Source organism: Paenibacillus sp. FSL E2-8871 (assembly GCF_038000345.1).
GTDB lineage: Bacteria > Bacillota > Bacilli > Paenibacillales > Paenibacillaceae > Paenibacillus_AQ.
In genome coordinates this window covers 519,042-576,712 of sequence record NZ_JBBOBV010000001.1, presented here as the reverse complement: position 1 = coordinate 576,712, position 57,671 = coordinate 519,042, and the positions used below count along the sequence as shown (strand labels likewise).

At 43.1% G+C, this 57,671-nt stretch carries 55 protein-coding genes and 1 riboswitch (2 of these 56 cut by a window edge); of the genes, 14 read left to right on the top strand and 41 right to left on the bottom strand.

From position 1 onward, the window contains the following. Nucleotides 1-147 carry the beginning of a hypothetical protein gene (locus tag NYE25_RS02655; RefSeq protein ID WP_341054245.1) on the bottom strand. It extends 270 nt beyond the left edge of the window, so the window shows 147 of its 417 coding nt (coding positions 1-147); the start codon lies at nt 145-147; the stop codon falls past the left edge of the window. 186 nt (nt 148-333) lie between these two features. Here NYE25_RS02655 and NYE25_RS02650 point away from each other — a divergent pair, with 186 nt between their 5' ends. Then, nucleotides 334-1,503, top strand: a complete 1,170-nt coding sequence (locus tag NYE25_RS02650; protein ID WP_341145029.1) for an MFS transporter — start codon at nt 334-336, stop codon at nt 1,501-1,503. 116 nt (nt 1,504-1,619) lie between these two features. On the opposite strand, the gene NYE25_RS02645 is transcribed toward NYE25_RS02650, so the two are convergent. Continuing rightward, complete coding sequence (locus NYE25_RS02645; RefSeq protein ID WP_341145028.1) at nt 1,620-2,468, bottom strand: helix-turn-helix transcriptional regulator; 849 nt, start codon at nt 2,466-2,468, stop codon at nt 1,620-1,622. 124 nt (nt 2,469-2,592) lie between these two features. On the opposite strand from NYE25_RS02645, the gene fabF reads away from it, so the two are divergent. After that, nucleotides 2,593-3,831: a beta-ketoacyl-ACP synthase II gene (gene fabF / locus NYE25_RS02640; protein WP_341145027.1), complete on the top strand. Its 1,239-nt coding sequence runs from the start codon at nt 2,593-2,595 to the stop codon at nt 3,829-3,831. Between the two features lie 88 nt (nt 3,832-3,919). On the opposite strand, the gene NYE25_RS02635 is transcribed toward fabF, so the two are convergent. The 3 genes from NYE25_RS02635 to NYE25_RS02625 form a co-directional block, all read right to left on the bottom strand. Continuing rightward, nucleotides 3,920-5,386, bottom strand: coding sequence for a glycoside hydrolase family 43 protein (locus tag NYE25_RS02635; RefSeq protein ID WP_341145026.1), 1,467 nt, complete (start codon nt 5,384-5,386; stop codon nt 3,920-3,922). 189 nt (nt 5,387-5,575) lie between these two features. Continuing rightward, nucleotides 5,576-6,643, bottom strand: a complete 1,068-nt coding sequence (locus NYE25_RS02630; RefSeq protein ID WP_076282847.1) for an ABC transporter ATP-binding protein — start codon at nt 6,641-6,643, stop codon at nt 5,576-5,578. A 507-nt stretch (nt 6,644-7,150) separates the two neighbouring features. After that, nucleotides 7,151-8,113 carry a phosphotransferase family protein gene (locus NYE25_RS02625; RefSeq protein ID WP_341145025.1) on the bottom strand — a complete coding sequence of 321 codons (963 nt, stop codon included), beginning with the start codon at nt 8,111-8,113 and terminating at the stop codon, nt 7,151-7,153. 129 nt (nt 8,114-8,242) lie between these two features. Here NYE25_RS02625 and fabV point away from each other — a divergent pair, with 129 nt between their 5' ends. Further along, the gene (fabV, locus tag NYE25_RS02620; RefSeq protein ID WP_341145024.1) at nt 8,243-9,433 is read left to right on the top strand and encodes an enoyl-ACP reductase FabV; all 1,191 of its coding nucleotides are present in this window, start codon (nt 8,243-8,245) and stop codon (nt 9,431-9,433) included. Between the two features lie 20 nt (nt 9,434-9,453). Here fabV and NYE25_RS02615 read toward each other — a convergent pair whose 3' ends face one another. The 5 genes from NYE25_RS02615 to NYE25_RS02595 all read right to left on the bottom strand — a co-directional run bounded on the left by NYE25_RS02615 (nt 9,454) and on the right by NYE25_RS02595 (nt 13,766). Beyond that, nucleotides 9,454-9,711 carry a DUF2164 domain-containing protein gene (locus NYE25_RS02615; RefSeq protein ID WP_341145023.1) on the bottom strand — a complete coding sequence of 86 codons (258 nt, stop codon included), beginning with the start codon at nt 9,709-9,711 and terminating at the stop codon, nt 9,454-9,456. Between the two features lie 97 nt (nt 9,712-9,808). Next, the gene (locus tag NYE25_RS02610) at nt 9,809-10,777 is read right to left on the bottom strand and encodes a sugar phosphate isomerase/epimerase family protein (RefSeq protein ID WP_042187542.1); all 969 of its coding nucleotides are present in this window, start codon (nt 10,775-10,777) and stop codon (nt 9,809-9,811) included. A gap of 26 nt (nt 10,778-10,803) precedes the next feature. After that, nucleotides 10,804-11,880: a Gfo/Idh/MocA family protein gene (locus NYE25_RS02605; protein ID WP_341145022.1), complete on the bottom strand. Its 1,077-nt coding sequence runs from the start codon at nt 11,878-11,880 to the stop codon at nt 10,804-10,806. Nucleotides 11,881-11,902: 22 nt separating this feature from the next. Continuing rightward, entirely contained in the window at nt 11,903-13,000 is a 1,098-nt protein-coding gene (locus NYE25_RS02600) for a Gfo/Idh/MocA family protein (protein WP_341145021.1), read from the bottom strand. Beyond that, nucleotides 12,993-13,766 (bottom strand): sugar phosphate isomerase/epimerase family protein, encoded by a 774-nt coding sequence (locus NYE25_RS02595; protein WP_076282852.1) that lies wholly within the window; start codon nt 13,764-13,766, stop codon nt 12,993-12,995. Before NYE25_RS02595 ends, NYE25_RS02600 begins: the two co-directional genes overlap by 8 nt. Before the next feature lie 320 nt (nt 13,767-14,086). On the opposite strand from NYE25_RS02595, the gene NYE25_RS02590 reads away from it, so the two are divergent. Further along, on the top strand, nt 14,087-14,905 hold the full coding sequence (locus tag NYE25_RS02590; protein ID WP_042187534.1) for an AraC family transcriptional regulator: 819 nt from the start codon (nt 14,087-14,089) through the stop codon (nt 14,903-14,905). Nucleotides 14,906-15,113: 208 nt separating this feature from the next. Here the strand turns inward: NYE25_RS02590 and NYE25_RS02585 are convergent, their stop codons facing one another. The 8 genes from NYE25_RS02585 to NYE25_RS02550 all read right to left on the bottom strand — a co-directional run bounded on the left by NYE25_RS02585 (nt 15,114) and on the right by NYE25_RS02550 (nt 26,074). Then, the gene (locus NYE25_RS02585; RefSeq protein WP_076282853.1) at nt 15,114-15,845 is read right to left on the bottom strand and encodes a class I SAM-dependent methyltransferase; all 732 of its coding nucleotides are present in this window, start codon (nt 15,843-15,845) and stop codon (nt 15,114-15,116) included. Between the two features lie 232 nt (nt 15,846-16,077). Further along, nucleotides 16,078-16,380 (bottom strand): hypothetical protein, encoded by a 303-nt coding sequence (locus NYE25_RS02580; protein WP_341145020.1) that lies wholly within the window; start codon nt 16,378-16,380, stop codon nt 16,078-16,080. Between the two features lie 103 nt (nt 16,381-16,483). Continuing rightward, nucleotides 16,484-16,837, bottom strand: coding sequence for a hypothetical protein (locus tag NYE25_RS02575; protein ID WP_341145019.1), 354 nt, complete (start codon nt 16,835-16,837; stop codon nt 16,484-16,486). A gap of 53 nt (nt 16,838-16,890) precedes the next feature. Beyond that, complete coding sequence (locus NYE25_RS02570; protein WP_341145018.1) at nt 16,891-18,099, bottom strand: hypothetical protein; 1,209 nt, start codon at nt 18,097-18,099, stop codon at nt 16,891-16,893. A gap of 57 nt (nt 18,100-18,156) precedes the next feature. Further along, nucleotides 18,157-20,589, bottom strand: a complete 2,433-nt coding sequence (locus NYE25_RS02565) for a collagen-like protein (RefSeq protein ID WP_341145017.1) — start codon at nt 20,587-20,589, stop codon at nt 18,157-18,159. A gap of 261 nt (nt 20,590-20,850) precedes the next feature. Beyond that, entirely contained in the window at nt 20,851-23,748 is a 2,898-nt protein-coding gene (locus NYE25_RS02560) for a beta strand repeat-containing protein (protein WP_341145016.1), read from the bottom strand. Nucleotides 23,749-24,916: 1,168 nt separating this feature from the next. Beyond that, complete coding sequence (locus tag NYE25_RS02555) at nt 24,917-25,066, bottom strand: hypothetical protein (protein ID WP_341127944.1); 150 nt, start codon at nt 25,064-25,066, stop codon at nt 24,917-24,919. 801 nt (nt 25,067-25,867) lie between these two features. Further along, a complete protein-coding gene (locus NYE25_RS02550) occupies nt 25,868-26,074 on the bottom strand; it encodes a hypothetical protein (RefSeq protein WP_042127025.1) in 207 nt (68 codons plus the stop codon). A 145-nt stretch (nt 26,075-26,219) separates the two neighbouring features. Between NYE25_RS02550 and NYE25_RS02545 the strand changes: the two genes are divergently transcribed. Beyond that, the gene (locus tag NYE25_RS02545) at nt 26,220-26,900 is read left to right on the top strand and encodes a TIGR00266 family protein (protein WP_042187527.1); all 681 of its coding nucleotides are present in this window, start codon (nt 26,220-26,222) and stop codon (nt 26,898-26,900) included. Between the two features lie 365 nt (nt 26,901-27,265). Here NYE25_RS02545 and NYE25_RS02540 read toward each other — a convergent pair whose 3' ends face one another. Beyond that, the gene (locus tag NYE25_RS02540) at nt 27,266-27,739 is read right to left on the bottom strand and encodes a Fur family transcriptional regulator (protein ID WP_042187525.1); all 474 of its coding nucleotides are present in this window, start codon (nt 27,737-27,739) and stop codon (nt 27,266-27,268) included. A gap of 321 nt (nt 27,740-28,060) precedes the next feature. Between NYE25_RS02540 and NYE25_RS02535 the strand changes: the two genes are divergently transcribed. Continuing rightward, complete coding sequence (locus NYE25_RS02535; protein ID WP_042187523.1) at nt 28,061-28,723, top strand: S-layer homology domain-containing protein; 663 nt, start codon at nt 28,061-28,063, stop codon at nt 28,721-28,723. Between the two features lie 93 nt (nt 28,724-28,816). Here the strand turns inward: NYE25_RS02535 and NYE25_RS02530 are convergent, their stop codons facing one another. From NYE25_RS02530 to NYE25_RS02520, 3 genes are read right to left on the bottom strand one after another with little or no spacing between them, the layout of a single operon-like run. Further along, on the bottom strand, nt 28,817-29,569 hold the full coding sequence (locus NYE25_RS02530) for an amino acid ABC transporter ATP-binding protein (protein WP_042187521.1): 753 nt from the start codon (nt 29,567-29,569) through the stop codon (nt 28,817-28,819). A gap of 14 nt (nt 29,570-29,583) precedes the next feature. Further along, on the bottom strand, nt 29,584-30,252 hold the full coding sequence (locus NYE25_RS02525; RefSeq protein ID WP_076299420.1) for an amino acid ABC transporter permease: 669 nt from the start codon (nt 30,250-30,252) through the stop codon (nt 29,584-29,586). Nucleotides 30,253-30,303: 51 nt separating this feature from the next. Beyond that, nucleotides 30,304-31,140, bottom strand: coding sequence for an amino acid ABC transporter substrate-binding protein (locus NYE25_RS02520; protein WP_076282859.1), 837 nt, complete (start codon nt 31,138-31,140; stop codon nt 30,304-30,306). A 223-nt stretch (nt 31,141-31,363) separates the two neighbouring features. Then, nucleotides 31,364-31,467, top strand: a riboswitch (TPP riboswitch). Nucleotides 31,468-31,734: 267 nt separating this feature from the next. Between NYE25_RS02520 and NYE25_RS02515 the strand changes: the two genes are divergently transcribed. Genes NYE25_RS02515 through thiE form a run of 6 tightly spaced genes read left to right on the top strand, consistent with a single transcriptional unit; the run spans nt 31,735 to nt 36,546 of the window. Next, a complete protein-coding gene (locus NYE25_RS02515; RefSeq protein ID WP_341145015.1) occupies nt 31,735-32,430 on the top strand; it encodes an ABC transporter ATP-binding protein in 696 nt (231 codons plus the stop codon). Continuing rightward, nucleotides 32,411-33,184 (top strand): ABC transporter permease, encoded by a 774-nt coding sequence (locus NYE25_RS02510; protein WP_341145014.1) that lies wholly within the window; start codon nt 32,411-32,413, stop codon nt 33,182-33,184. The genes NYE25_RS02515 and NYE25_RS02510 overlap by 20 nt, the downstream gene beginning before the upstream one ends. Beyond that, nucleotides 33,181-34,215 carry an ABC transporter substrate-binding protein gene (locus NYE25_RS02505; protein WP_341145013.1) on the top strand — a complete coding sequence of 345 codons (1,035 nt, stop codon included), beginning with the start codon at nt 33,181-33,183 and terminating at the stop codon, nt 34,213-34,215. The genes NYE25_RS02510 and NYE25_RS02505 overlap by 4 nt, the downstream gene beginning before the upstream one ends. Before the next feature lie 40 nt (nt 34,216-34,255). Then, nucleotides 34,256-35,050 carry a hydroxyethylthiazole kinase gene (gene thiM / locus NYE25_RS02500; protein WP_341145012.1) on the top strand — a complete coding sequence of 265 codons (795 nt, stop codon included), beginning with the start codon at nt 34,256-34,258 and terminating at the stop codon, nt 35,048-35,050. Between the two features lie 22 nt (nt 35,051-35,072). Continuing rightward, nucleotides 35,073-35,900 carry a bifunctional hydroxymethylpyrimidine kinase/phosphomethylpyrimidine kinase gene (gene thiD, locus NYE25_RS02495; RefSeq protein ID WP_341147668.1) on the top strand — a complete coding sequence of 276 codons (828 nt, stop codon included), beginning with the start codon at nt 35,073-35,075 and terminating at the stop codon, nt 35,898-35,900. Next, nucleotides 35,890-36,546 carry a thiamine phosphate synthase gene (gene thiE, locus NYE25_RS02490; RefSeq protein ID WP_156113226.1) on the top strand — a complete coding sequence of 219 codons (657 nt, stop codon included), beginning with the start codon at nt 35,890-35,892 and terminating at the stop codon, nt 36,544-36,546. The genes thiD and thiE overlap by 11 nt, the downstream gene beginning before the upstream one ends. On the opposite strand, the gene NYE25_RS02485 is transcribed toward thiE, so the two are convergent. The 14 genes from NYE25_RS02485 to NYE25_RS02420 all read right to left on the bottom strand — a co-directional run bounded on the left by NYE25_RS02485 (nt 36,527) and on the right by NYE25_RS02420 (nt 51,199). Further along, entirely contained in the window at nt 36,527-37,219 is a 693-nt protein-coding gene (locus NYE25_RS02485; protein ID WP_341145011.1) for a pseudouridine synthase, read from the bottom strand. The two genes, thiE and NYE25_RS02485, sit on opposite strands and share 20 nt — an antisense overlap. A 108-nt stretch (nt 37,220-37,327) precedes the next feature. After that, nucleotides 37,328-37,510: a DUF3934 family protein gene (locus NYE25_RS02480; RefSeq protein WP_042187505.1), complete on the bottom strand. Its 183-nt coding sequence runs from the start codon at nt 37,508-37,510 to the stop codon at nt 37,328-37,330. 115 nt (nt 37,511-37,625) lie between these two features. Continuing rightward, nucleotides 37,626-37,877 carry a hypothetical protein gene (locus NYE25_RS02475; RefSeq protein WP_076282866.1) on the bottom strand — a complete coding sequence of 84 codons (252 nt, stop codon included), beginning with the start codon at nt 37,875-37,877 and terminating at the stop codon, nt 37,626-37,628. A 263-nt stretch (nt 37,878-38,140) separates the two neighbouring features. Continuing rightward, nucleotides 38,141-39,226, bottom strand: a complete 1,086-nt coding sequence (asd, locus tag NYE25_RS02470; protein ID WP_076282867.1) for an aspartate-semialdehyde dehydrogenase — start codon at nt 39,224-39,226, stop codon at nt 38,141-38,143. 125 nt (nt 39,227-39,351) lie between these two features. Beyond that, on the bottom strand, nt 39,352-39,954 hold the full coding sequence (locus tag NYE25_RS02465) for a response regulator transcription factor (RefSeq protein WP_042187498.1): 603 nt from the start codon (nt 39,952-39,954) through the stop codon (nt 39,352-39,354). Continuing rightward, nucleotides 39,954-41,090 carry a sensor histidine kinase gene (locus tag NYE25_RS02460; protein WP_341061130.1) on the bottom strand — a complete coding sequence of 379 codons (1,137 nt, stop codon included), beginning with the start codon at nt 41,088-41,090 and terminating at the stop codon, nt 39,954-39,956. Before NYE25_RS02460 ends, NYE25_RS02465 begins: the two co-directional genes overlap by 1 nt. Before the next feature lie 161 nt (nt 41,091-41,251). Continuing rightward, nucleotides 41,252-42,316 carry a fatty acid desaturase gene (locus NYE25_RS02455; protein ID WP_283911607.1) on the bottom strand — a complete coding sequence of 355 codons (1,065 nt, stop codon included), beginning with the start codon at nt 42,314-42,316 and terminating at the stop codon, nt 41,252-41,254. Nucleotides 42,317-42,486: 170 nt separating this feature from the next. Beyond that, entirely contained in the window at nt 42,487-44,085 is a 1,599-nt protein-coding gene (locus NYE25_RS02450) for a response regulator (protein WP_341145010.1), read from the bottom strand. A 16-nt stretch (nt 44,086-44,101) separates the two neighbouring features. Further along, nucleotides 44,102-45,448 carry an ABC transporter substrate-binding protein gene (locus NYE25_RS02445; protein ID WP_341145009.1) on the bottom strand — a complete coding sequence of 449 codons (1,347 nt, stop codon included), beginning with the start codon at nt 45,446-45,448 and terminating at the stop codon, nt 44,102-44,104. Between the two features lie 33 nt (nt 45,449-45,481). Further along, on the bottom strand, nt 45,482-47,206 hold the full coding sequence (locus NYE25_RS02440) for a cache domain-containing sensor histidine kinase (protein ID WP_341145008.1): 1,725 nt from the start codon (nt 47,204-47,206) through the stop codon (nt 45,482-45,484). 83 nt (nt 47,207-47,289) lie between these two features. After that, nucleotides 47,290-48,153, bottom strand: coding sequence for a carbohydrate ABC transporter permease (locus NYE25_RS02435; RefSeq protein ID WP_341145007.1), 864 nt, complete (start codon nt 48,151-48,153; stop codon nt 47,290-47,292). Continuing rightward, nucleotides 48,150-49,103 (bottom strand): carbohydrate ABC transporter permease, encoded by a 954-nt coding sequence (locus NYE25_RS02430; RefSeq protein ID WP_042187483.1) that lies wholly within the window; start codon nt 49,101-49,103, stop codon nt 48,150-48,152. Before NYE25_RS02430 ends, NYE25_RS02435 begins: the two co-directional genes overlap by 4 nt. A 156-nt stretch (nt 49,104-49,259) precedes the next feature. Beyond that, nucleotides 49,260-50,615: an ABC transporter substrate-binding protein gene (locus NYE25_RS02425; RefSeq protein ID WP_341054210.1), complete on the bottom strand. Its 1,356-nt coding sequence runs from the start codon at nt 50,613-50,615 to the stop codon at nt 49,260-49,262. 119 nt (nt 50,616-50,734) lie between these two features. Beyond that, nucleotides 50,735-51,199: a manganese efflux pump MntP gene (locus NYE25_RS02420; protein ID WP_341145006.1), complete on the bottom strand. Its 465-nt coding sequence runs from the start codon at nt 51,197-51,199 to the stop codon at nt 50,735-50,737. Between the two features lie 312 nt (nt 51,200-51,511). Here NYE25_RS02420 and NYE25_RS02415 point away from each other — a divergent pair, with 312 nt between their 5' ends. Then, nucleotides 51,512-51,724 (top strand): hypothetical protein, encoded by a 213-nt coding sequence (locus NYE25_RS02415; protein ID WP_042187476.1) that lies wholly within the window; start codon nt 51,512-51,514, stop codon nt 51,722-51,724. Between the two features lie 72 nt (nt 51,725-51,796). On the opposite strand, the gene NYE25_RS02410 is transcribed toward NYE25_RS02415, so the two are convergent. The 4 genes from NYE25_RS02410 to NYE25_RS02395 form a co-directional block, all read right to left on the bottom strand. Further along, the gene (locus tag NYE25_RS02410) at nt 51,797-51,961 is read right to left on the bottom strand and encodes a hypothetical protein (protein WP_179085705.1); all 165 of its coding nucleotides are present in this window, start codon (nt 51,959-51,961) and stop codon (nt 51,797-51,799) included. Nucleotides 51,962-52,106: 145 nt separating this feature from the next. Continuing rightward, a complete protein-coding gene (locus NYE25_RS02405; protein WP_341145005.1) occupies nt 52,107-53,000 on the bottom strand; it encodes a polysaccharide deacetylase family protein in 894 nt (297 codons plus the stop codon). Between the two features lie 127 nt (nt 53,001-53,127). Next, on the bottom strand, nt 53,128-53,721 hold the full coding sequence (locus NYE25_RS02400; protein WP_076282875.1) for an LOG family protein: 594 nt from the start codon (nt 53,719-53,721) through the stop codon (nt 53,128-53,130). A gap of 88 nt (nt 53,722-53,809) precedes the next feature. Next, entirely contained in the window at nt 53,810-55,366 is a 1,557-nt protein-coding gene (locus NYE25_RS02395; RefSeq protein ID WP_341145004.1) for a stalk domain-containing protein, read from the bottom strand. A gap of 192 nt (nt 55,367-55,558) precedes the next feature. On the opposite strand from NYE25_RS02395, the gene NYE25_RS02390 reads away from it, so the two are divergent. Beyond that, entirely contained in the window at nt 55,559-56,230 is a 672-nt protein-coding gene (locus NYE25_RS02390; protein WP_042187471.1) for a tetratricopeptide repeat protein, read from the top strand. Nucleotides 56,231-56,324: 94 nt separating this feature from the next. Here the strand turns inward: NYE25_RS02390 and NYE25_RS02385 are convergent, their stop codons facing one another. Further along, nucleotides 56,325-57,671, bottom strand: the 3' portion of a protein-coding gene (locus NYE25_RS02385) for a lytic polysaccharide monooxygenase (RefSeq protein WP_341145003.1). The gene runs 57 nt beyond the window's last position; only the last 1,347 of its 1,404 coding nucleotides appear in the window; its start codon lies off the right edge, out of view — the gene reads right to left on this strand; the stop codon is at nt 56,325-56,327.

Genomic DNA, 57,671 nt, shown 5'->3' with positions numbered 1-57,671 from the left:
TTTTAGCTCAACTCTCGAACGATAAGTTGCAGGATTAGCCGGATCAAGAAATACAGAGGTAGTAGTTATTCCTTGACCAACACCAACCGCCAATACTGGACCATCAACAGTTAAAAACGTAGAACCATAATCAATAATTGACGCCATTCTTAACACTTCCTTTCAAGGTTATACCACATTCTATGAAAATGAACTGAACCTTGAATGGATATATCATATGGGAGAATAGTATATTTTTATCATAGATTTATATCCTAATCATTCAACATCCGTGATACAATAACCAAATTGACACTATACAAATATCATTAAATACGTGAGGTAAAGAGACTTATGAATGCACCAACACTATTACGAGGGTTTAACTTTTTGTATTTTGCGTTGCTGGCTATGTTTATTCCTTTTCTGCCAGTCTATTTAGGGGAGCAGGGTCTTAACCCGGCGCAAATTGGATTCATTATTGGTACTGGAGGGTTTGTTACCATTATTGCTCAACCCTTATGGGGGATGATCAGTGACAAAACAAGAACGATCCGCAAAGTGCTGTTAATTCTGTTGTTATGCTCTGCGGTGACGGGATACTTTTTATTCGATTCTAGCAGCTACGTGCGACTTATTCTTTTTGCGATGCTGCTCTATTTCTTCTTAATGCCTATCGATCCGCTAGCTGAAAGCCTGAATTTCCGGATCTCTGAGGCAGCTGGAATTAGTTATGGTTCGATACGTACATACGGTGCGTTAGGGTACGGTGTTATGGCCTTACTCACAGGTTATGTGATGAGTTATTTCGGTTCACAAGGGATGGCCTTGCTGTTCGTCGCGATTAGTCTTACAAGCTTCGTAGTCAGCTGGTTCATGCCAGATGCTCCTGTGACCGGTAAACCGGTCACACTTGACAGCCTGAAGCATTTTCTTAGCAACAAAGAAACACTGCTATTTCTAGTGCTCATCTTTATTAGCTCCGTTCCCGCACGAATGAACGATACCTTCCTTGGAGTTTATATTCGCGAGCTTGGTGGCAGTCCTGAATTAGTTGGTCAATCGTTCTTTATCGCCGCAATGAGTGAAATTATTGTGTTCGCCTTAAGCTTTTGGTGGCTGCGCAAAGGAAAAGAGCTAATCATTATTTCGATTTCTGGAGCCTTTTATTTTCTTCGATTCTTTATTTCGGCCTGGATTTTGGATCCGCATTTATTAGCTTATCTACAGATTCTACAAATCCTTACCTTCCCGGTATTCTACTCTGCAGCTATTCAGTATCTATATAGTATTGTACCTGTGGAATGGCGTGCTACGGGTCAAACTGTGTTGGCGTTACTGTTCTTCGGTGTATCAGGAATTCTCGCCTCTTATGCAGGTGGAGCATTATATGAAGCCTTTGGAGGTAAGGTCCTTTATTTAACAATTTCCGTGATGTCATTTATCGGTATGCTGTTCGGATTGATATTGTACAGAATCTATGGAAGTAAATACGCCAATAAAAAGAATATAGCCACTCATTAATCTTTGGACAATTAAACGGGTATGTCCCCTAGCCATGTAGATGGCTAGGGGACATGCCCGTTTTCTATGAATAAGAGTATTATCCTTTACAAAAACCTTGCAGGTGGGAACTTGTGTCATTCTTTATGCTGCTCCATAAGCTGCTTCAGTTTGATTTCAGTATTTGAATCCGCGGCAGGCGTATAAATACTACAACGTAAATCTGTGCTGCCCTGAACCTGTAGTGAGGTTAAATGAAATAACATTTTCCCTGCTTTGGCATGTCTGAATTCCAATAGCACATCTGGAGCAGAGCTTACACGACTATGTTCCCACATTTCATTAAACGCTGGATGCAGTCCCTTTAATTCCTCAATAAATTCATCGTACCAACGATCCTCTACATATTGTCCGTAATACGCTCTGAAGATGGATAGATAACCACTTACGAATTGTTCCCAATTTACAGCTAATCGTCTGAACTCCTTACGAACAAATAACAAACGAATCATGTTTCTCTCCTCGATGGGCAACTTAGAGAAATCTAGAAACACATGTGCTGCAGCCTCATTCCAACCAACAATCCCGCAACGTCGGTCTGAAATAATCGTAGGACAAGTCTTAAGCTCCTGTAAAATTTTCTGTAGAGAAGGACTTATTACTGAGGATTCCTCTTGCTGAAATAGAACGTTCCCTGTTCCAGTCTCTAGTGCTAGTGCAAAAAGATATTTCCGCTCATCATTAGTTAGCTTTAGGGCAGTCGCAATACAGTCCAGAACAGACGAAGATACTTTAATATCCCTGCCCTGTTCTAGCCACGTATACCAGGTACTGCTTACTCCCGCTAGCTGTGCAACTTCTTCCCTGCGAAGTCCAGGCGTTCTCCTGCGTGTGCCTTCTGGCAGTCCAACAGAGCTGGGTGAGATCGCTGCACGGCGTGCTTTTAAGAAATCTGATAATGCCTGCAATCTCGTCTGATTAGCCATACGCTTACTCTCCTCTCTGTTACATTCTTTAGTATAGTACAAATTATACTAGGATAAACGATAACTTGTAATAGGATAAAATAAGTGGAAAAATACCTGTATACACTTCTTGAGGAGGTTCATTATGGAACGCGTAGTTATTACAGGTATGGGCTTAATCTCGCCCCTTGGAAATACAATAGAACAATTCTGGGATCGTCTAGTTTCTGGTGAGTCGGGTATTTCCCCAATCACTTCATTTGATACCTCTAACTTTAAGACAAAGATCGCGGGAGTCGTGAATGATTTCGATGCGGAGGCCAGATTTGGCCGTAAAGAAGCACGCAGAATGGATAGATTTAGTCAGTTCGCCCTGGCAGCCGCTGAAGATGCCTGGACACATTCCGGTCTACAGCTTGATAAGATTGACAAGGAACGTCTCGGAGTTTATGTAGGATCAGGCGTTGGTGGAATTCAAACCTTGATGGAACAAGGGAATGTGTTAAAGGGCCGCGGACCAGATCGGGTCAGCCCCACTTTAATTCCCATGATGATCTCTAATATAGCTGCGGCGATGATCAGCATTAAATTAGGAGCCTTAGGTCCTACAATGTCTCCAGTAACTGCCTGCTCTATTGGAAATACGGCAATCGGTGAAGCCTTCCGGTTGATCCGTTATGGAGGTGCCGACATCGTAATTGCTGGTGGATCAGAAGCAGCCATTACTGAAATCTCTTTAGCCAGTTTCGGCAATGCCACCTCCTTATCCACTCGAAATGAGGAGCCGATTAAGGCGAGTCGGCCTTTTGACGGGGAACGTGACGGATTTGTTATCGGTGAAGGTGGCGGAATAGTTATTTTGGAGTCACTTTCTCATGCGCAGCGTAGAAACGCCAAGATTCACGGAGAGGTTATCGGTTATGGTGCCAGCTCTGATGCCTATCATGTGGTCGCCACCCATCCAGAAGGAATTGGTGCTTATCAAGCGATGAAGCTGGCCCTGAATGAAGCTAATCTCCAGCCCGAAGAGGTGGATGTAATTAGTGCTCATGCCACGAGTACAGTAGTAGGTGACCGCTCCGAGACCCTTGCGATAAAGAAGTTATTCGGTGATCAAGCCTACCAGATTCCCGTAACCGCTAATAAGTCCATGACTGGACACGCATTAGGGGCGGCCGGTGGCCTAGAAGCCATTGCCCTAATTAAGAGCATTCAAGAAGGAATCGTCCCACCTACCATTAATCAGGAGGTCAAAGATTCCATCTGTGATCTGGATTACGTCCCGAACATTGCGCGAAAATCTGATCTTACTATAGGCATGTCTAACTCCTTTGGTTTCGGTGGGCATAATGCTGTCATTGTGATTCGGAAGTTTGAAGACTGACCACTCATCCATAAAACGGGGTTCCAGCTTAGTCATTCTCAGGACTAATTGGAACCCCGTTTCTACTGCCAATTTTCAAAAAAATCTATTATTCCATCGTTGATACATGGCTCCCCCAGATAGAGATACCTTCCTTGGAAACCGCAGTAAACGTCATAACGTTACTAGCTGTTGCTTCATTCCACTCTTTTAGGAACACCCCATTATAAGTAGAACCGTCAATGGTAAGCTCAGCCGTATGATCATTGATAAGCTTCCATTTCCCCTTTACCGCTCCTTTGATCTTACCGCTCTTAGTTAATTCAATCAGCTCCGACTGCACGATATCAGCCGTAATGTCTTTGTTATGGTTTACATATTTGTATTCACCTGAAATTTGCTCTTTTGTGTATTTCTCTATGGTCTCTCCGCCATAGCGGTGTGGGGCTACAACCGGCCAACCCTCACTGTTCATAAACATCTGATGAACTCTTACCTCATGCTTTTCTCCACGATTCGGGAACCGTGTATGGAAGATCAGATAATACTTGCCATTCTCTTCATCATAAAACGCTGAGTTATGACCTGGTGATACATATCCTTCTCCACTCACTGGCAGCTCGTCATCCGTATTCAAGAATTCGAAATTCCCCATTAGCTTCACTCCATAAGGAGCATATGCTGGATCATCGAACAATACGGATGGCGATCCTTGTGCATTAATCATATCCTGACCCTCAGAATCTTGGAAAGGTCCATCAGGCGCCTTTGAACGAGCTACACGGATGTTATATCCACCGTCTGCAGCCAGACCACCGTAGGATAGGAACAGATAGTAGTAATCCGTTTCCGGACTGTACAGCATATATGGAGCTTCTATCCGAGCATGATTCGCACCCAGAAGCTTTTTGCCATAACCTTGATCTGGCAGCGGGAAGCCTGTATTAGCATCTATTTCCATAATAAAAATACCACCGGAGTAAGAGCCATAGACCATCCACAGCTTCCCTTCTTTATCAAAGAACACATCCGGATCTACTACATTCGGCTTTTGAGTGGCATCATATATTTCTCCATCATCACCCTTGCCCATCATACCTGACTTCAGAATGACTCCTTTATTCTTATAAGGTCCCTCAATATTGTCCGACACAGCTATGCCGAGTGCAGACAACGGGGAATCCCCTTTACAAGCATTGTAATACATATAGTATTTGCCATCCGCCAATTGGATAACATCGGGTGCCCATAAGGTATCCGTCTGTGCCCATTTTAATGCTTCAGCAAACTCCTCTTTGACATTAGGAATGAGTACGTTTCCTTCTACCACCCCAGAGGACAGCTGAGTCCAAGACATCAGATCATTTGATTTAGCAGATGCTAAATGAGAGCCGAACACATAGTATTTGTTATCTGTCATAATGATCGACGGATCATGTACAGATACATTTTTTAAGACAGGCTGCGCAGAGTCAGCTACGTTATTTGTGTTGCTGGAACTAGCTGAATTATCATTGCACGCGGTTACTGCTAATAATGAAACGCTGATCATTGTAGTCATAATTGCTTTTCTCATCGTTATACCCCCTATGTATGCCTTTTCATTTTGAAACGAAAACGAACAATAGTCAATCCTTTTATTTAATTAAGTTCGTATTAATTCATATTTATTTAAATAATAGTGAACATTCATACATATAAAAAAAACGCCAAGCCATCGAAATGGCCTGACGTTTCCTTTTATATTTTTCGTAAAATAATCTGTTTAATTAGCGCCTTCTTGTACCAAAACTGGCTCTGGATAAGCATTCTTAAGCACACGTTGTCTGTTCTTAACAACTGCCGGCGGTTCCACCTGAGGAGCCATCGGATGCATTAGCCAAGACTTCACCATATGGGTATCCGAAACCTTATACATTGGAGGCTCTTTCTCCATATCGATTTGCATAGCGTAAGTGCTACGTAGTGCGAAAGCATCGCCCTTAGGCGGTTTGATCAAATCTGGAGGAGTACCAGGGATTGCTGTTAGCAAAGATCCTTTGCTCTCTAGACTTGGCATGGAAGCTAGCAAGCCCCAAGTGTATGGGTGTCTTGGATCGTAGAAGATCTCTTCCGCTGTTCCCATTTCAACAATTTGTCCAGCATACATTACAGCTACACGATCTGCCATTCTTGCTACAACCCCGAGATCATGGGTGATAAAAATAATAGCCGTATCAATCTTCTTCTGCAATTCCTTCATCAAATCAAGGATTTGTGCTTGGATGGTTACGTCGAGCGCAGTAGTCGGCTCATCCGCAATCAGAAGTTTAGGGTTCGCAGCAAGTGCCATTGCAATAACAACACGTTGACGCATACCACCACTGAATTCATGTGGATATTGATTGAAGCGACGTTCTGGAGAAGGAATACCTACAAGATTGAGAAGCTCAATCCCACGTTTATTCGCATCAGCCTTGGAGATGTTCTCATGTTTAAGCAGCACTTCAGTAATTTGTCTGCCGACCTTCATCATTGGATTCAGAGAGGTCATCGGATCTTGGAAGATCATACCGATCTCTTTACCGCGGATTTTCTGCATCTGCTTCTCTGTCTTGCCAATCAAATCTTGTCCATCGAACAGAATCTGTCCGCGTTTATATTCTCCTGGTGGTGTAGGAACTAGCTTCATAACCGCTTGTGAGGTTACACTTTTACCGGAACCTGACTCCCCAACAATCGCTAGAGTTTCACCTTTATCTACATGGAAGCTAACACCACGGATCGCTTGTACCTCTCCGCCGTGTGTTTTGAATGATATCGCTAAGTCTTTTACCTCTAAAAGGCGCTCCATCTTGTCACCCTCTCATTTCCTCGTCAATTATGATAATGATTCTCAGCATGTTGTAAGCAATAAGTATTATTTTATCTAGTTTTAAGGGTTCTAGTCAAGATTTTTCTGAAAAAAATACGGCTAACCTCACACTTTAGTACTAGATCTAATTATTGCGTGCTCAATAGTTGCGATAGCTCCTCTTTAAAATACGCAAATAGAGAATAAGGAAGAACTACTAGGTACTGCTAAATACAATAAATGGTATGGAAGGAATACTGCCATGATTCTAAAGCCCACTATCAAAATATACACGAATAATACAACCAAAGCAAAAGTTACATGGCCATGTACTTCAGTAAGCAATGCTATTTGTGCATAAATGAGCGTGAAACAAACGTAGTATCGACAGCGGCTACAGCAAACTTACGGTATCAATATGTACACTCAGCCGTTCAAATATAAGAATTCTCCCCTACTGTTGCTCAGTCTCCCTATCTTTCATGTTGTAGTTGTGTCAAAAATGTGTTAATTCATAAACCGCTTCCAGCCCTCAAGCAGATTATCATGCGCCCACTCAAGGTGACTTTGGCTATCGTACTTACGCGAATAACACTCGATGAAGTAAATTAAGTCGATATATAAGTCGTAGAGTTTTTTACGGGCATGTTCGTTTGGGCTGTCGAAGCTATTCCCGTAACCTCTGCAGAAATGCTCTGAATTCTCAATATAGCGAAAATAATATTCCATAAGTGGATCGCCCCAAAGTGCCCGTTCCCAATCAATCAATGCAACAATGCGGCCCTCTCGCACAAACACATTGCCATCCCATAAATCCCAATGTATTAGACGAGGCTCAACGACTGCGTCCATAACATGTAAGTGACTTTTGATCTCTGCCTCAACAGTTTCTAACGGAATGGGCATTTCTACCTTTAAACGACGTGCATCTTCAAGCAGGTTCATTATCAAATGCTTAAAAGTTTCCCGCCATGAAGTTCCTTTTACTGGTGTGGACGCACTAAATAATCCGAAACGCTCACCAGTAATTTCATTAATTAAACGGGAGTAACGACCTAACTCTTCCTCGATACTTATTCTCTGCTGCGAGCTTAGCGCTTCCTTAATTTCATTATAGGGCTGGCCAACTATTTTCTCCATGAAAAAAAACTCGCTTGAAATCATTTCTTTACTGTTATCATAAGCGTATACCTCAGGCACAGGTACTGTTCCTTTTGACTTCATCAGTCGCATCGCCGCAACCTCTACAGACATAATATCATGCTCGTAACTAAGGGTATCTGCTTCAGCTGACGGAGCTATCTTAAGGATCATGTCTCTTCCATCTGATAATAAAAGGTCATATGCTGCGTTAAAATAGCCACCTGTCAGTTCAGTACTTCGCTGAATGCTCACATGGCTTCCAAAAGTAGCACCTACCAAATCATTCTGTTGCTCTGTCGTTAATTTTGTTTTAGTAAAGCTCTCCAAGATCTCACCACCATAATGAAATAAGTATCAAACGATAAACAATCCTTCTCCATTTGATTGAAAATTGTTAAAATTAGAACAAACGAGTCTCATTAGCCCGCTTTTCATGAAAGAGAGGAAACGATTAACATGATTATTAAACCTAGAACACGCGGCTTTATCTGTACTACCGCACACCCGCAAGGTTGCGCTCGTCAAGTAGAGCGGCAAATCGAATATATCCAGACACAACCCGAGATCAAAGGACCACGCAAGGTGCTTGTCATTGGCGCCTCTACAGGATATGGCCTCGCCTCACGGATTACAGCCGCCTTTGGGGCTGGAGCCAGCACAGTAGGCGTCTACCGCCAGAGCAGCAGCAATGGAGCCCGTACAGCCTCTGCTGGATGGTACAATTCAGCAGCCTTTGAGGAACTTGCAGAGAAAGCTGGACTTCAATCCTACAGCGTAACCGGTGATGCCTTCTCCAAGGAAACTAAGGATAGAACCATACAGCTGATTCGCAGTGAATTGGGACAAGTTGATCTAGTCATCTACAGCGTTGCTTCAGCCCGTCGAACAGATCCTGTGACGGGTGAAGTTTATAACTCCGTAATTAAACCTATAGGAGATACCTACACGAATAAAACCGTAAACTTTCATACGGGTGAAGTTAGTCAAATTTCTATTGAGCCTGCTACAGACAAAGAAATCGATGATACCATTCGAGTGATGGGTGGTGACGATTGGCAGCTTTGGATTGAAGCTCTTCATCAAGCCGGAGCTTTGGCCGATCATGCCACCACCATCGCATTCTCATATATCGGGCCGGAAATCACCCAGTCTGTATATCGTAAGGGAACGATTGGACGTGCAAAAGATCATCTAGAATTAACAGCACACACTCTTAACGATGAACTATCTAGTATAGACGGTCGAGCCTATGTAGCAGTTACGAAAGGACTGGTCACACAGTCTAGCTCAGCAATTCCTGTCGTCCCCCTGTACACTTCTGCGTTATACAAAGTCATGAAAGAGAAAGGACTTCATGAAGGTTGTATTGAGCAAACCTATCGGTTGTTTGCAGAACGTCTTTATGCGATCGAAGGGACTTCTGTGGACGAAGAAGGGCGTATCCGAATCGATGACTGGGAGATGTCCCCGGATGTACAGAATCAAGTGACTCAAATCTGGGATAAACTCACGACAGACAATATCTATGAATTGACAGATCTAGAAAGCTACAAACAGGAGTTTTTCCAGTTATTCGGATTTGAGACTGAGGGTGTAGATTATGAAGCTGAGACTGATCCAGACGTAACGATTACCAATCAGCGGTAAACAATACATTATGTTGCGGACTATCTTCTAGCAGATGTTATTGGTTGCTCAAGTGCATACAATTCTTCTTCAATGGAAATCATCTTTTGCTCAATCACTTTACGGGCATCTGCCAGTGCCTGATTATAAATATAAGGTGAGAGTTCTTTGAGCATAAAATCAAGAAGATTCTCACTTGCTAATTGGCCAATTTCGCTAGACAGCTCCGTTTCAAAATAATCCTGAATGCTGGATGTAATTTGTAGTTTGTGTTCTCTCTGTATTTTTATCGGCTGCATGATCGTCCTCCAATTTGTATGGTTTAAAATTCAGATTATTAATACAGGAAAAATGACGTGCTTGCGCACGTCATTTCTTATATCTATACCCTTTAATCTAAACCCACCACATTTCTGCTAGTGGCTCCTCAATCAATACTTGTTGAAGATTACTTACAGCTTTGGAGAAGCCTTCTTCCACAGACATCAATCCATCTTCATGTTCAATACTGACCACATAATCATATCCTACCAAACGAAGAGCGCTCATAATATCAGCCCAAGTCTTAAGATCATGTCCAAAGCCAACCGAACGGAACTGCCATGCACGATCAAGCATTTTGGTATAGGATTGCATATCAGTTAAGCCATGCATATTGACATTGACTGGATCAATAACTGTATCTTTAGCGTGGAAGTGATGGATTGCGCCTTGGCGGCCTAAAATATGAATTGCCTGCACCGGATCAATTCCTTGCCACCACATATGGCTCGGATCAAGGTTAGCTCCGATTACTTCACCCGCAGCTTCTCTCAACCGCAGTAGAGTAGCAGGTGTGTGAACGGAGAATCCGCCGTGCAGCTCAAGACCAACCTTCACATCATGCTCTGCGGCAAATGCTCCCCATTCAGTCCAGTAAGGAATCACTTTATTTTCCCATTGCCAATCCAGAATTTCTTGATAATCATTTGGCCATGGCGCTACCGGCCAGTTCGGATACTTGGCACCCTCATGATCACCTGGACAGCCAGAGAACGTATTAACGACTGGAACTCCTAGCTTCTGCGCCAATTTGACCGAGTTCACAAAGTCCTCATGATCCTTCTGTGCAAGCTCTTTTTGTGGGTGTAGGGGATTTCCGTGACAGCTCAATGCACTGATCGTCAATCCACGGGATTCCACAGCATGTTTGAATTCTTTCAGTGCTGTCTCATTCTCGAGAAGCATCTTAGGGTCACAATGGCTGTTACCAGGATTCCCTCCTGTACCAATCTCTACCGCCTTTAGTCCTTTGGACGCTACATAATCAAGAGCATCCTCCAGCTTGCGACCCCCAAACAAGACCATAAATACTCCAAGTTTCATTGTAAGTCACCTCTTTTGCAAATAGTTTACTTACCTTCACCATACATATCGAAGTCTTTTACTACTTGATTCTTCTCAGCAGATTCAAAAATAGCTTCAATCAAATTCTGAACACGCATTACTTCGGCATTCTTAACGATTGGCTCAGCTGTTCCCTCAATAACGGCTGCGAAATTGTCATAGAAGCTAGAGCCTAGTTCCGCAGGTTGAGGTAAAGCTTCTGTAATCGTAGCCCCTTCTGAAGGAGGCGCCATAGTTTTGGTTAATCCAACACCAGCACGTATAGGCTTAGGCTCGATCTTTTCACCTTCATTGTTTCTGGTTACTAAACGTCCAGTTAAAGACCAATCTTCGATAATACCCGTTCCTTCAATACCCTTCACATACCATCTAGGCAGCGTAATAAAGTTAGTTGTCCCAACCTCAACGATAGCTTTAATTCCATTCTCAAATTGCAGGATGGCTTCAAAGCCATCATCTACATCATTACCTAGAATAAAGCTCAGACTGCTGCTCACACTGATGACTTTGCTATCGATCATAAATAAGAGCTGATCTAATAAATGAACGCCCCAATCTAGCAACATTCCTCCACCTTGTGCCTTGACATGGCGCCAGTCTCCTGGAATACCATTCGCTCCGTGTACGCGAGATTCAAGCTGGAACAAAGAACCGATGGTCTCTTGATCGTACATTTTTTTGATGGTTAAGAAATCCTCATCCCAACGTCTGTTCTGATGTACCATGAACACACGTCCTGCTGCATCCGCAGCAGCCAGCATTTCTTGAAGCTCTACCTTCGACATAGCGACCGGCTTCTCACAAATAACATGTTTGCCAGCTTGGAGCGCACGTATAGCAATTTCTTTGTGTACATCGTTTGGTGTAGCAATAAGAACAATCTCAACTGCAGGATCTGCTAATACTTCTTCATAACTTTCATATACCTTGTAACCAGCATTGATGGAGTCCGCACGACGTGCTTCAAGCAAGTCGTATGTCCCTACCACTTCTAGGGAGTTAGTCTCCTTAATTAATTTCGCGTGATAACTTCCCATTCCACCAAAGCCAACGATGACTACGGAATGTATCTTTGAGCTCATGACTTCCACTCCTACTTCCCTATTAATTATCTGATGTGCCGTCAAAATACACAGCGCGACCTGTACGTGAAGATTCATAAATAGCTTCCAAGATTTGAGTAACAACGAGGGCCTGCTCAGGTTTAACTACAGGTTCCTTGTCTTCTCTAACCGCCTCAAGCCACAAGCGAGCTTCACGATCAGATTCATTTTCCTGTCCTCCATCAAAGAACGCTACTCCACCAGCAGACAAGTCTACTTTGGTCTCATACAGACGTCCACCACGGTCACCGTTTAGGCGCAGACCATCCTTCATATCTGCACCACCTTCTGTACCTGCAAGAAGCGTCTGAGCTTCTCGATACTCAGATACATTTAGTGCCCAGCTGGATTCAAGTACAATTGTAGCACCATTTTCCATGGTAATAAATCCAAAAGCTGAATCTTCTACCTTAAATTGCTCAGGATCCCAAGGACCAAAGGCATTTCCAGCGTTCTTTCGGTTACTCAGTTTATGGAAAGACGAGCCCATAACACTGCGTGGTTTATAATTATCCATCATCCATAAAGTAAGATCAAGTGCATGCGTACCGATATCGATCAGTGGGCCGCCGCCTTGCTTTTCTTCATCCAGGAACACGCCCCAAGTAGGAACCGCACGACGACGAAGGGCAATTGCTTTTGCATAATAGATATCACCTAGTTCGCCGTTTTCGCAGAGTGCTTTAAGGTATTCACTATCCGAACGATAACGGTTCTGGTAAGCGACAGACAACTTCATCCCCGTACGCTTCGCAGCATCCAACATTTCTTGTGCTTGGGCAGTGGTTTTAGCCATTGGTTTCTCGCACATTACATGGTTACCTGCTTCTAATGCAGCAATAGTAATCACGGAGTGACTGTCATTTGGTGTACATACATGAACAATATCAAATCCGCCATCTTTCAAAAGCTCAGTGTAATCTGTATAAACAGCAGCGCCTTCAGCGCCATAAGTCTGAGCGGCTTTCTGTGCACGCTCTTCTATGATATCGCAGAAAGCTACCATTTCAGCATCCTTCTGACGTGACAAACTTGGCATATGTTTCCCATTTGCGATACCACCGCAACCTACAATAGCAATTCTCAACTTATTAGACATTAACTTTTCCTCCTTGATTTGCGTATGCTTTTACCCATTTCAAACTATCTTCTACACTTTCTAATGGTGAACGACTGCAGAAATCCTGCTCTACTACCGCCCACTCCACATTTGCCTGTACAGCTGCATTTAAAATTGCAGTAAGGTTCACTTCACCTTCACCTAGTACAACAGTTTCCGGAGAGCCGTCTTCTTTTTTCTTCAAATCCTTCAGATGGATGATCGGCAGTCGACCTGCGTATTTATTGATATATTCAACTGGATCATAGCCTGCATGATGTACCCAGCAAGTATCCATTTCCACTTGCAACAGGTCAGCCGGCACCTCTTCAAACAATCCATCAAAAGCAGTACGGTCACTATCACCATATTTATCTGTTAACTCGAAATCATGATTGTGATACAGAAGAACTGCTCCGCCCGCTTTGCACTTTTCTCCAATAACCTTCAGATTCGCGGCAACCTCTTCATAGTTACGTTGTTCTTCTGACAAATAAGGAACAATCAAATTTGGATTTCCAATCTCAAGATTGTAAGAGATCTCTGCTTCTGTATCATTCAACAATGCGTCATATGGACGATGTGCGCCGAGCGCAACCAGTCCAAGCTCATTTAGCAATTGTTTAACTTCTGCTGCGGTGCGGCCGAAATAGTGGAAAAACTCTACGCCTTTATATCCAAGGGCTGCTACCTTACGCAGTGTTCCTTCAAAATCCTGTTCCAATTCTTCTCTAAGCGTGTACAATTGCAGACCTATCTTCAGCATTTTCTAATCACTCCAATGGGTTTAGGGTTAGCTTACTAATTCATTTAAACTTCTTTCTGCTGCTCGTCCCCAAAGAGATCAACAGCAGCAATCACTTGAACAATAATGCTGTTGCAGAATTGACTAATCTGATTCCCATTAGTTTCCTTCAACTGCCATTCTTGTTTGCATAGCTAATATCGACTCCGTATAGCGTGGATGGTCGATTTCTTTCTTTATTGCTTAGGTACATAGTAATATGAAAGCGTATATAATAAAATGAATAATATGATTAAAACATGAACAATCTGATTATCATTTCTAGACATCAAGGAGGACACATGAATCAATCAACTACCTGTCACGTTTTATCTGCTGGATTTTCCTTTCACCGCAAACCTTTTCATATGTCACATAGCCATGGAAATCAGAACTATTTAATTCGTCTGCAAACAGAGGGCCGAAGCCGAGCAATGATCGACGGTGTGATGACTCCAGTGGAGAGCGGCGATATCATGCTGTTTGCTCCTAATGATCCTTACTATTTAATCATTGATAAGGAAGAGTATCCTGTAGGTAAGCCGCGGATTGAAAGCGGAGATTATCATATTTTTTGTGAAGGAACTTGGATTGTTGAATGGTGGGAACGTGCTCAGAGACCCTCACTCTTAAGTGTGCCACTGAGTGAGAATTTCCTCGGCTTATTTCGTCAGCTAATTCTTGAGCACAGACGTCTTTCCGATTTCTCACCAGCGATATCTGCCTGTTATCTGCAAATCCTGTGTATGGAAATCGACAGACTCATTACAGATCAGCCAGCGATTACGCCTAAAGGCTATCTAGCTTACCGAATGAAGCAATATGTTGAGGAGCATGCAACCTTACCTTTTCTGTTGGAGGATGTTGCCGCGCATGTAGATATTTCCGTCTCCCGTGCCGTTCATTTATTTAAGGAGGCCTTCGGGACCAGTATTATCAAATATGTAAATGATGTCCGGCTAGAGATGGCAAGAGAACGAATAACCTTCAGCCCGATGCCGCTGGAGCAAGTAGCAGAAACCTGCGGTTTCGCGAACTATACTTATTTTCACCGTGTATTCCGAAGTCGGTTCGGCATGTCCCCTAGACAGTACCGTGTACACAGCAGAACTCAAGTATAATATAGAGGTGAATTGCATCAACAAGCAAAAACGCCTACAGCGTCCCTAAAGGACGGTAAGCGTTTTTGCGAGAAATATATGGATAATGTATTGTGTGAAACGTAAACTTTCTTATATTTTGAAAATAGGGCTGTCCCTGTAGTAGATAAACTACTACGAGGATAACCCTCGCTTCTATATTCAAACAATAGTCATGTTAATGAGATGATTATTCTTTTTCAGCTGAAATAATCAGGAACATCGGTCTGCGATCCTCGTCCTTCATCCACGGATCATCGCTCATTTCATCAGAAGGCTTAGGCTCCTTAACTGCTTTGATAGCAAACCCGGCTCCAATCAAGTCATTGAAGTAGGTTGAAATTGTACGATGATATTTAATCACATTTTCTGTTAAGAAGGTCGTTTCACGCAATCCCTCAGACTGATAATGATCTACAGGCCAATGAAGACGATTGCCTTGGTCATCCACATACCAATCCTGTTCATTTCGAGAAGTAAAGATGGGATGCTCCACTGAAAATATAAAGCTGCCGCCTGGCTTAAGGTAAGTATGAACCTTGCGACAGATAGCTTCAAAAGACTTTACATAATGCAAGGCCAATGAACTGATGACCACATCAAATTGTTCGCTCGCAAATTCAATATCCTCAATCGGCATCTGGATATAAGAAATAGCTGGATCGTCTGTTTTTTCACGCGCTTCTTGAAGCATTTTTTCAGAGATATCTACGCCAACGACTGAGCTTGCCTGCTGCTCGCGTGCATATAGACAATGCCAGCCAAATCCGCAGCCTAAATCAAGAACACTTTTATTATGTAAGTCTGGGATCAGAGGTTGTAATACATGCCATTCTCCAGCTGCTTCAAGCCCACCAATGGAACGAGGCATTTGTTTATAGGCTGAGAAGAAATTCGTATCGTCGTATTTATTTTGTTTCATCAGTTATATATCTCCTATCCATAATGTCTTCCATCAGTATATTCTTAGCCATGATAACAAAAAATCTTATTTTCAGTATACTCATTGAAATGATCCCCTTACTTAGGGTATTAATTTTCTCTCTTACCTGTAAATTATGATCATGAATCTTGGCCCCATTACTTATTTTTTTACACCAAAACGGTGTCGAAATGGTAACGATCCAAACCGAAATATTCTTGTTTAAATAGTCCTATTGCTGATAGCCCTCCGCCCATAATCGAAGTACTAAGCCTAACTCTGTGAAAGGAGAATCAGCTGCAATGATCAGCAATCCTATAGTCAGCCCTGCAAACGAAATGTGGTTTACAGAATCCAACATAGCAAGAATCAATCTCCAGTAATAGATATATTGACCGATTCGAACCCTCGTTTCCAACCCACAAAAAAATCCTCGCCTCGCAACAGCAAAAGGAGTACCTGTGGCGTAAGCCGACGGGAATCGGATAATGTTCTTGTCAAATCGGAACAAGTTCTTGTCTTCAGAAATTGACAAGAACTTGTTCCGATAACTAAAATTTTCGGGAAGATTGTTGTATTTGTACAAAGATAATTAGCAGCCATTCGGAAATATACAACTATTAAGATTGTCTTGCTTCTTATGCTTCGCCAAGTTGTTCAGAAGCTACTAAGCGATGCGCTGATACAAGCTGCCCATCTGCATCCTTACCCCAAACCGAAATTTGAACTTGTTGTTCTGCTAAACCGCTCGTTGTAAAGACAAATTCGAAAGCATCAAAGTCAGCATAATAATTTTTTGTTAGAACTTGATTTGGATCTACAGAAATTAACTCAAGTACATATAACGTTCTGGTCCCGATTAAGTAATATCCCTGAATCAAGATACTCGAGGTATCGACTAAGTCACGATTATCAATTTTGATAGTCAACTGTTGCGTCAGCCTTACATTACTGACCGGATTATTTTCTATTGGTCCGGTGGATAAAATCATTCTCTTTTTCCCCCATTCTATTATTTGTAGAATATGATTACAACCCGTGGGTTTTACCAACTCTCAGCTACTCTAAATACCACATCAACTGTATTCGAACCTCCCCCGCCAATATTTGCCACAGCTAATGTTACGGTTTGATTCTCAGGAAGCGTGAAGTCCAACAGTTCTGAAGAAGCTAGTATCCTGGTATCGCCTTTTCCGCCTCCTGTAACACCTTGAAACACCACTTCTCCCCCGGTAATCGTTGTGGACGTATTATTTACTAACAGAGCCGTCTCACTATCGGGAATGATCGTTGTAGCTGTGGGATAATTAACAAATGATCCATTTAGCGTTCCTCCCACAAGTACTTGATAGCTAAGATCTACGGATGAAATAATATTAATTTCTTCTAGATCCACCTGCACAGAATTGGTTCTAGCTGATCCCGATGGGAAAACTGCTTTTCTTGTAAATGATAGGACTGGTGTTAGTGTTGATGTGACGTTTGTAATTCTCCTCCTTTCCGAAGTGACTCTAAAGGTAGGATCATATTTTCCGATAATGCTATATTGTCTTCCTCCGACAAAAAGGCTGTAGGCTGCGGCGGTTCCGTTATTATTGATTTGTGCTCTTAATGGGAGATTGGGATCAATAAAACTCGTTTGACCTGTTGGGGAGAAACGATTTACGGTAATCACCTCTTGCGCTAAAGTGGACGGATTAGGGATGACCACTCTAAATTCGATCACTCCATACCCATACCAGGTAAAGACGATTTGAAATATATTGCCTTTAGATAGATTAAGCGTCGCTCCACTTGGACCAGTTCCATCTAATCGGTCTACATTCCATGAACTTTGAGGAATTGTTGTATCCGTTCCTCCTCTGCGTATGACCACGAATACATTTGTACTATTGACTCCAAAAAATGCTCCATTCTGATCGTCGAACAACCCCCATCGTCCAACCTGATTACCTGTTGGTAGCAATGGTATACGAACACCCATTCCAGCTTCCCCTGCAAAGCCCGGCTCGTACCTGCCTCTCAGTACACTTTCTAAAATGGCTGAATCTATTCCGATAGCGGTATTGCTTAAATTATATTCCGTAGCATTATTGGTAACCGTCCCACTCCCGGCAGTCGTAACAGCATCCCTTAGAGAGGATAGACCGTATACAGAAGTTAACTCCACGATTGGAGTTTTTTGTGATACCGTTAGCTCATCGAATTGTGAACTTACATTTGGGCCAATATTCGAGATGATAATATCTGACATCACACTTCCTCCTTTGCAGAAAGGGGGCGAAAATGAATCCCCCATGACTGTTGCTTTTTACCATTCCTCAGTAAGACTGAAGGTTGCCGTAACGGAATTCGTACCGCCGCTTAAATTCGCAACAGCTAAAGTAACAAATTCAGTATCTGGCAATTGAAAATCCAATAATGAAGCGGAAGCTAATATTCTTGCACTTCCCTCAACTCCGGCTGCTAAGCCTTGCAATAGTACTTGACCACCAGAAATTGTTGTTAGCGTGCTGTTAATTAGTAGAGCTGTCTCCGAAGTTGGGATATTAGTCGTCGCAGTTGGAAAGTTTGCAAAGGCTCCATTAATCGTTCCGCCTAATACGATCTGATAGTAAATATCATCTGAAGTGACAAGGTCAATCCCTTCTAGTTTGATACTTACTGAATTAGCCCTACCCGAACCTGGCGGGAAGGTTGCCTTTCTTTGGAAAGACAAAATCGGTGTAAGTGTTCCTGTTGCAGTTATGGTTCTTCTTTCGGAAGTAACTCTGAAAACGGGACTATATTTGCCCAATATGCTATATTGTCTTCCTCCAACAAATAAATTGAGTCCAGATGCCGTGCCATTATTAAAGATTTCTGCACGAAGAGGAAGATTAGGATCGGCCAGACTCGTTTGCCCATTCGGAGAGAATCGATGAACGATAATTACTTCTTGTGCTAAAGTCGTTGGATCAGGGATGACGACTCTAAATTCGACTACACCATACCCATACCAAGTAAACACGATTTGAAATATATTCCCTTTAGATAAAGTAAGTGTCGCACCACTTGGTCCTGTTCCATCCAATTTATCCACGTTCCAAGCTGCTTGAGGAATAACAGTGTCAACGCTTGCTCTTCTGATCGCTACAAATATTCCATTCGCTACGCTCTGGCCAAAGAATAAGCCGTTCTGATCGTCAAAAACGCCCCATCTCACCACTTGGGCTCCTGTCGGAGCAACCGGCAAACGGATACCTATTCCCGCTTCTGCGGCAAAACCTGATTCATACCTTCCTCTCTCCGAGCTTTGAAGGATAGCAATATCAGCTCCGGATGCGGTTGTAGTTAATTGAAACTCCGTATTATTACTTCCTACTGTAGCTCCTCCCAATGTGGAAACAATGTCTCTTAGGTTGGATAAGCCATATACCGAAGTCAACTCAATGAGCGGCGTTTTTTCATTTGTTCTTAATTCGCTAAATTGGGAGCTAACATTTGGTCCTATTCCAACGATGGTAGCAGTAGGATCAATCGTACCAGTGGCTCCTGTAACTCCAGTTGATCCAGTAACACCCGTTGCACCTGTTACTCCAGTGTCTCCAGTGGCTCCTGTAACTCCTGCAACCCCTGTATCTCCTGTAGCTCCAGAGGCTCCAGTAGTTCCGGTAACTCCTGTAGCCCCTGTAACTCCTGTAACTCCTGTAACTCCTGTAACCCCTGTAACCCCTGTATCTCCAGTAACTCCTGTGACCCCTGAAGCTCCAGTAACTCCTGTAACCCCTGTAACCCCTGTAACCCCTGTAACTCCTGTAACTCCTGTAACTCCCGTAACTCCTGTGGCTCCTGTAACTCCTGTAGCTCCTGTAGCTCCAGTGTCTCCTGTAACTCCTGTATCTCCTGTAACTCCTGTATCTCCTGTGGCTCCTGTAACTCCTGTATCTCCTGTGGCTCCTGTAACTCCTGTATCTCCTGTAGCTCCAGTGTCTCCTGTAACTCCTGTATCTCCTGTAGCTCCAGTGTCTCCTGTAACTCCTGTATCTCCTGTAACTCCTGTAGCTCCTGTGGCTCCTGTAACTCCTGTAGCTCCTGTAACTCCAGTGTCTCCTGTAACTCCTGTATCTCCTGTAACTCCTGTAACTCCTGTAACTCCTGTAACTCCTGTATCTCCTGTAGAGCCTGTAGAGCCTGTAACTCCTGTATCTCCTGTAACTCCTGTAACTCCTGTATCTCCTGTAACTCCTGTAACTCCTGTAACTCCTGTAACTCCTGTAACTCCTGTAGAGCCTGTAACTCCTGTATCTCCTGTAACTCCAGTCGAGCCTGTAACTCCAGTGGCTCCTGTAGCTCCAGTAACACCGGCCTCACCGGTAACTCCAGTGGCACCGGTTGCTCCAATGACACCATTTGTACCTAACAATTCTGAAGATATGATACGGTGGGGAGTTACAAGTTGCCCCGCATCATTTTTTCCCCAAACCGAGATCTCCATTTGATTTTCTGCTACACCGCTCGTTGTAAATACAAATTCAAAAGCATTAAAGTCTGCATAATAATTCTTCGTTATTATTTCATTTGGATTTACATTAATGAGTTCGCTTACGTATAACGTTCGGGTCCCGTCTAGGTAATATCCTTGAATCAAGATATTCGCACTATTCACTAAGTCACGATTATCAATTTTAATAGTCAGTTGATGCGTTGGCCTAACACCACTGACCTGATTATTTTCTATTGGTCCGGTTGATAAAATAGCCATAAATTTTGATTCTCCTTTTTATTTCCGTATTATTAAAGGCGGAAAATCACAATTCCATTCATTATTTAGTATTTAATAGTCGATCTGTATTTGCTCCTCCCCACTAATAAATAGGATTATTAAAATCAAAATAGCTACAACTTAAAAACAAAAAATATCGATTTCATTTAGATTGCTAACTGATCCTCTGAATGACTTCTTTAACACTCCGTAAGTAAATCCTTACGAAGCAATGAATTTACACTTTCATTCCCCATTCGTTTACTGAACCTGAATAATCGAAACAGAACCATCCGTAAATGTGGTTGTTGCCGATCCATTATAAAGAAAATCGATTGTGATCGCAGTTGAGGTGGCATCAGCTAAGAACGTACCCGATACACTAACATTTGCATCTAGAGTTCCAGTAACTGATCTACCTGAAAATCGACTCTGAAATACGGTATTAAATCTTGGTGTCACCGTTACGTTTCCAACTACAGAACTAGTTGCTCTGAACGTATACGAAACCAAATAAATGTGTCCTGATGCTAGAACAAAGGTTGTACTCGATGGATGCAAAATGTTAGTGCCATTAATGAATGAAGTTGTATAAGAAATTGCTGTCCCATTTACTACTGATACTACGCTGACATTAAATAATCCATTTTGTATTGTGGCATTTGAACCGGTTGCTCCGGTAACGCCAGTTGCACCCGTTATTCCAGTAACTCCAGTAACTCCTGTTGCTCCGGTTGCTCCGGTTACGCCAGTTGCCCCTGTAGCTCCAGTTACGCCAGTTGCTCCTGTAGCTCCAGTTACGCCAGTTGCCCCTGTTGCTCCGGTTACGCCAGTTGCTCCGGTTGCTCCGGTTACGCCAGTTGTACCCGTTACTCCAGTAACTCCAGTTGCTCCTGTTGCTCCGGTTGCTCCTGTTTCTCCTGTTGCTCCGGTTACGCCAGTTGCTCCTGTTGCTCCAGTTACGCCAGTTGCTCCTGCAGCTCCGGTTACACCAGTTGCCCCTGTTGCTCCAGTTACGCCAGTTGCTCCTGCAGCTCCGGTTACGCCAGTAACTCCAGTTGCTCCTGTTGCTCCGGTTACGCCTGTTGCTCCTGTTGCTCCGGTTACGCCAGTTGCACCGGTAACGCCAGTTGCACCCGTTAATCCAGTAACTCCAGTTGCTCCGGTTACGCCAGTTGCTCCTGTTGCTCCGGTTACGCCAGTTGCTCCTGTAGCTCCAGTTACTCCAGTTGCTCCTGTAGCTCCAGTTACTCCAGTTGCTCCTGTAGCTCCAGTTACTCCAGTTGCTCCTATAGCTCCGGTAACGCCTGTTGCTCCGGTTACGCCAGTTGCTCCTGTTGCTCCGGTTACGCCAGTTGCCCCTGTTGCTCCGGTAACGCCAGTCGCCCCGGTTACACCAGTTGCTCCTGTTTCTCCTGTTGCTCCAGTAAAGCCAGTTGCCCCTGTTGCTCCAGTAAAGCCAGTTGCTCCGGTTACGCCAGTTGCACCTGTAGCTCCGGTTACGCCAGTTGCCCCGGTTACGCCAGTTGCACCCGTTACTCCAGTAACTCCAGTTGCTCCTGTTCCTCCAGTAACGCCAATTGCCCCTATTACACCAGTTGCACCTGTTGCTCCAGTTACGCCAGTTGCTCCGGTAACGCCAGTTGCTCCTGTTTCTCCGGTTACGCCAGTTGCCCCTGTTACGCCAGTTGCCCCGGTTACGCCAGTTGCACCCGTTACTCCAGTAACTCCAGTTGCTCCTGTTTCTCCAGTAACGCCAATTGCTCCTGTTACGCCAGTTGCCCCGGTTACGCCAGTTGCCCCTGTTGCTCCGGTTACACCAGTTGCGCCTGTAGCTCCGGTAACGCCAGTTGCTCCTGTTTCTCCTGTTGCGCCTGTATCTCCAGTTGCTCCTGTTGCTCCAGTTGCCCCTGTAACTCCAGTTGCTCCGGTTGCTCCAGTTACACCAGTTGCTCCTGTTTCTCCGGTTACGCCAGTTACGCCAGTTGCCCCTGTTACGCCAGTTGCTCCTGTTGCGCCTGTAACACCAGTTGCTCCTGTTTCTCCGGTAACGCCAGTTGCTCCAGTAGCTCCGGTAACGCCAGTTGCTCCTGTTTCTCCGGTTACGCCAGTTGCCCCGGTAACGCCAGTTGCACCCGTTACTCCAGTAACTCCAGTTGCTCCGGTAACGCCAATTGCTCCTGTTACGCCAGTTGCCCCTGTTGCTCCAGTTACGCCAGTTGCTCCTGCAGCTCCGGTTACGCCAGTTGCACCTGTAGCTCCAGTTACTCCGGTTACACCAGTTGCTCCTGCTTCTCCGGTAACGCCAGTTGCACCTGTAGCTCCAATTGCTCCGATTACACCAGTTGCGCCTGTAGCTCCGGTAACGCCAGTTGCTCCTGTTGCTCCGGTAACGCCAGTTGCTCCTGTTGTTCCGGTAACGCCAGTTGTACCCGTTAATCCAGTAACGCCAGTTGCTCCAGTTATGCCAGTTGTGCCTGTTTCTCCGGTAACGCCAGTTGCTCCTATTTCTCCTGTTGCGCCTGTAACTCCAGTTACGCCAGTTGTACCTGTTTCTCCTGTAACGCCAGTTGCACCTGTAGCTCCAGTTGCTCCGGTTACACCTGTTACCCCGATAATGCCAGGAGCTCCGGTAACGCCAGTTGCCCCTATATCTCCAGCTGCGCCAGTTACTCCGGTTTCGCCCGTTGCGCCAGTAGCTCCAGTTGCACCTATAGCTCCAGTTGCACCTATAGCTCCAGTTGAACCTGTTTCTCCTGTTTCTCCGGTTTCACCCGTTGCCCCGGTTGTTCCTATGATTCTTTCATTTGCTCCTAACAATTCTGAAGATACGATACGGTGAGGTGTTACGAGTTGTCCCACAGAATTCTTTCCCCAAACTGAAATATCTATTTGCTGTTCTGCTAAACCGCTCGTTGTAAAGACAAATTCAAATACATCCAGGTTCGCAAAATACTCCTTCGATATTGCTTGATTTGGATTCACATTAATTAATTCAAGTACATATAACGTTCTAGTCCCATTTAGGTAATAACCTTGAATCAAAATAATCGCATTTGTGACCATATTTCTATTATCAATATTAATGGTCAACTGTTGTGTTGGCCTTACACCACTGACCGGACTATTCTCAATCGGTCCAGTTGATAAAATAGCCATTTCTTTCACCCCCCTTTTTTACCATTTTTAAGAATAAGAGAGAAAATCCACACTCTTATTACTAATGCCTTTTTAACTCCTATAGACCGACAATTTTAAACTGCTTGGTCTTTCCTTTTCTCTATTCCGCACCTTTTTTTCCCTTATGTAACGTGTTCAAATTTTTTCAAGATGTGAACACCTTTATATTGAAAAAGGATTAGAAAGCAATAATCCGACAGCAACCGGGTTGAAAACCGGTTACTTATCTTTAATGTAGCAAGCAGATATTTAGAGGCGATTGTAATCATATCGACGGCTGCTCAGTATGCTTCCTTTCTTACTTCTCCACTCCACGTACCGACTCTTTGTATATGGAAGATTCCAGCGTTTCCACAACCTTTGCAACATCAAGCCCTACTTCGGCAGCCAGAACATTCAAGCGATCTTAGTCGCCAATATTCTCTCCGTCCGTGAATTACTCCTTGCAGCCATCTTCTTATCCTTGCGTTGTTCAACGGCGTAATGGACAACTCGGTGCGTATCGAATGTGTTAGTTAAAATAACTTTGTCAAAACGAAACATTCAATTGCCGTAATCGTGGTTCCGGATAATAGTAGACCAGTCATCTTCTGTATAGAGAAGACGATGAATTGAAATAGTTAAAATCATTCCACAACCTTCAGTCATGATGGAGCGATGATTAATTCAGGAAGGCGCAAAGAGTCGTTGTACCGGTGGACTCCCTCTAATTGGAAGCAGGAGGCAATATGCGAATAAATCTAGAGGAATTTTATTATGCAACAATTTATTCATGAAATCTTTAATACTCTGGGAATCATTTTATCTGTAATCTGTTGGAAGGCTATCAATTCCTTACTCGACTCCGTATTTTCCTTTCTAGCCAGCTGGTTAGATTATTTAACCGCTTCTAAATCAGCTCAAGAAAAAGTGTACCTGTTCCCCATTAGTGAGCGGTCAAGGAGAATACAGCTGAGGCAACAAACCAGAGTTTGCCGCAGAAACCATCGTTCTTTTTTTAAAAGAATAACTTGAAGTCAAAAAACCTTGAAGATTTCTCCGAGGGTTAAATTGCTCACACATTAATAAAGGTTTGTATTTTCGCTTTAGTACGTGACGAGTCCGTGGTGCTGCTTTGGCTTAGCGTCGCTTATGAGCACTAAGCACATTAGAGACGGGAAATTACCGCTTCAGAAGTATCTTGAAACCAGATGAACCCTTCCTTCTCGATAGTTGCAACTTTCACCCAGCACATCAAAGTAATAAAGATAAAGATACTCAGTGTGATCAACTCAGAGCTCTTTATTCTCTTAAACATTAATTTATATACTCCATTATTCTTCTGAAACTGACATAGACCTTAGCGTAATTTTTATTTGAAAATAGAGTGTTAGACTGTCATTGCCTCATTAAGCTAACGAGCAGTTTAGTTCAATGATATATTGTATTTATAACCTCTATCGTTTTAAACAGGAGCATAATTAATGGACTACATATGGTTTAATTTTGAAATATTTGATTATACTTTGCTCTGAGAACCTCAGGATATTTGTATGGATTACTCGAAAATGCCTCGCACCTGCTTCCAATTTTTCCATTTCGCTTTGGATTTGATCGAGACGGTTGTTTACTTCTGTAATTGGCAGACCCGGGTATAGTTGTTGATTTTCAATGGCATACTGAAGGTCATTTCTTTGCCTTTTTTAACCGTTCATAATACTTTCCAAGTCTCTTAAGACAATAAGAATCACCCGATTGTACGATGGTTTGGTTTGGCTTGGCGGGTGAAGAATCTGAGTATATGGCAATAACAATACGGAGAAGGGAACCCCTTTCTTTGACGTACTTTAAGGCTGCTTTATCATTCATTTTTGCACTCGTAAGATCCAGATTGGTAATAACAGTTCATCTGCATAATTCTATTCACATTTTGTACAAGTCCCTGATCATGATAACTCTGGAACGACCTACTATCGTAAAGAATATCTGAATTAGACATATATCCAATCGGCAATGGGACCATGTTCTTGTCCATTTTCGTCATAAAACAGAAAAACCGCGCTGGGCGCGGGTTCTAATGGGACTATGTTCTTGTCCTCCTACAGAGTGACATTTATTTTCAAATCGCCAAATGAAAAGGAGCATCATCTTGGAAGATCCGCTCCTTGTGTTTGTTCTTATTCAATTGCTGTTGTTTGCTCGGCGTTAACCGTACATGCTGTGAAATAGCGCCATAATCTCCATTGGATCTTCGACTTTGAGCTGCGCACCAGGTTCCTGAGCGCTCTGCCTTTAACAAGGCTTTTTGAGTCTTGGTTCGTGCCATATGGCACCACTCTCCTATTCATTGATGAACTATCAGACAACTACAGTTTAACATAATACAGACTATGAGCGCAGCCAGAATTCCGTTACAATGAGATCACTGCTAGTTTTCTAACTTATCTAAATAGATTCGGAGGTTTTTAGTGATGAAATACGATGTTTTGTACGAGGGTGCTTTTGCAATGTTAAAGGTATATTTGGACCCCGGCGAAAGTGTTAAAGCTGAGATGGGCGCAATGGTTGCCATGTCTCCTAACGTAGAGTTAAAAGGAACGGCTGATGGAGGCGTAATGCGGGGTCTGGGAAGAATGCTGAGCGGTGAAAAGTTCTTCTTCCAGGAACTCAGAGCTATCCGTGGTCAAAGTGAGGTCCTACTGTCTCCTGGATCATTAGGTGATATCCAAGCTATCGAATTAGATGGTTCCTATAAGCTGTTAGTTCAAAAGGACGGATTCTTAGCCGGTACGGAAGGCATTCAAGTAAATACAAAAATGCAAAATTTAACACGCGGACTTTTCTCTGGTGAAGGCTTCTTCATTGTAGAAATCAGCGGCAGAGGAACAGTATTCCTGTCCTCCTTCGGAGCGATCCACGCCATTAATTTAGCACCTGGTGAAGAGATGATTATCGACAATGGACATCTCGTCGCTTGGCCAGATTATATGGACTATAAGGTAGAAAAAGCTGCCTCGGGTTGGTTGAACAGTTTAACCAGTGGTGAAGCGCTTGTCTGCCGATTCCGCGGAGAAGGTGTAATCCTCGTTCAGAGCCGTAACCCTGGGAGCTTCGGAACGTGGATTAAATCCTTCGTACCCACTCGAAGCTAAGAAAAATGATATAGTCTTTCCCATAAGTAGGATTTCCTTTAACTGTTTAAAACGTAACGTAGCGCTTCTCAGGATTTCAAGAAGCGCTGCTTTGCGTGCAAATTAAGGAATATCTCCCTATAATTCAAAGATTTCTGCGCATTTGACTACTAATTAGGGAAATCCTCCCTATAATTCAACTGATTTGTTGTGAAATATAGATTTTTCGCCGAGTTATAGGGAGGATTTCCCCATTTCCATTCATATCGGCCAATTATCAGTTATTTAGAGGGAGTATTTCCCTAATTACTCTCCGAAAAAGAGGCCTCCCCATGAGTAGCATTTACTACTTCTGAGGCAGCCTCTTCTTTTAATTAGAAAGCGGCTTAAGAAACCGCTTTGTTTGCTTTTTCTTTTTTGCAGCCTGTTCGTTTACATGTGTCATAAGTACCCTTGAAATCTAGGCGGTGATCCGTGACGTTAAAGCCATATTCACGTTCCACTCTTTTCTCCAGCTCCACTAGCCAGTCATCCTTAATTTCTTCCAACCTGCCGCACACGCTGCATATCAAATGATGATGCATGTGAGAATGATCATTCCCGCGCAGATCGTAACGAGCGACTCCATCTCCGAAGTTCATCTTTTCTACAATGTGAAGCTCGCATAAGAGCTCAAGTGTACGGTATACCGTTGCCAGCCCTAAATGCGGATAACTGTTCTTAACAAGCATATATACTTCTTCTACGCTGAGATGATCTTTCTCATTGTCGAGCAATATGTTCACTATGGCCTCACGCTGGGGCGTTAATTTATATTTTTGCGCCGCAAAAAGCTGACTGATATTTGAAATTTGATCCATTTGATCTCCTACCTTCCCGGAATGATTTAACATCCGTATCCACTGAGACGCACCCATTTATTCATCAAAATATTAAACGTAAATAGTAATCGTTACGATATAATCATATCAAAAATAATCACGAATGAATAGAGCCTGACATCATTATAACATTTTAGCTCTCTTATCCAAAGTTCTTTCACCCAATCCTGCCTATTTTTCTACCAAAATCTACTTTTTCGTGAAATAATATAGGTTGGACCGCAACCTTTCCATATTTTTCTGCGTTTAAGAAGTTGATAGCGGCCACGAGGCCTATCCATACAACGAGGTGAAATAACCATGAATATGAAAAAAAGAACGTTAGCCGCGATTACAACCGTTACGATTCTCTCCTTCTCTTTGGGTGGCCAAATATTTGCAGCCGGAAATACCTTTAAGGATATTGATAATATAAACGGCAAAGAAAAAATTATTTCTTTAAAAAATCAAGGCTTGATCAAAGGGGTTAGTGAATCCCAATTCTTGCCCAGCTCCAAAGTAACAACAGCACAAGGGATCCAGTTCATTTCGGGTGGACTCCAGCTTAGTCTCGCGGCTATTGATTTTAACAAAGCTCCTGTTGCTAGCGGCTTGTTCACGAAAGTCAAAGATAAGGCCTGGTACGCTGAAGCCTTTATCAATGCGTATTACAATCATGTCGAGCTTCCTAAGGACATTGATCCAACCAAAACAATGACCAAAGAAGAGTTCACCAATTATCTAGTGCAAGGGGTCGAAGGCATTGGGAATCTGCCGATGATCAATATAGTGCCCGTAGATATCGCTGACGATGCTGCGCTGAATCCTTCTTATCAAGGCAGCATTCAACGTTCTCTTAAATACAAGATTAATAGTTTAGACGCCAATGGGAAGTTTAATCCAAAAAGTGAAATCACTCGCGCCGAAGCTGCGATTATGCTCTATAATGCTTTGGAATTCCTGAAGACCGGTATTAAATCCTAACCTTGAAGCGACGCACCACCAACATTGAATGGTAAACAAGAAAAAGCAGCCCAGGTATAGTCCTGAACTGCTTTTTTGCGTCTTGATCTTCTTCTATACTTCTTCTCCACTAATTCTGTTCAGAAATTGCAGAGCACGAGGATGCTGCGGATGCTCAAGAACTTCTTGCGGAGTCCCTTGCTCTAGAATATGGCCTCCATCCATCAGAATGATCCGGTCAGCCACATCAGCAGCAAATTTCATCTCATGGGTCACTATCACCATGGTCATTCCCTCTGCCGCTAACTGTTTAATAACCTTAAGCACTTCCCCCACCAACTCAGGATCAAGCGCAGAGGTAGGCTCATCGAACAATAGCACCTCTGGATCTACTGCCATGGCACGAGCGATAGCTACCCGTTGCTGCTGGCCACCAGACAGTTGGTGCGGATAAGCATCCGCTTTGTCCGCCAAGCCAACTTTAGTTAACAACTGAAGGGCACGTTCGCGTGCTTCGTCCTTGGATCGTTTCTGGACCGTCACCTGCCCCTCCATCACGTTGCCTAGTGCAGTCATATGCGGAAAAAGATTATAGGACTGAAAGACCATCCCTGTTTTTTGGCGTAATGCCAAAATGGACTTCTGGGGGATTTTCTTGTTATCCGTGAAATTAATTTTAATATCACTGAGCGATAAGCTTCCTTGATCAGGGACTTCAAGCAGATTAAAGCAGCGTAAAAGCGTTGTTTTGCCTGAACCCGATGGGCCAATAATGACCAGTACCTTGCCATGTTCCATTTCGAGATCAATGCCCTTTAATACCTGCAGCTCACCGAAGGATTTATGCAAATTAAGTATTTCAATCATAATTGTCTCCCCCTTTAGCTCGCAGAGTAACGACTCAGTCGTTTCTCCAAGTAATTTTGCAGTGCTGATAACACTGAGCAGAATAGTAAATAGAACAATCCTGCCTCGCAATAGATCAGCAGTGGCTCATAGGAGGTGGAAGCAACCTGCTGTGCTGTTCTGAACATCTCCGTATAGGTAATGGTCGCTGCCAGTGAAGTGTCTTTGACCAAGCTAATAAAGGAGTTCGATAACGGCGGTACAGAAACACGGGCAGCTTGTGGCAGTATAACGCGGCGCAGTGCCTGGGCACGAGTCATCCCAACGGAGAAGGCCGCTTCCCACTGACCTTTATGTATAGACAGGATAGCAGCACGTATAATTTCTGATGAATAAGCCCCTACACTAAGCGTAAATCCAATGGTTGCGGCTATGAAAGGGTCGAGCACAATTCCAACTGCCGGCAAACCATAGAAAATAATAAACAGTTGTACCAACAAAGGGGTTCCACGAATGACCCATACATAAAAGCGAGCGATCAGCTTCGGAAGTACCCACGGGGAGAGACGCGCTAGTGCTGTCAATATCGCTAAGATCAGTCCAAGTGCAAATGATATCAATGCCAAAGGAATGGTAAAAGCCACCCCAGCTTTTAGCAGGGGTAGCAGTGAATCTAAGAAAATTTGTATTTTGCGGTCATCCATTTTTAGACATCCTTTTTTGGTTCCAAGCTGGTTAGCTTCTGAAACCTTGTATTATTTTGAAACGTCAGCACCAAAGTATTTCTCAGAAATCTTTAAGTATGTGCCATCGCTCTTCATTTCAACAATTGCATCACTAACTGCTTTTACCAACTCATCGTTGCCTTTTAAGAAAACAGCTGCGCTTTGCGAACCGTCAGGAATCTCATCTACCACTTTAATTTTCACATCAGGCTTTTGCTTTTTCAGGTCTAGATAAGACAAACCATCATTTACAGTCGCATCAATACGGCCTGAGGTCAATAGGTCCATCGCTTGATTGAACCCGTCTGTAGCAACGATTTCAGCACCGTTCTCACGGGCGATATCGGACAGGTTACTGGTTAGAGATTGTCCGGCTTTTTTACCCTTAAGATCTGCAAATGTTTTGATATCCTCATTGTTTTCACTTACTATCAATACCGCTTTAGATACGATATACGGTTCAGAGAAATCATATTTCACTTTACGATCTTCATTAATGGATACTTCGTTAAAAATAACATCAAACCGCTTGGCATCCATCCCAGCAAAAATACCGTCCCACTGTGTCTCAAAAAATTCTGGTTCAACACCGAGACGCTTCGCTACTTCCTCAGCAATTTCTACGTCAAAGCCGGTCAGTTTCCCCGAAGCGTCATGATAAGTAAAGGGTGCATACGTCCCTTCTGTTCCTATACGCAATTTGCCGCTAGCTTTAACAGCTTCCAGACTGTTTTGCGCAGTGGCTGTATTTCCACCATTCGTTCCAGCTGAAGAATTTTTAGAAGTATCGGTATTCGAATTATTGCCGCAGGCCGCTACAAACACCACGGTTAACGCCAATAGAATAGTTAAACTTAGTTTTTTCATTATTAATTCCCCTCTCTTTACCCGGAATTCATCCGGTAAATTGTATACTACACTGGCTGCTGTTTACCGTCAATGGTTTTTTCCGATTATATACATCGGAATTGTAATATTAGGTAAATCTCTACCCTTATATTACCCATTCTTAGAATAATCCTTCACAAGATCCTCTCTTTACATCTCAGAAAGATATGGTATATTTATAAACAAATTAAATATGGACCTGTTATTTCACTAGGGGAGTCGGCCGACTGAGACGGAGCTTCAAGCTCCGGACCCTTGGAACCTGATCTGGATCATACCAGCGGAGGGAAGTGGAGCAGAATTTTCATCCCATGCATTTTTAGTGTTCCTATGCTGAATGAACTTTTTGACCCATTTATTTCCCACCGGAAATGAATGGGTCTTTATTTGTTTACAATCAATCACAAAACTTAAGCGTAGGCTTCCGAAGCAAGTTTTGTAAGATGCTTTCCAAGAAGCCAACGCTCACAAAACTTTTTAGGAGGTTCGATCATCACGACAATCCTATCCATTCAAGGCTTAACCTACTCCTTTCCGGAATCAGAACAACCCCCTGTATTCGCAGATCTATCCATGGATATCAGGCAAGGAAAATTTGTCTCTGTCATTGGGGCTAGCGGATGCGGAAAAAGTACGCTTTTCAAAACTATAGCAGGCTTGCTCGAACCCACTCATGGGAAAATAATAATTCATTCGAACTCGTCATCCTCTACCCGCTTAGGTCAGATCGCATACATGCCTCAGCAGGATTTGCTGCTTCCTTGGAGAACCGTGCTCGACAACTGTCTTTTGCCCTGGGAGATTAAACCAAGGTTTAGTAAACAACAGACGATCTCTCACATTCGGGAAATGCTGTCACGCTTCGGTTTGGCCGATGTAGAGAGGGCTTATCCCCATGAGCTATCGGGTGGCATGAAACAGCGAGTCGCATTTCTACGAACGCTTGTAGCTGGTGGCGGGGCCGGTCTTATGCTGCTAGATGAACCATTTGGAGCGCTCGACGCTATGACCAAACGGGAGATACACCGTTGGCTGTTGGAGCTTTGGGATGAGCTGGATCAAACAGTGATGCTCATCACCCATGATCTAGAGGAAGCGCTGTTACTAAGCGATCGGATTTATTTATTGTCTGGAGGCATGCATAGCGAATTACAGGAGATCGTCGTTGATTTACCGAGGCCAAGACATTACAAGATGAACTATGAACCCCGGTTTATAGCGTTACGGGAAGAGTTGGAGTGGAGACTGTATGCAGCCCATACCTTTTAAAAAATATTTAAACAATTACGGCCCCTTCATTCTACTGCTATTGTTCATTCTTGTGATCTGGGAATCAGCTGTTCGTCTTCACTTGATTCCAGCCTTTATCCTACCTGCACCTTCTTCAATAGGTATGACATTGATCGAACACAGGCAATTACTCAGACCGCATTTATTGGCGACACTGCAGGAAATATTGGTAGGTTTTGTTCTCTCGGTTATCTGTGGTTCACTGCTGGGCACCGGAATGTTCTTATTTCGCCCCCTTGAAAAGGCCATCTATCCGTTCCTTATTATCAGTCAGACGATCCCGTTAATCGCGCTATCCCCCATTTTTATTATGTGGTTCGGGTATACGCTGTGGAGCAAAGTGGCTGTTGTGTTTCTAACTGCTTTTTTTCCAGTCGTTGTGAGTACATATGACGGACTTCGTACAAGTGGTCAAGCGTACAAAGACTTATTGTTAACATTTGGCGCAAACCACTGGCAACTGCTTGCTAAAACCCAAATCCCGCTGGCGCTGCCCTCTTTTTTCTCAGGACTAAAGCTATCCATTGTGTACTGCGTGATTGGAGCAACCATCGGCGAATGGCTCGGCGGCAGCAAAGGACTCGGTTACTTTAGCAGAAGGATGGCCGGAAATATGCAAAGTGCCGAAATGTTCGCCGCTGTATTTCTGTTGTCCGCGCTCGGTGTAGTGTTGTTTCTGATGATAGCTCTGCTCGAACCATTATTTTTAAAGAAAAGAGGATCTAAGCAATGAATGATTTTAATTTCCAAAGAAAATGGCTTATTCCCGTATTTCTCATATGTTCACTCCTAATCTTCACCAGCTGCGGAAAAGCATCCAATGTAAGTAGTCCTCCTGCTAATTCATCTATTAACGAAATTAAACAAACGCACAAGCTGACGATTATGCTCGATTGGTATCCCAATGCCGTTCACTCTTTTTTATATGCTGCTGAGCAGAATGGTTATTTCCAAGAGGAAGGTCTGGACGTAGAGATCCAAATGCCCGCAGACAGCAATGACGCACTGAAGCTTGTAGCAGCGAATCAAATCGATTTAGCGCTTAGTTATCAACCTCAGGTGCTCATGGCACGCAGTGAGAACATTCCAGTACGTTCGATTGCAGCGATTGTGAGGCATCCGCTTAATCATTTAATGGTACCTCAGGCTGGTGACATTCATAGTCCAAAAGACCTCACAGGTAAACAGATTGGGTATTCTTCCATTCCTCTTTATGAAGCCATGATTCGTACGATGATCCAAAACGATGGGGGTGACCCTAAGGCTAGCAAATTAATCGACGTAGGCTTTGACCTTATTCCGGCGATTGCGACGGGGCAAGTGGATGCCATTATGGGAGGGTTCATTAACCACGAACAATTAATCCTGGAAAAAGAAGGTCATCCCGTGAACTCGTTCAATCCCACGGATTACGGAGTCCCCGATTATTATGAGCTAGTCCTTGTCGCCAGCGATCAAGGAATACAAAATTCTGAGTCCTATTTCAAAAAGTTTGTAAATGCAATTACAAAAGGACAACAATTTGTGCAGGATAATCCGGAAAAAGCATTAAATTTGCTGCTTGCACACGAAGATAAGACCTCTCCACTCGATAAGCAAATTGAAGAGAAGAGCCTGGCGATTCTACTACCGCTAATGAATGCGGGTGATCAAGATTTTGGATATCAAGCTCCAGCGTCTTGGGAGAAGGTAAGACAGTGGCTATCGGACAATGATTTACTGTCTACTGACATCAAAGCTGAGGATGCTTTTATTAATTTTTAAACATTAGCTATTCGCTCATAAAACTTGAGGAGGAATAATCATGAGTTATCTATCCAAAGTACGGGAATCCAATCCACTGGTCCACAATATCACCAACATCGTCGTAGCCAATTTCTCTGCCAACGGTCTTTTGGCGCTCGGTGCCTCCCCCTTTATGGCGGATGCTCACGAGGAAGTGGTCGATATCGCCGCATATTCATCTGCCGTAGTTCTAAATATCGGCACACTGAATGACTACGCCATTCAATCCATGGTGCTCGCGGGACAATCTGCGAATAAGCACGGCGTTCCCTTAGTTCTTGATCCAGTGGGTGCGGGAGCCACTTCTTATCGAACAGCGGTCACTCAAAAGCTAGTGAATGAGATGCAGATTACCGCTCTACGTGGCAATGTAGCTGAAGTTGCCAATGTCATTGGTGAAAGCTGGTCTATTAAAGGGGTAGATGCAGGCGAAGGGGATGGCGACGTAGTCGTCTTGGCTGAGACTGCCGCGCGGAAGTTAGGCTGTGTAGTTATCATCACCGGAAAAGACGATGTCATCACAAATGGAGATAACACCTACATTGCCAGCAACGGTCACCCTATTCTAACGAAAGTAACGGGAACCGGTTGTCTGCTAAGTGCAGTAGTCGGTGCATTTCTAGCGGTAAGTGAAGGAGCATCTCTTGAAGCCGCAGTCGAAGCCCTCTCCTTCTATGGAGTGGCTGCTGAAATCGCCGCTGAACTAACGACTGGACAAGGTCCGGGGAGCTTTCAAATCGAGTTTCTAAATCAATTGAGCTTGGTCACAGCTGAAACTTACCAAGATAAATCAATAATCAAGCAACTCAGATAACAACCCTAAGGAGTGAACAATGATGATATCTAAAGCTTTAACTATAGCCGGCTCGGATAGCGGTGGTGGCGCTGGCATCCAAGCAGATCTAAAAACCTTTCAGGAGCTTTCTGTATATGGAATGAGTGCTCTTACGGCTGTGACAGCCCAGAACACCCTCGGAGTTCAAGGCGTTTATCCGTTGACACTGGAAGCTATTACTCAGCAGCTTGATTCCATTGGACTTGATCTGAAGCCGGATGCTGTGAAGACCGGGATGCTTTTTAACAGTGACATCATACGTATCGTAGCAGAGAAGATCCAGCAATACAGCTGGCGTAATCTTGTAGTTGATCCTGTGATGGTTGCTAAAGGGGGTTCCACGCTGCTACAGCAAGAAGCTGTTCAGTCCTTAATCAATCATCTCCTCCCGCTAGCCTTAGTGACGACACCCAATATTCCAGAGGCTGAAATGATTACCAACAGAAGCATCACTACTATAGACGATCGTAAAGAAGCGGCTAAAATTATTCATGCCATGGGCTCTAACTATGTAGTGCTAAAAGGTGGGCATGATACCTCAACTAAGGCTGTTGTGGATCTCCTATATGATGGTCACGAATTCATCTTTATGGAGAGTCAACGAGTTCAGACTAGACACACGCACGGCACAGGCTGCACCTATTCAGCAGCAGTCACTGCCGAGCTTGCCAAGGGCAAAACCGTTCCCGAAGCAACACACATAGCTAAAGCTTTTATACAAGCGGCGATTGAAGACGAGCTGGGCATAGGGGCTGGACATGGACCTACGAATCATTTTGCATATCAGATTAGATTGCGAGGGATGAACCTTGAAGCAAATAGACAGTGATCAACTGCGGGATTTATTAAAAGTCTATTTCATTATGGGCAGTGTGAATTGTCGGATAGCCCCAGCCAAGGTATTAAAAGAAGCCGTCGCGGGAGGCATAACAATGTTCCAATTTCGTGAAAAAGGTACGGGGGCATTAACTGCCCAAGTTAAATTTAATTTAGGAAGACGGCTCCAAAAGATATGTCGTGCTAACGGAGTCCCTTTTATCGTTAATGACGATATTGATCTAGCCATCGCCCTTGATGCGGACGGCATTCATGTAGGACAAGATGATACCCCTGCGCTAGCGATTAGGCAGTTGCTTGGCGAGGATAAGATCGTTGGTGTGTCCGCTCATTCGCTCGCCGAAGCTCGGCAGGCGATAGCGGATGGAGCCGATTATCTGGGCATTGGTCCTGTTTATCCTACCTCTTCCAAGGAGGATGCCCAAGCTGTTCGAGGCACATCAGTTATTGAAGAAATACGAAACAGCGGCATTACGATTCCTTTGGTTGGCATAGGCGGGATCACGGTGCACAATGCAGCACCAGTACTAGCTGCGGGTGCGGACGGTATCTCCGTTATCTCAGCTATTGCGGGCGCTGAAGACATCGCCTTGGCAGCCAGAGGATTTGTTCACGAAGTTAATTTAAGCGGGTCATAAGCTCACTCAGCTCTTCTCCGCTCAAATGTCGCCATTGTCCTCGCTCCAAACTACCAAGTGTAATATTCATGATTCTTATACGCTCTAGCTTTAGTACTCTATATCCTAACTCCTTGCACATTCTGCGTATTTGCAGATTAAGGCCTTGAGTTAGGATAATTCTAAACTGACATTCCGCGATCCGAGAGACCTCACAAGGTTTTGTTGTGACGCCAAGAATATCCACACCACTAGACATGGCATGTATGAACTCTGACGTTATTGGCTTGTCTACATGAACTACATATTCTTTTTCATGCCCATTCTCGGAACGCATCATTTTGTTTACGATATCTCCATCGTTGGTTAACAAAATGAGGCCTTCCGAGTGTTTATCTAATCTGCCGATCGCAAAGATCCGTGAGGGATAACCTACAAAATCTATAATATTCCCGGCCACATTTGGCGCAGCTGTACAGGTGATGCCTATCGGTTTATTCAGCGCGATGTATACCGGCTCCCCTTTACTGCTTGTTATGGGCTCTCCATCAATCCATACGATATCCTCTGGCTCTAAAAGAATATTCGCATCACAGACGATGCCGTTAACAGCGATCCGCCCTGCGGCAATGAGTCGTTTCGTTTCCCTTCTGGAACAGAAGCCTGTTTCGCTTATATATTTATCGATTCTCACTGATGATCCTACTTTCCTTCTGATACTTGCATCTATCCATAAAAAAACACCTGATTTTAACGATCAAAATCAGATGTTAACCTTCAGGAATAATTGATTTCAAGGGAGCTATTTCGAGCTTCCGCTTTTTTTCACGTTATTGCCCTTGCTTCCACTTGCATCTTTAGCGCCTGGACCCGTGGTTGGAGCACCTTTTGCAGGTTTAACTGGTTTTGCTGTTTTGTTCCAGCGTGTCCAGCCCTTACTCCCCGTACCTCTGCCCGTGCCGCCACCTTTACTTTTTGCACCCATCTTATCACTCCGTCAGTCATTCAGAATTCGTATAGTTTATACACTTCATCTATTTTACCACACTCTCAAACTTTCTGTTTAAGTAATAGCTCAGCTTCGTCTAACGATGCTCTGATTAGTATTTAGCATCTTTATTCATTTCATGAATATCAAAGGTATCTTCATGTATTTCAATCGCGATGACAGTACCCTCTTTTTCGAAAAATTGCACATGCCCTAACCGCTTATCCTCCAGCTCCACCCAGCCAGCATCCTCTAATTTATTAAAGTAGTGGTCAGGCCGGTAAAGACCTTGTTCTCCCCCTATATTATCCAATTCGTACTTTACGCCTATTTTTATATTAGGGTTACTTGAAGTTGTCGTCACTTCGATTTCCTTGGCGTTCTTCGGAACAGGAATTTCAGCATTGATAGAAGATATTCCGTACTCTTGCTCCTCTTGAGTTGATGATGTACATCCGCTTGTGAATAGTATTAAAGGTAACCATAAAAAAGCTAATAAATATTTATACAGGTATATCAGCTCCTTCCCTAACTTATTTTACCAAATCACCCCATTAAAAAACACCCCATCAAAGACTAAGCTTTGATGAGGTGTCTATTTCGAATCAGCTTTACAGCTTATCCATTTTATTTAGGCTGAATATAACCTTCTGCTTTCAGAAGCTCAGCGATCAATACAGCACCGCCAGCTGCTCCGCGCAGGGTGTTATGGGAGAGACCTACGAATTTGTAATCATAGATGGCATCTTCGCGAAGTCTGCCCGTCGATACGCCCATACCATTCTCAATATCACGATCCAGTTTGGTCTGTGGACGGTTCTCCTCTTCGAAATAAGTAATGAACTGTTTAGGGGCGCTAGGCAGTTCAAGCTCTTGAGGACGTCCTTTGAAGCTATTCCAGAGTTTCAGAATCTCTTCTTTGGATGGCTTTTTCTCAAAAGAAACAAATACAGCAGCCATATGTCCATCCGCTACAGGCACACGGATACACTGCGAAGTAATCGTCGGCGCTTCACTTTTTACGATACCTTCTTCTTGCACGCTTCCCCAGATGCGCAATGGCTCTTGCTCGCTTTTCTCTTCTTCGCCACCAATGTAAGGAATCACGTTGTCCAGCATTTCAGGCCAGTCAGCAAAAGTCTTGCCCGCACCCGAAATTGCTTGGTAAGTGGTGACTACAACTTTAGAAGGGTTGAATTCTTTGAGCGCATGAAGTGCAGGTACATAACTTTGAATGGAGCAGTTAGGTTTAACCGCAATGAAACCAGTCTCAGTTCCCAGACGTTTTCTTTGCTGCGCAATAACCTCAAGATGCTCTGGGTTAATCTCAGGAATAACCATAGGCACGTCCGGTGTCCAACGATGCGCTGAGTTATTGGAGATAACTGGAGTACCCGTACGAGCATAAGCTTCTTCGAGCGCTTTAATCTCTTCTTTTTTCATGTCTACTGCGCAAAAGATCAGGTCTACATCCGCAGCTACTTCTTCTACCTTAGAAGCATCTTGAACCATAATATTCTTCACGTTCTCAGGCATTGGAGTGGATAACTTCCATCTGCCCTTGGCCGATTCTTCATACGTTTTCCCAGCAGATTTCGCACTGGCAGCAATCGCAGTTACTTCAAACCAAGGATGATTCTCTAAAAGGGCAATAAAACGTTGTCCTACCATACCTGTGCCGCCAACTATGCCGGCTCTTAGCTTTCTTGACATCAGAAAATACACTTCCTTTTGATTAACTGTCCTATTGTGAATAATAGGCCGATAATTAATGATATACGGGTCGAGAACATTTGGCGAGTGTTAACATCAAAATAACATTAAAAAATTTAATATTTTCATTTAAACCAGCCTTTTTCCTTAAATCGAGTGATCGCTTCAATCCGATTCCCCACATCCAGCTTATCGAGGATAACAGAAATGTAGTTCCGTACCGTACCAGTGGTAATGTACAGCTCGCTGGCAATTTCTTTCGTATTTTTGCCATCGGCGATCAGGCCGAGTACTTCCTTCTCCCGCTGAGTCAATGGATTCACTTCACCGCTGTAGGCTTCATCCATCAGCTCCGGTGCATACATGCGTCTGCCTGCCATAACATTCCGGATAGAGAGTGCCAATTCTTCACTAGGACTGTCCTTCAGTAAATAAGCATGAACACCCGCTTTGAGCGCACGTTCGAAATATCCCGCCCGGGCAAAGGTCGTTAATATCATCGTTTTGCAGCCGCTAGTTTTCAGGGCTTCTGCAGCGTCGAGACCACTCATTGCCGGCATCTCAATATCCATAATACAGATATCCGGTTTAAGCTGCTGAACCATTGCAACAGCTTCTTCCCCATTACTTGCTCGGCCTACGACCTTCATATCCTCTTCTAAATCAAGCAAAGAAGCCAACGCCCCGAGGAGCATTCGTTGATCCTCAGCGATTACAATTTTAATCATTATAGGATGACCTCCTGTTCCTGATGTTTGAATGCATTGGGTACTTTAATCACAATTGTAGTCCCGCTATCTCTCACGATATCCATACAGCCATTCACAAATTCAAGACGCTCTCTCATGCCTTGCAGCCCATGACCTTTAAAATAAAGATCGTTCCCGGGTATCCCAGTCCCGTCATCCTTCACTTTAATGACTAGATCCGTGCGTGAGGGGTTAATCTGAATAGAGCAAGACTTTGCCCCGCTGTGCTTCACAACATTAGTGACAGCTTCCTTTATACACATGCTTAGCACATTTTCAGTTATCAATGAGGTATTGGTTAGCTTCGGATTTCCCTCCAGCTTAAAATCAATCTCAGCAGCTGCAAGAAACTGCTGAATATGAATAAGTTCATCTTCAAGCCGAATGCCACGCATTCGCGTAACCATTTCCCGGACCTCTTTTAGCGCACTTCTCGCTGTCTGCCGTACATCATTAATCTCAGCTTTGGCTTGCGTAGGATTAGAATCAATTAGCTTTCCCGCCAAGTCACTCTTAAGACCAATTAATGAAAGCTTCTGACCTAATGTATCATGAAGATCTCGCGAAATCCGTTGACGTTCTTCAATCTTAACGAGTTCGGAGATTCGCTTATTCGCATCCTCCAATTGATCTTGTAACTTGCCCTGATTATTTCGGTTATACGTACTGATTGGAAGTAGAATCACTGCAATCATACTTACTAGCACGAACGGTAGTTGACTAATAAACACTGAATTACGCGAGAGCAGCTCATAATTGATTGTAATGATCGTAGTTAACAGATGAATTGAGTACAGTGTGAAGAACCCTACTCGATTCTGTATATTCCCAATAAAAAAGGCTAGAAAAAGTGCAAAATACATATATCCGAACAAAAGCGTCATCGTTATAGAAACTATAATTTGGACACTCGTCCAGAAATAAACCAGCCACCCCTTAGAAACAAAGGAAAGCACATAACAAACAAAAAATACAGCAATCATCAAGATTCCCCAAACTACTTGGTAGGTAGAGGAGGAGCGAAATATAAAATAAAACGGCAGAATGTAAAAAACGACCCACACATAAGGGCTGAGACCTGTGCTTTTATGAAAAATATGATGCCACTTTTGCATGACCGCTCTCCTTTTTACCATACATTACTCTCCTTATTCTAGCACAAATTCAGTGAAAATCTGTTGAACCACTACGATAAATAGAAAAAGATTAGAGCTACGAATGATTTCTCCGGCTCTAACCTTTCTTTATAATCCTATTTTGTTCGAACCTATAGTTATTATTCTCCTTGGAGTCTAGTCTTATGAACTTGTAAGACTTCTCCCGCTACCTTAGGTTTGCTTAGTCTCGACTTTACCTCTTTAAAGCTGATGAAGCACTTATTCTCCTCATCCCAAAGACGGAAGTGTAGAGCCTTCAGGCTAGTGCTAAGCGTTATGGTCGTCGCCTTTTGTAATGGTGGCGTAGCATTATGTGCTTTTTCTAAATTATAGTTGGGTACCTTTGGACTTAAATGATGGACATGGTGGAATCCGATGTTCCCTGTGATCCATTGCAATAGCTTAGGTAGCTTGTAATATGAGCTTCCCTCTACGGCAGCCATAACATAACTCCACTCCGATTCATTCTCGAAGTAGGAATCCTCGAACTGATGCTGAACATAGAACAACCATATTCCGAGAAAACCGGATACAAAAGCTATAGGCAATTGCACCATGATAAAGGCTTGCCAGCCGATCGCCCAAATAAGCAAACCATAGAGAGCTGCGATAGATACATTTGTTAAATAGGTATTCATCCGCTCTTTACGTCTAGCGCCTTTAGCATTAAACCGATACTGAATCATAAAAACAGCAATAGGTCCTAAACCGAACATCACGATTGGATTACGGTAAATCCGGTAATACAGACGTTTCCAGAATGAAGCTGCTTCATATTCGTCAACAGTCATAATCCATATGTCGCCGATCCCTCTTTTATCGAGGTTACTGGAGCTGGCGTGATGAATGGAATGACTATGCTTCCACTGACGATAAGGAACAAGTGTTAATACACCTGTGATCGTTCCGATAATATCATTCGCTCTACGATTCTTAAAGAACGATCCATGTGTACAATCATGGAAAATAATAAAAGTTCGGATTACAAATCCTGCTGCAGGAATGGCCAACAAAAGGGTGAGCCAGTAGGAAACGGATAAAGAAAAATAAGCTCCTCCCCATAGCAGCACAAGTGGCCCTAAAGTATTAATGAGCTGTCTTATGCTCGCGTTGCGGTCGTTTTTTTCATATGGGGCTACACTTTTTTTAAGACTGGAGAGCTGTGATGTCTGTTTTGTAGTCATCTTTATCGTTTCCTCCTTGATGTGTCTGGCTAAGGATCTTTTTATCTATCCTAAGTATAGGAGATAAAGTGTCATCCTATAAGTCATAAATATCAAGTAAAGAGTATGATAAATGTCATACTTTTTCTCTATTTTTACCCATTTAGCTATGCATTCCGAGTATTTCTTCGTTAATTAGCTTGCTTCGCATGCTCTTCACGGTATTCCGTAGGCGTCTGACCGCTAGCTTTTTTAAAGACTTGAGTAAAATATCGTGGATCCTGATAACCAACTAGTGGAGCGATCTGATATACCTTCACATTACTACTTTGCAATATTTCCTTCGCCTTCTCCATTCGACAGTGAGTCACATACTCCAAGAAGGTATAGCCTGTTATTTGTTTAAATAAAGTACAAAAATGACTGACACTAAGATCGGCAAGCTCCGATACTTCTTCAATACTTAAGTCTTTATAATAATTACTCTCGATATAACGTTTTGTCTTCTCGATGGAACTGCGTGTGTCTTCCCGATTCACAGGTTTACTACCTTGATCCAATCGCTCCCCAAATTCTTCCTTCAACGCAGACATCATTTCACTCAAGGTAACCAAATGGTGCAGCTTACTTAGTAACCCATGTAGAGACCAATCCGAATTTAGATTCAAATGTTCAAAATGTCTGTATAACACAACAACCATTTCCACGAGAAGACGTTCTGCTATCTCTTTAGGAATAGCTTGAGCTTCAATATATAATGCCAACTTATCAAACAACGATGACATTTGGTTTCTATTCAAGGTACGAATACTCTCTATCAACGAGGTCTCCAGCTCTTTTGGATATTTCACTTCTGTATTGCCTGCAAAGGTTGTTTCCTCATCTGTATACACCCCGGCAAGACCATAATAGAAACGTTGATACAAAGCCTTCGCAGCCAATGGATACACCGTACTTAATTGATCAATCCCTTGTGTACAGCGGCTGATTCCTACAGAGCAGCTTAGCTTGGAGTATCTTTTGATCCCTGTAATTAAATGTTCACCTAGTTCTCTTCTGTTCGCGCTTAAAGATCCAGGAAAGAGCAATATCCACTCCCCGTTATGAAAAGGAAAGACTGTAAGTACTCCATGTTCCAGCGACCACTCTTCAACAATATTACGGATCGCAAACAGCCACAGCCGCTTTTCTTCCACACTCCACTGCCCAGTAAGCACAGAATAATCATCCAATTGGACAACAGCCATGAAATATCCACTCTCAAGTTCACTGTTCTCCAGCCATTTCAGGTGCTCAAGCGGCCTTGCATTTCCCAAAGTAATTTCAGCAAACATCCGTTCACGTGCTAGCATCGACAGCATCTGAACGGAATGCATCATCTGATCGTTTTCTTTTTGCTCATCCAGCCTCGTTTTCGCTCGGTATAGCATTTCAACGAGTTCATCATGGTCGATGGGTTTCAGCAAATAATCAAAGGCCCCTTGACGCAAAGCTTCTCTCGCATATTCGAACTCCCCATAACCACTTATAAAGATAAATACCAGCTTAGAATTCTTTGGTAATACTTCCTTCATCAAAGTGATTCCGTCAATCACAGGCATACGGATATCGCTGATTATAATATGAGGTGTAGTTTCTTCTATTAAGCGGAGGGCTAGTTCTCCATTTCGAGCCTCTCCCACAATTTCCATCTGGAGATCATCCCATGGAATAGCTACTTTTAGACTACGAAGAATTATCGGCTCATCATCTACGAGCAGTACTTTATATTTCTCTTCTTTCTCATCCATTCCAGCACCTCCATGCTTATTGAACACTTGAGTTTTGGATCAGATTCCAGTATTCCATCGATGATGCCTGCACTAGCTTTAAAGCGTGATCTGCAGACATTTCTTCGTTAATCATTTTTTCGATGACACTTAGGAACATTTTCTTAACTTCAGGTGATAATACGTTATCGTAAGGCACAAAACTCTTGCGGTTCACTTCCATCATTTCCATCACTTGCGCGAATACCGGACCGGTCTTCTCCGGATCAAAAGCAATACGAATGGATGGAATTCTCAGTCCTTCATATACAATTCGGGTCTGAACTTCCTGCGTGTAAAAAGCCTTCATAAGATCCAAAGCGGCTTCCCGTTTAGCTCCATTTAGTTCGGAGGAAAGACCGATGCCGATGGTATATCCCCCCGCAATCGAAGGCTCCTCTCCTTGCTTCAAGGCAGGAAATGGAATAACGCCTACCTCATTCTGAAAATCTGCTGGAGCCGCACTACCAGAAAATAAATTGATATCCCAGTTCCCGTTTAAATACATCGCAGCCTTGCCGCTTGTAAACAAACCGACTGCATTTTCAGTTGAGAGATCATTAGACTGGGGACTAAAGGCACCTTCTTTTATCCATTGATCCAAATGCTCAAAAGCCTTTAAATAGGACTCACTCTGAAAGCTCGCTTGATCTTCACCTGTGATTAGCTTTTGGAACACTTCGGAGCCAGCATAACGATCCATTAAATAATGTGCAAAGATCCCGGCAGGCCAGCGATCCTCGTTACCGAGTGCAAACGGAATGTATCCTCCAGCCTTGAGCCCCAGTATGACATCATCGAGTTCTTGAAGCGTTGTAGGCGCCCCGAGACCAAGCTTGTTGAAAATAGTCTTATTGAAATACAGAGGTTCAGCGTTTCCTTCGATGGGCAATCCATAAATATGGTTGTCAAAGGTCCATAGATGCAGATCCTTGAATTGATTGGTTAGACCGTTCTCTCGGACGAAATCAGTCAGATCAACCAGCCGATTGGAGCGCACGTACGGTTCTATTTCAGCTCCACCAAATAAGACAAACATATCTGGTGGCTTGCCAGTAACCATCTCGCTTTTCAGCTTTTGTTCACGGTGTATCGTCTGGTCTAGTCCTTCAAAATTGACTTTCACATTCGGATGCGCAATTTGGTATTTATCCACGATCTCTTCAAAGATAGCCAGCAATGGCCGATCATGCTCTTTGATCCAGAAGTGACGGAAAGTCAGCGTTATTTTTTCTGGTGAATTATCTTCAATCGGTTCGTGATCTCCTAAAGTAATAAATAGAACAGCGCCAGATATCAGCACTAGATATATCCACATCCAGCCCCACTTCAATAACCACTTCATGTCAATCTCCCCCCTTTTCCTCTGTATGATCGATTATGGCAGTATTTTTGGTATTCGGATTCGAATCGTTGAACCAAATCCAGGGGATGAACACACAAGTAAGCCATATGGACTGCCGAATCTGATATTCAGGCGCTCATGAACATTCTTAAGTCCTACACCACTATCACTATATTTCTTCTGGCCGCCTCCCTCGTTATCCCATAGATTCATCATCTTGGCTAAGTCGAAGCCCGGACCGTTATCTTTTACGATAATGATCATATCCGTACCCATTTCATAGGCTGTGATTTCGATGATTCCAGGGTCCTCCATCGGCTCAATCGCATGGTACAATGCATTCTCTACAATGGGCTGAACAATCAGCTTTTGAGTCATAAACGTTCTAAGACCCTCAGGAAGATTTATAATATACGAAAATTTATCCTCGAAACGGAACTTCTGAATATCCAGATAATGGCGAACATGTTCAAACTCCATTTGCAGCGGTATCAGCTCTTGATTCTGACTAATACTGATTCGCAGCAGCTTGCCGAGTGAAATGACCATTTTACTAATATCTTTATTACCTTGCAGCACGGCCATCGAATTAATCGATTCTAGTGAATTATAAATAAAATGAGGATTAATCTGCGCCATTAATGCCTTCATTTCCGCTTCCTTTTTGCGCCCCTGCTCCGTCTGCACTTGCACAATCAATTCGTTGATCTGTGTGCTCATCCGGTTAAAGCCATCAATCAGAAAATCACTTTCATCATCCGCACGATAACGTGTAGTGATAGGTGTAAAAATCCCCTGCTTCACCCGTTTCATCCCGTTGACCGCGCTGTTAATGCTATAAACGAGCCTTCTAACAAAATATCGGTCAAACAAAATGGCGGATAACAATGAAACCGTACTCAAAATAATCGCAATATTACGAATAGATATAGATTCCGAAGAGATTAGATTCATCGGTGTAATCGCTGCCAAATACCAGTCTTTATTATGTGAAGGAAGGAAGGTTATGAGTGATTTTTCCCCCTGATAGTTGTCGATGTAATAGTTTTGTTCCTTGGCATAATCATTTTCTAAAAAAGGGAACTCCGTGCGCTGCCCAATATGTTCACCGGATTTGTTAAAAACGATATTCCCCAGCTTGTTCACCAGCAGAATATCACCCTTCTTAAGAGTTGCTGCTTCCCAGAAAATCTGATCCAGTAAATCAGGCTTAACATTAACGACCAAATAGCCTATATCTTCAAGAGAATAATAATCTTTGATTACTCTGGCTTGCACAAGTACCGGATGGCCCGATAACGCCGAACCGTTCTCACCAGGTCCTGACCATACAGGGCGCCCCTCAGCACTTTCCATAGTATGAAACCAGCTTTGCTTCTTCATCTCCTCAAAGGACATCGGCGCATTGTATTGATAAAGCAACCGATCTTTACTATATAAACTAAATGAAGTAATCATCGGATGATTGATGAGTAAGTTGTTGAGTTCCTGCTTGCGATCATAGGTGAGCACAAAGTTAGTCTGCTTGAGCGATTGTTGAATAACCGGTTGTGTGATCGCAGAATTTGAGATCGAGGAGATCTCACTAAGGGCGAATTTGAGCTTTCGATCCGTTTCGAGCAGTGAAACCCAGTAAAAGTTACTTGATTTTTTCTCCATAGCGTTAGAGAAGTTAACGTAAGTAACAATCCCCATCAGAATCACTGGAATAAAGACGAGAAGAATAATAGCGAACAAGATTTTACGGCGGAGCTTCATGGTATTCCCCTTCCCCCTGCTGTCTCTGTCCTCTAGTATTCTTCACGAAACCGCCCATTCCCTTGTAAATGTTAAAAGTAAAATCAGCTCTTAATAGCTCCTGAGGTTAGTCCTGCAATTACCCAACGGCTAAATAACAGGAAGACGATCAGCAGTGGCAAGGTCGCCGTAAACGTAGCTGACATGATCATTCCATAATCCAGACCGTCGCGATTGGAGAATAACTGCTGGAGCGCGATTTGTATTGTAAAATGTTCTTGGTTCTTTAACACGACCAAAGGCCAGAAGAAGTCATTCCATACGGTCATAAAATTCAGTATGCCTAGAGTTGCCATAGCTGGAGTGATAACTGGAATGGCGATGTTCCAGAAGATCCGGAAATGTCCTCCGCCATCAATCCGTCCAGCTTCGATCAGTTCCGTATGTACAGCTGTAGAGATATACTGCCGCATCCAAAAGATCCCAAAGGCATTAACCATAGCCGGAACAATCAGCGCCTTGAAAGAGTCGATCCAGTGGAGCTTGGCCATAATTACATAAGTAGGTAATACACCAAGCTGCTGGGGTACAAATAGAGTGGCAATAACAAAGTAAAACAGAATATTTTTAAACGGGAATTCATATTTAGCAAAAGCATAACCAGCAAGTGTACAGAAAAATACGACCGATATGGTTACCATAGACGAGACGAATAATGAGTTTCCAAGGGCTTGGAAGAAATCCGTTTTATCCAGAACCCGCTGGAAATTATCAAAAAACTGGTTCCCAACCGTAAGCAAAGGGGGTACATGGAATACTGCGCCCCTATCATTTGTGCCAACTACAAACATCCAGTAAAAAGGAAAGATGGACACGAGTGCACCAAAAATCAGAATGAGATAAAATCCTACTTTGCCGAAAATCCCAAGATCATCCGGATCTTTTTTTAATAGACGCACAGTACTCACGCTTTACCCCCTCCTGTATCTCCACCCATGCGGCTTGAAACCAGCATATTAAGGACAGAAAATATAATTGTGACCACAAACAGCAGGACTGCCGTAGCCGCCGCCGTACCGAAGAATCCATTGCGGAATGCCTCGCTGTACAAATAGGTAACCATAGTGATGCCTTCCTGGCGTGTAGATCCCGTTCCTGATTGTCCTAAGAATACATAAGGCTCAGTGAACAGCTGCAGGGCGCCTATAGTCGAGAGCAAAGTGACAAATACGATGAACGGTTTCAGTAATGGCAATGTAATGAAGGTTAATTGTTGCCTTCTGTTCGCTCCATCAATACGGGCTGCTTCATACAAATCCGTTGGAATACTTTGAAGTCCTGATAGGAAAATAATGGCATTATACCCTGTCCAGCGCCACATCACCATGGTTGAGATCGCGATTTTGACCCCCCACCAGCCAGAGTTGAAGGCCACACTATCAAGCCCTAAACCACTGAGCATCCAGTTGATCATCCCGTTGTTCCCAAACAGCGTACTAAACACTAGGGTAACCGCAACGATAGACGTAATATTGGGCATGAAAAAGAGAACGCGGAATGTTTTCTTGAAACGAGTCATCCCCGAATTCAACAATACGGCAATCAAAAGCGCCAATAGGATCTGTGGAACAGTTCCGAGCAGTCCCATAATTAAGGTGTTGCTAAAAGAAATCCAAAAGGTAGGGTCGCTTGTGACCAATTCATAATTTTTCATTCCTACGAATTTCATAGGATTCAAGGCATCCCATTTAAAGAATGAGAGGTAGATCGTAAAAAAGATCGGATATAGTCCAAATATCGAGAACAGAATAAAAAAAGGAGAAATGAAAGTATAAGCAGTGATGCGGCTCCTTCTTTGTTCAGTTAAAAACGGACGCTTGCTCTCGGCATGCGGACTCGAAATAACAGGCTCAGCCATGTCACACCTCCAGGTAATCTAACGTATTAAGCAAAAACGTCTTTGACGTCTCTATAAGGACGCTAAGCGTTTATGCGAGATAAATCCGAATTCATAGAGAATACCGTTCTCCATGAATCCGGACCTTCTAAAAATAGAGTGCTTTTATTAGAAGTCTTAACTGCGTTCAGCCAGTGTTTTCGCTTGTTTTACAGCTTCATCCCACTCTTTAGCCGGATCAGCCTTTTTCTCTAGCACATTTTTCAGTGCATTTTTGAAGAAGGTATCGGTTTGGTCATGAAGAGGACCGTAGTATACAGGTTTTACACGATTAGCAGCTTTACCAAATTCAACAGCCGTTTGTTGTCCACCGAAGAATTCATCTTTGAAATCTACGAATGCCGGATCTTCGTACAGTGCTGGAATAGAAGGCATCAAACCTTTTGTTTTGAATGATTCCAGTTGATTATCCTTGTTATCCATCCATGCGATAAAGTCATAAGCTTCTTTAGAATGCTTACCTTCTTTAGGGAGTGTCAGGAACGAACCACCCCAGTTACCAGCACCTTCTGGAAGCTGCGCGATTTTCCATTTGCCAGTGGAGTCTGGAGCATTACTCTTAACATTCCCTGCCATCCAAGCAGGTCCCATAACCACTGCAAATGATCCGTCGTTCATCCCTTGTCCCCATTCAGGAGACCAGAGCATCACATTGCTGATCCAGCCTTCTTGGATACCTTTAACTGTGAAATCATAAGCTTTGCGAACTTGCGGATTGGTGTCTCCGATAAAGCTGCCATCCGCTTTGCTGAAATAAATTTCATCCGCAGATTGGTCACGTAATGCGTTAAATGTAAGATCAGTAAGGTCTACAAAAGGTTTGCCTGTCTTTTCCTTGAAAGCTTTGGCTACAGCTGCGAACTTGTCCCAAGTATCAATCGCTGCGCCGAATCCCTCGGAGTCACTTGGCAATCCCGCTTCTTCAGCCAAATCTGTTCTGTAATACACAACCGTTGGACCGATATCTGTAGGAAGACCCAGCTGGAAGCTTCCATCTACGGAAGAGGCTTGTTTCCATTTCCAATCCAGATAGTTCGCTTGAATATCTTTGGCTCCGAGATCATTCAGGTTATAGAATTTATCCTGTGCATTGATAAAACGCTCCATGAAACCGATTTCAAGTTGGAAAATATCTGGTGCGCCCGACCCCGCAGATAAAGCAGTGGTCAAATTATTATGATGAGCCGTTTGGTCACCGGTATTTTGAACCTTGATCGTAACGTTTGGATGTTCCTTCGTGTACTCTTTCGCTAGATCCTCATAGTTCACGTTTCCGAGTGTCCAGAAAGAAAGTTCGATTTTCTCAGCAGGCTCAGTACCCTCATCTTTTGTAGGTTCACTTGTGCTTGCTGCGTTGTTACCTGTATTTTTACTTGATGCATTATTCTCGGCGTTGTTACCTCCGCATGCTGCCAGTGAACCTACAAGCATGATAGCGACTAACGAAAGCGCCAAGTGTTTTACTTTATTCATTCCCCTGTACCCCTTTCAAAGGTTTCTCTTACAAGATTTAGTGTACAGGGTTTATATTCTTTTTTTGAGGAGGCAAACTTCCGATTTATGGTGGAAATAATTACGAACTCAAGATCAGCTTAAATCAATATTACATACAGACCTATGCCTACTAATAACAATCCACCGATAAGATCAGAATGTTTACCTAGCCAAGTTTTGGACATTCGATTCCCGATTTTCATTCCGGCAGCAACAGTGATAAACGAAAAGACACCCACTGAGATCGCTGTGAATGTTGCGTTCACGCCGCTGATCCCTGCTCCAAAGCCTGTAGCAATACAGTTTATAGCCAACGCCACACCAAGCCACACAAATTCTTGCCATTTTAAAACATGACGATAGCCAGTATCTGTAGAAGATGTGCTCACGACGTTGCTCTCTATATCCATGCTTACATTTGAAGTTGTTTTTTTATGCACAGCTCTAATACTCCAGATTCCCATAAACAGAATCAAGCACCCTCCAATGGCATTTCCATTCGCTTCAGAAAAATATTCTGACACATACTCACCTGAAGTTATTGAGATATATGTAGCCAGCATCGACAGAACAGCAATAAATCAGATTAGAAAATGGTGTAATTCTTGTGGACCTAGCGCCAAAGGAAACGCCTATTCCTAAGTTATCCAAATTTGAAGCCAACCCAATAATGATGATGGAAAGCCAATGCATATCTAGACCCCCTTAATACATTCATAACTATGTTATGTCTGAGATGGGCGTATAGAATTTTGTCCAAATGTGCTGCTCATAGAATGTTCGTCAGCTTCATTTATATTGGATTTCTCATGCTTCCACAGGTATACTATTTTTATTTCTAACTTCATTAAATGATCAAAAGGAGTTAAATACTTATGCCAATTAACCGCCCGCTGCTAACAGACAGCGATTTCCAAGAAGCCGTTGACCGCAAACTACCTGTTCGTGTATTTCAGGACGATCATTTGGTGAATTCAGGGGCCACTGTTGTCCGCTTCACCGATTCTGATGTAGTTATTCAGTCGAGGGTTAGCGATCTGACTTATTACGCTCGTAAGAGTTGCCAATTTTATGAGGTTAGACCCTAAAAAAAGCCGGAACACACTGACCCTTGGGATCAATGCGTTCCGGCTTTTTTCAGCAGACATATGTAGTAGCTCTTACTTAATATTTTTGTATGTGCCATACACTTTCATTTTTTCATTCAAGACTTCCTGAAAACTCTGCTTCTTCTTATTAGCTCTCTCTTGTTTAGGATTGACCACGGGCTGAGGTCTAAAAAACTGATGATTGTAAGCCATAAGATTATGTACCATCACATTCATTGAATTCTAACCTCCTTCCGTGTCGTTCCTGAAATTTCTATTTTCGCTTAATTGCATATGGTTACTTACCCAGCTTTTCCAAAGTTTAATCACTTTTATGACTTTCTGTTTAAACAAATTTAAATGATCCCTTTTTTGCAATGCGCTAAATACCTCTTTGTAAATCACGAATGTCTCTCCACGAAATAAGTTTAATTTGCTCATTATTAATCACTTGCTTAATTTCAATATCATTTAGAAGAAGATACTCCAATTCTCTTTCTGTATAACATTCCGTTATCGCTATTAACTGCTCTGTTTTTTTAGAAGGATGTATAGTTAACTGGGTTACTCCAGGTTTTAGATCCTTTAATAGATCAGTTAATCTCCTTTTCATTTTGCTGTACTCAGCATTGGGGTTAAAACAATATGGAAGAGAAACTATATCATCGATTAATAAAATCCCCCTCTCTTTTGCTGAAGAAATTCTTTTTTGAAACAATCTCAATTGATCATTATTAAAAAATGGTTGGTCTAAGATCCTACTAGGTAAATTAAAGGGTAGTTGGTACTTTTCACATAAATCAAATGTTATTTCTATAAAATCTCGCCCTGTGAATAACCCCATAATGCTTCCACCATGACTATCCAGATGAGTTGGATCAATGCCTTGTATAATTGCACTTTGGATCTGCGATTCCATCTCTAATTTAACCTCATTAGCAGCAGCGTTTCTTTCCAGAAGAGTGGCATCTTGATGAAAATATCCTTCCGCCGTAATTAAACTATTTAAATTTCTTTCTTTGAATACTGGTTGATACAGATGTTTCTCGCCGCTTGTTAAAGTTAGATGAATTCCAATATTCTTTATCCCTTTACTATTGACAATCTCCATTGCTTCATTTGAGTCTGGGCAAGGGATCATAATAGATGTGGATGTTATTGCTTTTTCTTCAAATAAGTTAACAATAGCTTCATTAGTTCCTTTAGTTATTCCAAAATCGTCGGCATTAATAATTAACAAACGGTCGTCAATCGCAAAACCTAATTTTTGTATCATAAACCTTCCCCCTATTAATGAATGATTTTTTAAAAAAATAACAATAAGGACGCAATCACCGTTAAGTGTTTGCGTCCTTATTTTGTAAACCGTTCATTTGCTCCCTATAGCAGTGGAAGCCTAGAATCTAACGCTGTGATGGAAACCTAGCGTTCCCAAAACCTTTATTACTATGATCAACTTGACCTCTCATCAGTTCAAGCAAATATTCGGGATCAGAGTTCATATCTAACATTTTCAACGCATTTTTTGGAGCAAACCCTTCACTTACACTGTGAGTGATCATGGCTAACAGTGGATTAAAATAACCTCTTATATTCAGCAGCCCTATAGGCTTCTGATGAATCCCTATCTGCATCCAGCATAGAATTTCAAATAACTCATCAAAGGTTCCGAGACCACCCGGCAGGGCAATAAACGCATCAGCCATACCGCTCATAACGGCCTTTCGTTCATGCATACTAGAGACCTCAATCAGATTCGTTAGCCCAGAATGCCTGATTTCATCTTTAAAAAGATCCACTGGCATGATACCGACGACTTCACCACCATTTGCCAACACTCCGTCTGCCACCTGTCCCATCAGGCCATTTCTTGAACCTCCATAAACCAGCCTACAACCTTGTGCAGCTATATGATAACCCAACTCTCTAGCCATTTCTGTATATTCTGAATTAAGACCTGGATTCGAACCGGCGAACACACATATTGTAAAAGCCATACCTATCACTCCAGACTGGTTATTATGGTTCAATTGAGATAATTCACTTATTGTACATCAGAATATTAAAATAAGTGTTAAATGAAAGTCATCTTTTTGTTTGTATCGTTAATTGGTACAGTTTACTATTCCACTCTGCAGTAACACCTAGTGCCTTAGCCAAAGCTGCCGCTGGAACAAGTGATGCATAACTTACTTTAATGGCTCCCTCTTTAAAGATGATTTTCTTGCCTTCTTTCGAGAGCGTCATATCTCCGTCCCATGAGAGGGTGTAGCCCAGATTTTCCGCCACTTCGCTGATCGGTACTCTTACACTTCCATCCAAGAATATAGCAGACTGTGCGGAGTCGATCTTCTTCCCATCCACGATTACAGTAACAGGCTTCAAGATAGGAGATACAGTAAAAGGACGTGAATCAAGCGCGCTGATTCCAAGTTGACCAAACATATTCGTCCCCCAAGCTACTGCTGTTCCATCCTTCAAAACTGCATATTTACTATTTTCCCCCGTGGCAAAAGAAACCGGATTACTCAAGCCTTTGATTTGTTTAGGCTTAGTAAAGACCCATTTACTGTCGGTTGATGATTGGGTATTCCAAGTCCACGCGGTGCCATCTTTTTTAACAGCTACAAAGCCACCTAAATCCAGCGTAAGTTTGGAGATCGGCTTTATGACTGTGATCTTTTGCAGACCTTGCAATAAAGTGCCAGCTTCCCATACCCAGTATTCTCCTTTTTTATTGGCAACAAGATTGAACCCATTTTTCGTCTGAACAGATACAATATCCGTAAGACCTGGCATCTTCTTCATCATGATTTCGTTATAATTATTGCTGTCAACCGTTGCCCAGACACTTCCAGTCTCAGTTAACGCCAGTATACTCCTCCAGTTCATAGAAACGGACTTCACATGATATAAATCCTTGACTGGGGTCGGCTTCTTCACCGCTTTTGTATTCTCTATTTGCGGGTTAGCGCTCCAAATCCAAAGAGTACCGTTGGTGCGAATTGCGGCCTGATAGTCACTGTTACCGACCCACATTACCTCACTTAAACCCTGAACCTTGGTAGCAGCAGGCAACTCTGTAAAACCTACATCAGTGATTTCTGGAGGATTCCACTGGAGTACGCTTCCATCCTTTCTCAAAGCTAAGGTATTGTGTATGCCTGAAGCTATACTGACTACATCGGTCATCCCAGAGATAACCTGAGGAAGCAGCACCTTGTGCTGTTTAGTGCTTACCCCATTGCCTGCTTCTATAGCATTCTTATCCCGGTAATCTCCCCAAGCTTTAACCGTCCCGTCTTCGTTCAGCGCAACATAATAAATTCCACCGATCTCTAACTGCTTCGTACGATCAAGCGCTGCTATGCGATGGGGAGTAATCGTCCACCCTTCAGGACCTGCAGTTCCATTTGCAAATTGTCCAAAAACATTGCTCCCCCAAGACCATACGGTTCCGTCAGTCCCCAGTGCGAAGGAGCTCCCTCCCCAAAATCCAGAAGTGGCAACAATCTCCTTAATTCCACTCAGCTTCGCGGATGAGGGATCCGCGCTTATCACTTGTGGGACTGACGTAACAGCCATAAAAGTAGAACAAACAACCAAACTAAACAGCTGTAACTTCCTTGCTAATAAGTTCATCTTATTTTTCCCTTCTTATGATATTATTGTAATTATTATTCATCTTACACTAAGACGCTATTAAGCTGCTCAAAGTTGTATAATTTTTAAATCCTGGGATTCAGATTGCTTTGAATTATGTTATAATTACGCTGCCTTGGATCTACTCTTTTCAATCGCAATACCGGAACCAAATGATTATGGAGGGAAGTTATGCTTAAATTTATAGGTGTTTTACTGCTCTTCAGATTAGTGGGCAACCCTTTTCTGGCTATATTCATCCTGCTTCTTATCTTGTATTTCTTGGATCGGCGATATGTGGGCATCTTCCCCAGCATTACAAAGCCCTTCAAAAGAATGCGTCAAATTTCCAAGCTACGTACAACCATTTCTTTAAATCCTAATGATGTTTCATCCAAATTTGATTTAGCGCGGAGTTTGACTGAACGTAAAAAATACAGGGAAGCGAAGGATCTCCTACTGCAAATCGAGGACCGTTATGAACAATCTGCTGAATATTGGGTAGAACTCGGACATGTGAATCTTAAGCTAGGCGCTTTGGAGGAAGGCGAAGCACAAATGCTTCGTGGTCTGGAGATCAACCGTAAGGCTCGATATGGACAGCCATATCTTTGGTTAGCGGAAACTTTCCGCCATACGAATCATGATAAAGCATTACATTACGTTACTCAGTATCAAGAAATCCAGTCTTCTTCTTCTGAGGCGTATTATCTGGCTGGCTCGATGTATAAAGCGCTTGGCAGATCAGAGGATGCGAAACGAGCTTTCGAAGAGTCCACCGCTGTTTATCGTTCACTTCCTAAATATAAAAAACGGCAGGAGCGCGGTTGGGCGTTGCGCAGCTTTTTTGCCAAGATGAAATAAACTTGACGACTCCTTACCCAAAAAACGGAGATCACTTCTGATTATCAGAAATGATCTCCGTTTTTTTATAATAAATTGGGGGGAAACGATGTTATTAGTTCGCCACTAATTTCCAAAGCGATAATGCCGACTCCGGATTCCAGTTGGTATCACCGAAACTTCTAAATGTCAATCGAGCTTCATAAACGTTACCCTTGTATTCAACTTTTGTTCCTACAATGTACAACCCGGTTGCATTCCAAGCTGCTACATCTGGTAATACGGGTTTCACAAGGGTTGTGACTGTATACAAAGAGCTCTTGTCTGAAATATTACCAGCAGCGTCTACAGCTCTCACATGATAATTGTACGTAGTGGAAGCTTGCACCGTTAAATCCGTAAAGGAAGTTCCCTTAGTTTGGGTCAATTCAACACCCTCTCGATACACAACATAATGATCAACACCTACATTATCTTGGGCGGCGTTCCACATCAGATTAACACTATTGTGCTTCACTGACATGGTATGCAGCCCCTCAACCATCGAAGGCTTCACAGTATCTGGTGTTTCCACTGGAGGTATAACCACTTCCGGGTTTGGTGTGCTAACAACAATAATATTACTTGAGCCTGACATGTTTCCTGCACGATCCACCGCAACAATATAATATGTATAAATTTTACCTGCTTCTACAGTAATGTCTTTAAAGCTCGTTGTTGAGGATGTTCCGATTTGTTTCGCTATACCGACGCTATCCCCGCGATAAATCATGTAATGATCTACGCCTACGTTATCTGTTGCAGCATTCCACATAAGATCTACACTGCTCGATTCTACACTCATAGTGTGTAACCCCGTTACTGTTGACGGCTTCTCCGTGTCTGGTTGTACCCCAGGTCCTGATTCACCGTTCTTTAGATTCACATCAATGACTTGGTAGAAGGCATTCGCTGTATCATCAATATCCCACACCGCCAAAATAACATGGTATCCACTGCGGTCAGTTGGGACATTCACTTTGTGCGTCACAGAACGCTCAGGCTGTTTACCGCCATTTTCAAAAGTTCCAATAAGCTCTAAATCGGATCGTTTAATTGGCGTATTAGGATTCCAACCTTTTTTCGTAATATAGTAATGCCATTTTGTTGTTCTATGTTGTGCTGTATGATACCAAGTGATGTCATTGACTCCGCCAACCATATCGTGCTTAATCCAGCGATCACTTGATTGTTGATCCAGAATTCCTCCGAACATGCCACCCGCAGATGCAATCTTCCCGTCCGCAGGACCCGCCAATGGGAAGCCCTTTGGTGCCTCTAGACTCTGTGGCTCATATTGTACAGAACCCACATTATTCGCTGCACCAAGCTTCGCACGACTTGCTGGTTCGGATACATAACCGTGTCCTAACGCTTTATCGGTATCGATAAGTCCTACTCCGGCAATAACCCCCGCTGTAAT

Excerpts from the sequence above, each read along its gene's own strand:
- NYE25_RS02650 (WP_341145029.1), top strand. The coding sequence starts at position 334 with ATGAATGCACCAACACTATTACGAGGGTTTAACTTTTTGTATTTTGCG.
- NYE25_RS02645 (WP_341145028.1), bottom strand. The coding sequence starts at position 2,468 with ATGGCTAATCAGACGAGATTGCAGGCATTATCAGATTTCTTAAAAGCA.
- fabF (WP_341145027.1), top strand. The coding sequence starts at position 2,593 with ATGGAACGCGTAGTTATTACAGGTATGGGCTTAATCTCGCCCCTTGGA.
- NYE25_RS02635 (WP_341145026.1), bottom strand. The coding sequence starts at position 5,386 with ATGAGAAAAGCAATTATGACTACAATGATCAGCGTTTCATTATTAGCA.
- NYE25_RS02630 (WP_076282847.1), bottom strand. The coding sequence starts at position 6,643 with ATGGAGCGCCTTTTAGAGGTAAAAGACTTAGCGATATCATTCAAAACA.
- fabV (WP_341145024.1), top strand. The coding sequence starts at position 8,243 with ATGATTATTAAACCTAGAACACGCGGCTTTATCTGTACTACCGCACAC.
- NYE25_RS02615 (WP_341145023.1), bottom strand. The coding sequence starts at position 9,711 with ATGCAGCCGATAAAAATACAGAGAGAACACAAACTACAAATTACATCC.
- NYE25_RS02610 (WP_042187542.1), bottom strand. The coding sequence starts at position 10,777 with ATGAAACTTGGAGTATTTATGGTCTTGTTTGGGGGTCGCAAGCTGGAG.
- NYE25_RS02605 (WP_341145022.1), bottom strand. The coding sequence starts at position 11,880 with ATGAGCTCAAAGATACATTCCGTAGTCATCGTTGGCTTTGGTGGAATG.
- NYE25_RS02600 (WP_341145021.1), bottom strand. The coding sequence starts at position 13,000 with ATGTCTAATAAGTTGAGAATTGCTATTGTAGGTTGCGGTGGTATCGCA.
- NYE25_RS02595 (WP_076282852.1), bottom strand. The coding sequence starts at position 13,766 with ATGCTGAAGATAGGTCTGCAATTGTACACGCTTAGAGAAGAATTGGAA.
- NYE25_RS02590 (WP_042187534.1), top strand. The coding sequence starts at position 14,087 with ATGAATCAATCAACTACCTGTCACGTTTTATCTGCTGGATTTTCCTTT.
- NYE25_RS02585 (WP_076282853.1), bottom strand. The coding sequence starts at position 15,845 with ATGAAACAAAATAAATACGACGATACGAATTTCTTCTCAGCCTATAAA.
- NYE25_RS02575 (WP_341145019.1), bottom strand. The coding sequence starts at position 16,837 with ATGATTTTATCCACCGGACCAATAGAAAATAATCCGGTCAGTAATGTA.
- NYE25_RS02570 (WP_341145018.1), bottom strand. The coding sequence starts at position 18,099 with ATGTCAGATATTATCATCTCGAATATTGGCCCAAATGTAAGTTCACAA.
- NYE25_RS02565 (WP_341145017.1), bottom strand. The coding sequence starts at position 20,589 with ATGGCTATTTTATCAACCGGACCAATAGAAAATAATCAGGTCAGTGGT.
- NYE25_RS02560 (WP_341145016.1), bottom strand. The coding sequence starts at position 23,748 with ATGGCTATTTTATCAACTGGACCGATTGAGAATAGTCCGGTCAGTGGT.
- NYE25_RS02555 (WP_341127944.1), bottom strand. The coding sequence starts at position 25,066 with ATGTTTAAGAGAATAAAGAGCTCTGAGTTGATCACACTGAGTATCTTT.
- NYE25_RS02550 (WP_042127025.1), bottom strand. The coding sequence starts at position 26,074 with ATGGCACGAACCAAGACTCAAAAAGCCTTGTTAAAGGCAGAGCGCTCA.
- NYE25_RS02545 (WP_042187527.1), top strand. The coding sequence starts at position 26,220 with ATGAAATACGATGTTTTGTACGAGGGTGCTTTTGCAATGTTAAAGGTA.
- NYE25_RS02540 (WP_042187525.1), bottom strand. The coding sequence starts at position 27,739 with ATGGATCAAATTTCAAATATCAGTCAGCTTTTTGCGGCGCAAAAATAT.
- NYE25_RS02535 (WP_042187523.1), top strand. The coding sequence starts at position 28,061 with ATGAATATGAAAAAAAGAACGTTAGCCGCGATTACAACCGTTACGATT.
- NYE25_RS02530 (WP_042187521.1), bottom strand. The coding sequence starts at position 29,569 with ATGATTGAAATACTTAATTTGCATAAATCCTTCGGTGAGCTGCAGGTA.
- NYE25_RS02525 (WP_076299420.1), bottom strand. The coding sequence starts at position 30,252 with ATGGATGACCGCAAAATACAAATTTTCTTAGATTCACTGCTACCCCTG.
- NYE25_RS02520 (WP_076282859.1), bottom strand. The coding sequence starts at position 31,140 with ATGAAAAAACTAAGTTTAACTATTCTATTGGCGTTAACCGTGGTGTTT.
- NYE25_RS02515 (WP_341145015.1), top strand. The coding sequence starts at position 31,735 with ATGGATATCAGGCAAGGAAAATTTGTCTCTGTCATTGGGGCTAGCGGA.
- NYE25_RS02510 (WP_341145014.1), top strand. The coding sequence starts at position 32,411 with ATGCAGCCCATACCTTTTAAAAAATATTTAAACAATTACGGCCCCTTC.
- NYE25_RS02505 (WP_341145013.1), top strand. The coding sequence starts at position 33,181 with ATGAATGATTTTAATTTCCAAAGAAAATGGCTTATTCCCGTATTTCTC.
- thiM (WP_341145012.1), top strand. The coding sequence starts at position 34,256 with ATGAGTTATCTATCCAAAGTACGGGAATCCAATCCACTGGTCCACAAT.
- thiD (WP_341147668.1), top strand. The coding sequence starts at position 35,073 with ATGATATCTAAAGCTTTAACTATAGCCGGCTCGGATAGCGGTGGTGGC.
- NYE25_RS02480 (WP_042187505.1), bottom strand. The coding sequence starts at position 37,510 with ATGGGTGCAAAAAGTAAAGGTGGCGGCACGGGCAGAGGTACGGGGAGT.
- asd (WP_076282867.1), bottom strand. The coding sequence starts at position 39,226 with ATGTCAAGAAAGCTAAGAGCCGGCATAGTTGGCGGCACAGGTATGGTA.
- NYE25_RS02465 (WP_042187498.1), bottom strand. The coding sequence starts at position 39,954 with ATGATTAAAATTGTAATCGCTGAGGATCAACGAATGCTCCTCGGGGCG.
- NYE25_RS02460 (WP_341061130.1), bottom strand. The coding sequence starts at position 41,090 with ATGCAAAAGTGGCATCATATTTTTCATAAAAGCACAGGTCTCAGCCCT.
- NYE25_RS02455 (WP_283911607.1), bottom strand. The coding sequence starts at position 42,316 with ATGACTACAAAACAGACATCACAGCTCTCCAGTCTTAAAAAAAGTGTA.
- NYE25_RS02450 (WP_341145010.1), bottom strand. The coding sequence starts at position 44,085 with ATGGATGAGAAAGAAGAGAAATATAAAGTACTGCTCGTAGATGATGAG.
- NYE25_RS02445 (WP_341145009.1), bottom strand. The coding sequence starts at position 45,448 with ATGAAGTGGTTATTGAAGTGGGGCTGGATGTGGATATATCTAGTGCTG.
- NYE25_RS02440 (WP_341145008.1), bottom strand. The coding sequence starts at position 47,206 with ATGAAGCTCCGCCGTAAAATCTTGTTCGCTATTATTCTTCTCGTCTTT.
- NYE25_RS02430 (WP_042187483.1), bottom strand. The coding sequence starts at position 49,103 with ATGGCTGAGCCTGTTATTTCGAGTCCGCATGCCGAGAGCAAGCGTCCG.
- NYE25_RS02425 (WP_341054210.1), bottom strand. The coding sequence starts at position 50,615 with ATGAATAAAGTAAAACACTTGGCGCTTTCGTTAGTCGCTATCATGCTT.
- NYE25_RS02420 (WP_341145006.1), bottom strand. The coding sequence starts at position 51,199 with ATGCTGGCTACATATATCTCAATAACTTCAGGTGAGTATGTGTCAGAA.
- NYE25_RS02415 (WP_042187476.1), top strand. The coding sequence starts at position 51,512 with ATGCCAATTAACCGCCCGCTGCTAACAGACAGCGATTTCCAAGAAGCC.
- NYE25_RS02410 (WP_179085705.1), bottom strand. The coding sequence starts at position 51,961 with ATGAATGTGATGGTACATAATCTTATGGCTTACAATCATCAGTTTTTT.
- NYE25_RS02405 (WP_341145005.1), bottom strand. The coding sequence starts at position 53,000 with ATGATACAAAAATTAGGTTTTGCGATTGACGACCGTTTGTTAATTATT.
- NYE25_RS02400 (WP_076282875.1), bottom strand. The coding sequence starts at position 53,721 with ATGGCTTTTACAATATGTGTGTTCGCCGGTTCGAATCCAGGTCTTAAT.
- NYE25_RS02395 (WP_341145004.1), bottom strand. The coding sequence starts at position 55,366 with ATGAACTTATTAGCAAGGAAGTTACAGCTGTTTAGTTTGGTTGTTTGT.
- NYE25_RS02390 (WP_042187471.1), top strand. The coding sequence starts at position 55,559 with ATGCTTAAATTTATAGGTGTTTTACTGCTCTTCAGATTAGTGGGCAAC.